Source organism: Mesorhizobium sp. LMG17149, from assembly GCF_024518695.1.
Lineage (GTDB): Bacteria > Pseudomonadota > Alphaproteobacteria > Rhizobiales > Rhizobiaceae > Mesorhizobium.
In genome coordinates this window covers 1-55306 of the sequence record NZ_JANIFL010000015.1, presented here as the reverse complement: position 1 = coordinate 55306, position 55306 = coordinate 1, and the positions used below count along the sequence as shown (strand labels likewise).

General features: G+C 63.0%; 61 protein-coding genes and 1 tRNA gene (1 of these 62 cut by a window edge). 25 read left to right on the top strand and 37 right to left on the bottom strand.

The window, feature by feature from the left end:
* Together NP945_RS29025 and NP945_RS29020 are read right to left on the bottom strand one after the other, a co-directional pair.
* Positions 1 to 170, bottom strand: partial view of a VOC family protein gene (locus tag NP945_RS29025; RefSeq protein ID WP_127322812.1) — the beginning only. Its footprint begins 253 nt before the window's first position; 170 of the gene's 423 nt are visible here — the first part of the coding sequence; it begins with the start codon at positions 168 to 170; its stop codon lies off the left edge, out of view.
* 10 nt (positions 171 to 180) lie between these two features.
* Positions 181 to 1002 (bottom strand): enoyl-CoA hydratase, encoded by an 822-nt coding sequence (locus NP945_RS29020; RefSeq protein ID WP_256748231.1) that lies wholly within the window; start codon positions 1000 to 1002, stop codon positions 181 to 183.
* A 150-nt stretch (positions 1003 to 1152) separates the two neighbouring features.
* Between NP945_RS29020 and NP945_RS29015 the strand changes: the two genes are divergently transcribed.
* From NP945_RS29015 to rpsI, 4 genes are all read left to right on the top strand, one after another.
* The gene (locus NP945_RS29015; protein ID WP_128308861.1) at positions 1153 to 1599 is read left to right on the top strand and encodes a PaaI family thioesterase; all 447 of its coding nucleotides are present in this window, start codon (positions 1153 to 1155) and stop codon (positions 1597 to 1599) included.
* Positions 1600 to 1628: 29 nt separating this feature from the next.
* Positions 1629 to 1862, top strand: coding sequence for a type II toxin-antitoxin system HicB family antitoxin (locus NP945_RS29010; RefSeq protein WP_256748230.1), 234 nt, complete (start codon positions 1629 to 1631; stop codon positions 1860 to 1862).
* 253 nt (positions 1863 to 2115) lie between these two features.
* Positions 2116 to 2580, top strand: a complete 465-nt coding sequence (gene rplM / locus NP945_RS29005; RefSeq protein WP_013532205.1) for a 50S ribosomal protein L13 — start codon at positions 2116 to 2118, stop codon at positions 2578 to 2580.
* 1 nt (position 2581) lies between these two features.
* Positions 2582 to 3064: a 30S ribosomal protein S9 gene (rpsI, locus tag NP945_RS29000; RefSeq protein WP_023810272.1), complete on the top strand. Its 483-nt coding sequence runs from the start codon at positions 2582 to 2584 to the stop codon at positions 3062 to 3064.
* 194 nt (positions 3065 to 3258) lie between these two features.
* Here rpsI and NP945_RS28995 read toward each other — a convergent pair whose 3' ends face one another.
* A complete protein-coding gene (locus tag NP945_RS28995; RefSeq protein WP_256748229.1) occupies positions 3259 to 4158 on the bottom strand; it encodes a LysR family transcriptional regulator in 900 nt (299 codons plus the stop codon).
* Between the two features lie 91 nt (positions 4159 to 4249).
* Here NP945_RS28995 and NP945_RS28990 point away from each other — a divergent pair, with 91 nt between their 5' ends.
* Complete coding sequence (locus tag NP945_RS28990) at positions 4250 to 5137, top strand: aldo/keto reductase family oxidoreductase (RefSeq protein ID WP_256748228.1); 888 nt, start codon at positions 4250 to 4252, stop codon at positions 5135 to 5137.
* A gap of 178 nt (positions 5138 to 5315) precedes the next feature.
* Here NP945_RS28990 and NP945_RS28985 read toward each other — a convergent pair whose 3' ends face one another.
* Complete coding sequence (locus tag NP945_RS28985; protein ID WP_256748227.1) at positions 5316 to 6374, bottom strand: glycerophosphodiester phosphodiesterase family protein; 1059 nt, start codon at positions 6372 to 6374, stop codon at positions 5316 to 5318.
* Between the two features lie 97 nt (positions 6375 to 6471).
* On the bottom strand, positions 6472 to 7680 hold the full coding sequence (locus NP945_RS28980) for an acyltransferase (RefSeq protein ID WP_256748226.1): 1209 nt from the start codon (positions 7678 to 7680) through the stop codon (positions 6472 to 6474).
* Between the two features lie 123 nt (positions 7681 to 7803).
* On the opposite strand from NP945_RS28980, the gene speB reads away from it, so the two are divergent.
* The 3 genes from speB to NP945_RS28965 are packed head-to-tail and all read left to right on the top strand — an operon-like array spanning position 7804 to position 10607.
* A complete protein-coding gene (gene speB / locus NP945_RS28975; RefSeq protein WP_023810267.1) occupies positions 7804 to 8811 on the top strand; it encodes an agmatinase in 1008 nt (335 codons plus the stop codon).
* 30 nt (positions 8812 to 8841) lie between these two features.
* Positions 8842 to 9768 (top strand): N-acetyl-gamma-glutamyl-phosphate reductase, encoded by a 927-nt coding sequence (argC, locus tag NP945_RS28970; RefSeq protein WP_127329685.1) that lies wholly within the window; start codon positions 8842 to 8844, stop codon positions 9766 to 9768.
* Complete coding sequence (locus NP945_RS28965; RefSeq protein ID WP_256748277.1) at positions 9765 to 10607, top strand: aminoglycoside phosphotransferase family protein; 843 nt, start codon at positions 9765 to 9767, stop codon at positions 10605 to 10607. Before argC ends, NP945_RS28965 begins: the two co-directional genes overlap by 4 nt.
* A gap of 26 nt (positions 10608 to 10633) precedes the next feature.
* Here NP945_RS28965 and NP945_RS28960 read toward each other — a convergent pair whose 3' ends face one another.
* Positions 10634 to 11725 (bottom strand): COX15/CtaA family protein, encoded by a 1092-nt coding sequence (locus NP945_RS28960; RefSeq protein ID WP_256748225.1) that lies wholly within the window; start codon positions 11723 to 11725, stop codon positions 10634 to 10636.
* A gap of 198 nt (positions 11726 to 11923) precedes the next feature.
* Here NP945_RS28960 and NP945_RS28955 point away from each other — a divergent pair, with 198 nt between their 5' ends.
* The gene (locus tag NP945_RS28955) at positions 11924 to 12139 is read left to right on the top strand and encodes a DUF2842 domain-containing protein (RefSeq protein ID WP_023810263.1); all 216 of its coding nucleotides are present in this window, start codon (positions 11924 to 11926) and stop codon (positions 12137 to 12139) included.
* A 15-nt stretch (positions 12140 to 12154) separates the two neighbouring features.
* On the opposite strand, the gene NP945_RS28950 is transcribed toward NP945_RS28955, so the two are convergent.
* On the bottom strand, positions 12155 to 13213 hold the full coding sequence (locus NP945_RS28950; RefSeq protein ID WP_256748224.1) for a polysaccharide deacetylase family protein: 1059 nt from the start codon (positions 13211 to 13213) through the stop codon (positions 12155 to 12157).
* 91 nt (positions 13214 to 13304) lie between these two features.
* On the opposite strand from NP945_RS28950, the gene NP945_RS28945 reads away from it, so the two are divergent.
* Both NP945_RS28945 and NP945_RS28940 read left to right on the top strand, forming a co-directional pair.
* Positions 13305 to 14528 (top strand): GNAT family N-acetyltransferase, encoded by a 1224-nt coding sequence (locus NP945_RS28945; RefSeq protein WP_256748223.1) that lies wholly within the window; start codon positions 13305 to 13307, stop codon positions 14526 to 14528.
* A 4-nt stretch (positions 14529 to 14532) separates the two neighbouring features.
* On the top strand, positions 14533 to 15369 hold the full coding sequence (locus NP945_RS28940; protein WP_127267068.1) for a GNAT family N-acetyltransferase: 837 nt from the start codon (positions 14533 to 14535) through the stop codon (positions 15367 to 15369).
* A gap of 46 nt (positions 15370 to 15415) precedes the next feature.
* Here the strand turns inward: NP945_RS28940 and NP945_RS28935 are convergent, their stop codons facing one another.
* A complete protein-coding gene (locus NP945_RS28935; protein WP_256748222.1) occupies positions 15416 to 17680 on the bottom strand; it encodes an exopolysaccharide transport family protein in 2265 nt (754 codons plus the stop codon).
* 260 nt (positions 17681 to 17940) lie between these two features.
* Here NP945_RS28935 and NP945_RS28930 point away from each other — a divergent pair, with 260 nt between their 5' ends.
* The 6 genes from NP945_RS28930 to NP945_RS28905 all read left to right on the top strand — a co-directional run bounded on the left by NP945_RS28930 (position 17941) and on the right by NP945_RS28905 (position 23654).
* Positions 17941 to 18504, top strand: a complete 564-nt coding sequence (locus NP945_RS28930) for a polysaccharide biosynthesis/export family protein (RefSeq protein ID WP_013532220.1) — start codon at positions 17941 to 17943, stop codon at positions 18502 to 18504.
* 10 nt (positions 18505 to 18514) lie between these two features.
* Positions 18515 to 19645, top strand: a complete 1131-nt coding sequence (locus tag NP945_RS28925) for a glycosyltransferase family 4 protein (RefSeq protein WP_256748221.1) — start codon at positions 18515 to 18517, stop codon at positions 19643 to 19645.
* A gap of 94 nt (positions 19646 to 19739) precedes the next feature.
* Positions 19740 to 21275, top strand: coding sequence for an undecaprenyl-phosphate glucose phosphotransferase (locus NP945_RS28920; protein ID WP_256748220.1), 1536 nt, complete (start codon positions 19740 to 19742; stop codon positions 21273 to 21275).
* A complete protein-coding gene (locus NP945_RS28915) occupies positions 21272 to 22540 on the top strand; it encodes an O-antigen ligase (protein ID WP_256748219.1) in 1269 nt (422 codons plus the stop codon). The genes NP945_RS28920 and NP945_RS28915 overlap by 4 nt, the downstream gene beginning before the upstream one ends.
* A 56-nt stretch (positions 22541 to 22596) precedes the next feature.
* Positions 22597 to 22673: transfer RNA gene (locus NP945_RS28910), tRNA-Pro, on the top strand.
* 300 nt (positions 22674 to 22973) lie between these two features.
* Positions 22974 to 23654 (top strand): outer membrane protein, encoded by a 681-nt coding sequence (locus tag NP945_RS28905; RefSeq protein WP_127267063.1) that lies wholly within the window; start codon positions 22974 to 22976, stop codon positions 23652 to 23654.
* A 76-nt stretch (positions 23655 to 23730) separates the two neighbouring features.
* On the opposite strand, the gene NP945_RS28900 is transcribed toward NP945_RS28905, so the two are convergent.
* A complete protein-coding gene (locus NP945_RS28900; protein ID WP_256748218.1) occupies positions 23731 to 24192 on the bottom strand; it encodes a YbaK/EbsC family protein in 462 nt (153 codons plus the stop codon).
* 183 nt (positions 24193 to 24375) lie between these two features.
* Entirely contained in the window at positions 24376 to 24660 is a 285-nt protein-coding gene (locus NP945_RS28895) for a helix-turn-helix domain-containing protein (protein ID WP_023810249.1), read from the bottom strand.
* 284 nt (positions 24661 to 24944) lie between these two features.
* On the opposite strand from NP945_RS28895, the gene NP945_RS28890 reads away from it, so the two are divergent.
* Positions 24945 to 25559, top strand: coding sequence for a hypothetical protein (locus tag NP945_RS28890; RefSeq protein ID WP_256748217.1), 615 nt, complete (start codon positions 24945 to 24947; stop codon positions 25557 to 25559).
* A 197-nt stretch (positions 25560 to 25756) separates the two neighbouring features.
* Positions 25757 to 25948 carry a hypothetical protein gene (locus NP945_RS28885; protein ID WP_164781747.1) on the top strand — a complete coding sequence of 64 codons (192 nt, stop codon included), beginning with the start codon at positions 25757 to 25759 and terminating at the stop codon, positions 25946 to 25948.
* Positions 25949 to 26290: 342 nt separating this feature from the next.
* Here the strand turns inward: NP945_RS28885 and NP945_RS28880 are convergent, their stop codons facing one another.
* The 7 genes from NP945_RS28880 to NP945_RS28850 all read right to left on the bottom strand — a co-directional run bounded on the left by NP945_RS28880 (position 26291) and on the right by NP945_RS28850 (position 31037).
* On the bottom strand, positions 26291 to 26593 hold the full coding sequence (locus NP945_RS28880) for a hypothetical protein (RefSeq protein ID WP_127270978.1): 303 nt from the start codon (positions 26591 to 26593) through the stop codon (positions 26291 to 26293).
* Between the two features lie 93 nt (positions 26594 to 26686).
* Complete coding sequence (locus NP945_RS28875) at positions 26687 to 27226, bottom strand: MerR family transcriptional regulator (RefSeq protein WP_127270980.1); 540 nt, start codon at positions 27224 to 27226, stop codon at positions 26687 to 26689.
* Between the two features lie 125 nt (positions 27227 to 27351).
* Positions 27352 to 27675, bottom strand: a complete 324-nt coding sequence (locus tag NP945_RS28870; protein WP_013532231.1) for an integration host factor subunit alpha — start codon at positions 27673 to 27675, stop codon at positions 27352 to 27354.
* 103 nt (positions 27676 to 27778) lie between these two features.
* Positions 27779 to 28750 carry a beta-ketoacyl-ACP synthase III gene (locus NP945_RS28865; RefSeq protein ID WP_127320649.1) on the bottom strand — a complete coding sequence of 324 codons (972 nt, stop codon included), beginning with the start codon at positions 28748 to 28750 and terminating at the stop codon, positions 27779 to 27781.
* A gap of 9 nt (positions 28751 to 28759) precedes the next feature.
* On the bottom strand, positions 28760 to 29830 hold the full coding sequence (gene plsX, locus NP945_RS28860) for a phosphate acyltransferase PlsX (RefSeq protein WP_127272087.1): 1071 nt from the start codon (positions 29828 to 29830) through the stop codon (positions 28760 to 28762).
* 113 nt (positions 29831 to 29943) lie between these two features.
* Entirely contained in the window at positions 29944 to 30492 is a 549-nt protein-coding gene (locus NP945_RS28855; protein ID WP_027162417.1) for a DUF177 domain-containing protein, read from the bottom strand.
* The gene (locus NP945_RS28850; RefSeq protein ID WP_128308921.1) at positions 30489 to 31037 is read right to left on the bottom strand and encodes a ubiquinol-cytochrome C chaperone family protein; all 549 of its coding nucleotides are present in this window, start codon (positions 31035 to 31037) and stop codon (positions 30489 to 30491) included. The genes NP945_RS28855 and NP945_RS28850 overlap by 4 nt, the downstream gene beginning before the upstream one ends.
* A gap of 114 nt (positions 31038 to 31151) precedes the next feature.
* On the opposite strand from NP945_RS28850, the gene NP945_RS28845 reads away from it, so the two are divergent.
* Complete coding sequence (locus NP945_RS28845; RefSeq protein ID WP_127267855.1) at positions 31152 to 31664, top strand: outer membrane protein assembly factor BamE; 513 nt, start codon at positions 31152 to 31154, stop codon at positions 31662 to 31664.
* 279 nt (positions 31665 to 31943) lie between these two features.
* Here the strand turns inward: NP945_RS28845 and NP945_RS28840 are convergent, their stop codons facing one another.
* Complete coding sequence (locus tag NP945_RS28840) at positions 31944 to 34085, bottom strand: sodium-translocating pyrophosphatase (protein ID WP_127320653.1); 2142 nt, start codon at positions 34083 to 34085, stop codon at positions 31944 to 31946.
* Positions 34086 to 34429: 344 nt separating this feature from the next.
* On the opposite strand from NP945_RS28840, the gene NP945_RS28835 reads away from it, so the two are divergent.
* Entirely contained in the window at positions 34430 to 34630 is a 201-nt protein-coding gene (locus NP945_RS28835; protein ID WP_127329711.1) for a type II toxin-antitoxin system HicB family antitoxin, read from the top strand.
* On the top strand, positions 34627 to 34818 hold the full coding sequence (locus NP945_RS28830; protein WP_256748216.1) for a type II toxin-antitoxin system HicA family toxin: 192 nt from the start codon (positions 34627 to 34629) through the stop codon (positions 34816 to 34818). The genes NP945_RS28835 and NP945_RS28830 overlap by 4 nt, the downstream gene beginning before the upstream one ends.
* An 11-nt stretch (positions 34819 to 34829) precedes the next feature.
* On the opposite strand, the gene NP945_RS28825 is transcribed toward NP945_RS28830, so the two are convergent.
* The 19 genes from NP945_RS28825 to NP945_RS28735 form a co-directional block, all read right to left on the bottom strand.
* Entirely contained in the window at positions 34830 to 35579 is a 750-nt protein-coding gene (locus tag NP945_RS28825; RefSeq protein ID WP_127329715.1) for an ABC transporter permease, read from the bottom strand.
* Complete coding sequence (locus tag NP945_RS28820) at positions 35576 to 36514, bottom strand: ABC transporter ATP-binding protein (RefSeq protein ID WP_256748215.1); 939 nt, start codon at positions 36512 to 36514, stop codon at positions 35576 to 35578. The genes NP945_RS28825 and NP945_RS28820 overlap by 4 nt, the downstream gene beginning before the upstream one ends.
* A complete protein-coding gene (locus NP945_RS28815) occupies positions 36511 to 37674 on the bottom strand; it encodes an ABC transporter permease (RefSeq protein WP_256748214.1) in 1164 nt (387 codons plus the stop codon). Before NP945_RS28815 ends, NP945_RS28820 begins: the two co-directional genes overlap by 4 nt.
* Positions 37675 to 37729: 55 nt before the next feature.
* Positions 37730 to 38641: an ABC transporter substrate-binding protein gene (locus tag NP945_RS28810; RefSeq protein ID WP_127322450.1), complete on the bottom strand. Its 912-nt coding sequence runs from the start codon at positions 38639 to 38641 to the stop codon at positions 37730 to 37732.
* Between the two features lie 177 nt (positions 38642 to 38818).
* Positions 38819 to 40036: an MFS transporter gene (locus NP945_RS28805; RefSeq protein ID WP_127373081.1), complete on the bottom strand. Its 1218-nt coding sequence runs from the start codon at positions 40034 to 40036 to the stop codon at positions 38819 to 38821.
* Complete coding sequence (nusB, locus tag NP945_RS28800) at positions 40033 to 40533, bottom strand: transcription antitermination factor NusB (RefSeq protein ID WP_023798402.1); 501 nt, start codon at positions 40531 to 40533, stop codon at positions 40033 to 40035. The genes NP945_RS28805 and nusB overlap by 4 nt, the downstream gene beginning before the upstream one ends.
* A complete protein-coding gene (gene ribH / locus NP945_RS28795; protein WP_127270987.1) occupies positions 40530 to 41024 on the bottom strand; it encodes a 6,7-dimethyl-8-ribityllumazine synthase in 495 nt (164 codons plus the stop codon). The genes nusB and ribH overlap by 4 nt, the downstream gene beginning before the upstream one ends.
* A gap of 108 nt (positions 41025 to 41132) precedes the next feature.
* Complete coding sequence (locus tag NP945_RS28790; RefSeq protein ID WP_127270989.1) at positions 41133 to 41336, bottom strand: DUF1778 domain-containing protein; 204 nt, start codon at positions 41334 to 41336, stop codon at positions 41133 to 41135.
* The gene (locus NP945_RS28785) at positions 41336 to 41953 is read right to left on the bottom strand and encodes a riboflavin synthase (protein WP_256748213.1); all 618 of its coding nucleotides are present in this window, start codon (positions 41951 to 41953) and stop codon (positions 41336 to 41338) included. Before NP945_RS28785 ends, NP945_RS28790 begins: the two co-directional genes overlap by 1 nt.
* A 12-nt stretch (positions 41954 to 41965) precedes the next feature.
* Positions 41966 to 43081: a bifunctional diaminohydroxyphosphoribosylaminopyrimidine deaminase/5-amino-6-(5-phosphoribosylamino)uracil reductase RibD gene (ribD, locus tag NP945_RS28780; protein WP_256748212.1), complete on the bottom strand. Its 1116-nt coding sequence runs from the start codon at positions 43079 to 43081 to the stop codon at positions 41966 to 41968.
* A gap of 2 nt (positions 43082 to 43083) precedes the next feature.
* Positions 43084 to 43563: a transcriptional regulator NrdR gene (gene nrdR / locus NP945_RS28775; RefSeq protein WP_023810227.1), complete on the bottom strand. Its 480-nt coding sequence runs from the start codon at positions 43561 to 43563 to the stop codon at positions 43084 to 43086.
* Positions 43564 to 43720: 157 nt separating this feature from the next.
* Positions 43721 to 44371: a hypothetical protein gene (locus tag NP945_RS28770; protein WP_256748211.1), complete on the bottom strand. Its 651-nt coding sequence runs from the start codon at positions 44369 to 44371 to the stop codon at positions 43721 to 43723.
* Positions 44372 to 44447: 76 nt separating this feature from the next.
* A complete protein-coding gene (gene glyA, locus NP945_RS28765; protein WP_256748210.1) occupies positions 44448 to 45761 on the bottom strand; it encodes a serine hydroxymethyltransferase in 1314 nt (437 codons plus the stop codon).
* A gap of 176 nt (positions 45762 to 45937) precedes the next feature.
* Positions 45938 to 47584 carry a Na+/H+ antiporter gene (locus NP945_RS28760; protein WP_256748209.1) on the bottom strand — a complete coding sequence of 549 codons (1647 nt, stop codon included), beginning with the start codon at positions 47582 to 47584 and terminating at the stop codon, positions 45938 to 45940.
* 143 nt (positions 47585 to 47727) lie between these two features.
* Positions 47728 to 48981, bottom strand: a complete 1254-nt coding sequence (locus tag NP945_RS28755) for a murein L,D-transpeptidase (RefSeq protein ID WP_256748208.1) — start codon at positions 48979 to 48981, stop codon at positions 47728 to 47730.
* A 358-nt stretch (positions 48982 to 49339) separates the two neighbouring features.
* Positions 49340 to 49750 (bottom strand): hypothetical protein, encoded by a 411-nt coding sequence (locus NP945_RS28750; protein ID WP_256748207.1) that lies wholly within the window; start codon positions 49748 to 49750, stop codon positions 49340 to 49342.
* Between the two features lie 173 nt (positions 49751 to 49923).
* Positions 49924 to 50439, bottom strand: a complete 516-nt coding sequence (ldtR, locus tag NP945_RS28745; RefSeq protein ID WP_008875359.1) for a transcriptional regulator LdtR — start codon at positions 50437 to 50439, stop codon at positions 49924 to 49926.
* A 238-nt stretch (positions 50440 to 50677) separates the two neighbouring features.
* Positions 50678 to 51100, bottom strand: a complete 423-nt coding sequence (locus NP945_RS28740) for a DUF6163 family protein (protein WP_127272646.1) — start codon at positions 51098 to 51100, stop codon at positions 50678 to 50680.
* A complete protein-coding gene (locus NP945_RS28735; RefSeq protein WP_256748206.1) occupies positions 51097 to 52140 on the bottom strand; it encodes an enoyl-CoA hydratase/isomerase family protein in 1044 nt (347 codons plus the stop codon). The genes NP945_RS28740 and NP945_RS28735 overlap by 4 nt, the downstream gene beginning before the upstream one ends.
* A 196-nt stretch (positions 52141 to 52336) precedes the next feature.
* Between NP945_RS28735 and NP945_RS28730 the strand changes: the two genes are divergently transcribed.
* The 3 genes from NP945_RS28730 to NP945_RS28720 all read left to right on the top strand — a co-directional run bounded on the left by NP945_RS28730 (position 52337) and on the right by NP945_RS28720 (position 55151).
* Positions 52337 to 53164 carry a DUF2066 domain-containing protein gene (locus NP945_RS28730; protein WP_256748205.1) on the top strand — a complete coding sequence of 276 codons (828 nt, stop codon included), beginning with the start codon at positions 52337 to 52339 and terminating at the stop codon, positions 53162 to 53164.
* Between the two features lie 89 nt (positions 53165 to 53253).
* Positions 53254 to 54285 (top strand): porphobilinogen synthase, encoded by a 1032-nt coding sequence (gene hemB / locus NP945_RS28725; RefSeq protein WP_256748204.1) that lies wholly within the window; start codon positions 53254 to 53256, stop codon positions 54283 to 54285.
* A gap of 218 nt (positions 54286 to 54503) precedes the next feature.
* Complete coding sequence (locus tag NP945_RS28720; protein WP_256748203.1) at positions 54504 to 55151, top strand: dihydrofolate reductase family protein; 648 nt, start codon at positions 54504 to 54506, stop codon at positions 55149 to 55151.
* Positions 55152 to 55306 lie beyond the last annotated feature (155 nt).

Genomic DNA, 55306 nt, shown 5'->3' with positions numbered 1-55306 from the left:
TCTTCTGCGCTGGCGCGCGGGAACAGGCCGAGGATGACGCCGCCCATCTGGAAGAAGGCGACCCCATCGGTGATGCCGGCATGCCGCTTCAAGCCCATCTCTTCGTAGAAGCGCACGGCGCGGTCGAGATCATCGGTAGCAATGGTGATGATGGAGATGCGCGGTTCCATGACGTTCTCCTTACTCGTCCTTCCATTCCGGCTTGCGCTTGCCGATGAAGGCGCCGATGCCCTCCTCCGCGTCGCGCGCAAGCATGTTCTCGACCATGATCCGGCCGGTATAGGCATAGGCGTCCGCGAGGCCCATTTCAGCCTGGGCGTAAAAGGCTTCCTTGCCGGTCTTGACCACCAAAGATGATTTGGAAGCAATGGTTTGCGCGTATTTGGTGACGATCTGATTCAGGTATTCGCGCGGCACGACGCGGTTGACCAGGCCGAACTCCTTGGCGGTCGCCGCATCGATCGTCTCTCCGGTCAGCAGCATCTCCATGGCATGCTTGCGCGAAACGTTGCGCGACAGCGCCACCATCGGCGTCGAGCAAAACAGCCCGATATTGACGCCCGGCGTGCAGAAGGTCGCCTCATGCGAAGCGATCGCCAGATCGCAGCTGGCGACCAGTTGCAGCCCGGCGGCGGTGGCAAGGCCGTCAACCTCGGCGATCACAGGCACGGGATGGCGCACGATGGCCTGCATCAGCGTCGCACAAGCGGCAAACGTCTCTGCGAAGAAGGCCTTGCCATGATCGGCGTCAGTGCGGTGCGCCGTCATTTCCTTGAGATCATGGCCGGCGCAGAACACCTTGCCGGCCGCCGACAAAACGATGCCGCGAACGGCCTTGTCGGCCTTGGCGCGCTCGAGTTCGGCCGTCAGCGCCGCCATCACCGCCAGCGACAGCGCGTTGGCGGGCGGATTGGCGAGCGTCAGGCGCAGCACGCCCTTGTCCAGTTGTGCAACAACCGGCCCTTCAACGGCGGCAGGCTTGATGGCAAGGATTTCGGCCATGGATAAGGTCTCCGCGATTCCGCCTGGGGCTGCCAGAGTATCTAATACCGGATCAGGTTTCGTCCAACACCGATCGCTTGCGCCATGGGACGAAGGTTGTCAGAAATGCCGCGCCGCGCCCATACAGGTCGGCCAAAACGAGAGACCGACATGCCCGCCCAAACCAATTTGAAGCCGGTTCTGACCGCGCAACAAGTCAATGCGCTGATGGAGACCGTCTATCCGCAGCTCAACGAGCAGTTCAAATATTTCGAGGCGATCGACGTGTTCCCCGGCGGCTGCACCGTGCGGCTCAACGCCGGCGAGCGGCACTTGCGTCCGGGCGGCACGGTGTCCGGCCCTTCGCTGTTCACGCTGGCCGACATTGGCGGCTACGTCTGTGTGCTCAGCCATGCCGGGCCGGATGCGCTTTCCGTTACCGTCAACCTCGACATCAATTTCGTGCGCAAGGCAGAGGCCGGACCGATCGACGGCCACTGCCGCATCCTGAAGCTGGGGAAGAGCCTGATGGTGTTCGACATCGATATCGTTGCCGGCCCGGACGGGCACACGGTGGCGCACGCCACCGGCACCTATTCGATCCCGCCGAAGCGGTAAGGAAACCGCAATGAAGAACTATTTTCGCCTTGGTCGACAAAGATCCCGACAGCGCATTCGGTATCCGCTTTCCAGACATTCCCGGCTGCTTTTCGGCTGCGGACGGGGCGGAAGACATCGTACCGAATGCAGTTAAAGCATCGCAATTGTGGGCGGAAGATATGCCCCTTCCCGAGCCGTCCGGCCGCGAAGCGATTGCCGCACTCCCCGACGTACGGACAGCGCTCGCCGAAGGTAGCTATTTGGTCTTGGTTCCGGACTGAGCTGGTCAGCGGCGCGCAAGATCAGTGTGGTAAAATAATACCTTTCACTTAAAGTATTGTTTTCAATGATCTTTGCTCGCCGTCCGCTTTCTCGCGCGCCTTGACGGGATCACCACCCTCGCCTATAAGCCCTCACGAAGCAGCGGCCCGCAAAGGCCGCCGTTTTGTTATTGGCGGCGGGCAGCGTCCTTCCGACAATCCAAGCAACAAGAAACGCCTTCTCTTATGAAGGTCAGAACCGAGAGCAGAAAACATGACAACCTTTTCGCAGAAGCCTGCGGATGTGGTGAAGAAGTGGATCCTGATCGACGCCGAAGGTCTCGTCGTCGGTCGTCTGGCCACTGTCATCGCCAATCATCTTCGCGGCAAGCACAAGCCGACCTTCACCCCGCATGTCGACGACGGCGACAACGTCATTGTCATCAATGCCGACAAGGTGGTGTTCACCGGCAAGAAGTTCACCGACAAGGTCTATTACTGGCACACCGGCCACCCAGGCGGCATCAAGGAGCGCACCGCGCGCCAGCTGCTCGAGGGTCGTTTCCCCGAGCGTGTCGTCGAGAAGGCCGTTGAGCGCATGGTCCCACGTGGCCCGCTCGGTCGTCGCCAGATGAAGAACCTGCGCGTCTATGCAGGTGCCGAGCATCCGCATGTCGCACAGCAGCCCGTCGTGCTCGACGTGGCCAAGCTGAACGCCAAGAACAAGAAGGTCGCATAAGATGGCTGAGCTTTCCTCGCTCGCAGAACTGGGCGCCGCCACCGGCAACACCAATACCCAGCCGGCAGCCCCCGTCCACGTCCAGAAGCTCGACAAGTCGGGCCGCGCCTATGCCACCGGCAAGCGCAAGAACGCCATTGCGCGCGTCTGGGTGAAGCCGGGTTCCGGCAAGATCATCGTCAACGACAAGGAATTCGCGACCTATTTCGCGCGTCCGGTCCTGCAGATGATCCTCAACCAGCCGATCATCGCCTCCAACCGCGCCGGCCAGTACGACATCGTCGCGACCGTTGTCGGCGGCGGTCTCTCCGGCCAGGCTGGCGCCGTGCGTCACGGCATCTCCAAGGCGCTGACCTATTACGAGCCGACGCTGCGCGCCGTGCTCAAGAAGGGCGGCTTCCTGACCCGCGACAGCCGCGTCGTCGAGCGCAAGAAGTACGGCAAGGCGAAAGCCCGTCGTTCGTTCCAGTTCTCGAAGCGCTAAGCACTTCGCAGCTTCAGACAATCGAAAAGGCCGCCTCCCGGGCGGCCTTTTTGTTTGCGGCTCGGCAGTCACCCCACCCGCGCCTGCGCGACCTCCCCATTAAGGGGAGGTAGAAGAGCGCGACGCCCTACCTCCCCTCGATGGGGAGGTCGGCGCGTAGCGCCGGTTGGGGTGAAGGCGCCGGCATAAACAGGTCAGGCCTTGCCGCCCTTGATATAGTCGATGAACGCCCGCAGCGGGGCCGGCACCAGCCGCCGGCCGGGATAATAGAGGAACGGTCCGGGAAAACTCGGCCACCACGGTTCGAGAATGGGCTCAAGCGCGCCGCTTTCGAAGTGGGGGCGAAGCCAGCCCTCGAAGAGGCCGATGATGCCGGTGCCGGCGATGGCCGCATCGACGGCAAGATCGGTCGCGCCGCCGATCCGCACGATCAGCGGCCCTGTCGGATCGACCCGCACCACCTCACCGTCGCGCTCGAACTCCCAAGGCAGCATCGCACCGCTGGCAAAGCGCCCGCGCACGCAAGAGTGGCCAAGCAGGTCGCTCGGGTGTTGCGGCCGCCCATGACGAGCAAGATAGGCAGGGCTGGCAGCGGTGGCGAAGCGCTGCACGCGCGGTCCGATCGGCACCGCGATCATGTCCTGCTCCAGCCGCTCGTCATAGCGGATGCCGGCGTCACACCCGGCCGCCAGCACATCGACAAAGTTCTCATCGGCGATCACTTCCAGACGGATGCCGGGATAGGCGGCGAGGAAACCCGGCACGATATCGGGCAAGATCAACCGCGCGGCGCTGACCGGCACATTGAGACGCAGCGAGCCCGCCGGCCTGTCGCGAAAGCCGTTCACCACGTCCAGCGCCGCCTCCACCTCCGACAGCGCCGGGCCGAGCCGCTCCAGAAGGCTAAGGCCCGCCTCGGTGGGTACAACGCTGCGCGTCGTGCGATTGAACAACCTGACACCGAGCTGCACTTCCAGGCGACGCACCGCCTCACTCAAGCCGGAGGCGCTGCCGCCGCTCGCACGCGCGCCATCGCGAAAACCGCCGGCGCGCGCCACCGCCACGAAGGCGTTCAGGTCACTGAGGTCCATCATTGTTCGCCATTCCGCACGGCCTGTGTGGATTGTACCGGATTATCACGAGGTTGGGCAGCGCCTATCTCTGCCTCCTCAAAGGAGATCAATCATGTCCAATATCCAACAATCCGGCACCTTCGCCCCCGCCACCTTCAAGCTTGGCAGTCATACCGTGAAGCGGCTCGGATACGGTGCCATGCAGCTCGCCGGGCCCGGCGTGTTCGGGCCGCCCAAGGACCATGACGCGGCACTGGCCGTGCTGCGCGAGGCGATTGCGCAGGGGATCGACCATATCGATACCAGCGACTTCTACGGCCCGCACGTCACCAACCGGCTGATCCGCGAAGCACTGGCACCCTACCCCGACGATCTCGTCATCGTCACCAAGATCGGCGCGCGGCGGGGGCCCGATGGCTCCTGGCTGCCGGCTTTCTCTCCCGAGGCGCTGACCCAGGCGGTGCACGACAATCTAAGCAATCTTGGGCTCGATGTGCTCGACGTCGTCAACCTGCGCATCATGTTCGATACCCATGGCCCCGCCGAGGGATCGATCGAAGCGCCACTCACCGTCCTGGCCGGGCTTCAGCAAAAAGGTTTGGTCAGGCATATCGGGCTGAGCAACGTGACGCCGGCGCAGATCGCCGAAGGGCGCCGTATCGCCGAGATCGTCTGCGTGCAGAATCAGTACAATCTTGCGCATCGCGGCGACGACGCCCTGATCGACGACCTTGCCCGCAACGGCATTGCCTATGTGCCGTTCTTCCCGCTCGGCGGCTTCAACCCGCTGCAATCCTCCACCCTGTCGGACGTCGCAACGCGCCTCGGCGCCACGCCAATGCAGATTGCGCTCGCCTGGCTGCTGCGCCGCGCGCCCAACATCTTGCTGATTCCCGGCACATCGTCGGTCGGACATTTGCGGGAAAACCTCGCTGCTGCCGAACTGGAGCTTTCGGATGATGTGCTTCAGGAGTTGGATGGGATGGCGATAGCGGCTTGAAGCTAGCCAATCTCCCCCCTTGAGGGGGAGATGTCGCCAAAGGCGACAGAGGGGGTCGGCACGACCGGGCGCGACCTCCTGCGGCAGATGAAGGTTGGCGCTCTGTGCGCGGCGACCCCCTCTGGCCTGCCGGCCATCTCCCCCTCAAGGGGGGAGATCGCTGTTCCAGCGGCGAGCCTCAATTGATACTCGCCGTATTCGCCGGCTCAACCGGCCGCTCCCCATCTGTATAAGGCACGCGAAAACCATTCGCCGTCAGCCATACGATGGCTGCCTTCGGCTCGTCCGTCTGGATGATTGTGGCGCCGCGATCGGCCCAAAAACCCCAGACTTCGCGCGGCAGGCTGGCCTGCACCGCCAGTTCGTCGCCGCGGCCGCCAGCGAGGAAGCCGCCCGGCTTGCCAGCGATGGCGTAGGTGTCGGCCCAGATATGCCAGTTGCCCCTGACCGCGGCCGCGCGCATGCGCGTGCTGAACAACGGCCCGCCGGTCTCGGTCAGCGTCTCGGCGCCTGCCCGCCAGTTGATCAGCTCGATTGCGCGCGGCGAAAAGGCATGGCCGACCGTCCGGGCGAAGCCGGCATCACGCACCGCATCATCGGCGATGATCGGCATGAACTCGAAGCCGTCGCCGATGGCGGCCATTGCGGCCTTGACCATGGTGATCCTGTCCTGGTTCCACAAATTCTCCTTGACGATGACCTGCTCGGCCATGCCGAGATCGCGAGCCACCGCGATCATGCCCGAGAGGTCGCCGACGTCGAGCTTGTTGTCGAGGTTGATGAGGATCCTGTCCCTGGTCGCCATCAGCATCTCGCGCAGCGTCGAGACTGTTTCACCCGTCACCGCACCGGTGCCTTCGACCACCAGCCTGCAGGTCTTCAGTTCGGCCAGGGTGTATTTGACCACCTCGCCCTTGCAGGTGGTGGTGCGGTCGAGCCAGCTGTCATGCATGACGACGAACTCACCGTCCTTCGAGCGCCTGATATCGACCTCGACGATTTCTGCGCCCATGGCGATCGACCCCTCCACGGCGGCAATCGAATTTTCCGCGTAGAGCGTCTTGCCCGCCTGCATGCTGCCGGCGCGATGCGCGACCACCATGATGTGGTCGCGCCACTGGTTGGCGTGCTCGAAGCGATCAAGAATCTGCCTGGCGCGGGTCTCGCCGGCCAATGACTGGCCAGAAAAGGCCGCAAGTGCCGAGGAAAACAGAAGGCTCAGCCAGATGGTCCGCATCGAGAATCGCTCCTTGCCGGATCCAGATCGGCATAGGCGACCCTCGTGACATCCAGGTGAACGAAGCCGGCTAGCGGTTGTTCGCGGGGAGTGCGCGTCAGATGCGTTTCGAGAGCCGGCGGAACCACGCCATGGCCGGCATCTCGACAAAACGCCAGGTGATCCAGGAGGCGGCAATGGTGGCCGCGAGCATGACGACGATCGCCAATGCTCCGGTCCAGCCGGCGCCGAAGCCGGTGGCAGGCTGGCCGCGCAGCATGAAATCGCCCATCAGGCCGAGGCCGAGCTTGCGCTCGACAAGCCCGGCGACGTTGATCATGCGCGCCTGGACGAAGATGTGCACCATGTAGATGGAGTAAGACAGCGCGCCGAGCGTCAACATGAACGGGGTTCTCAGCAAGGCACTGATCCAGCCGCCCTCATGGGCGAACAGGAACAGCGCCAGCGCGAACACCAGGGGTGCCGCGATGCCGAAATCATTGCCGCCCGCCAGCGAGACGAAAAGCACGATGACGGTCACCATGACGATTTCGGCAAGGGTCCAGTCCATCCGCGGGCCGCTCCTCACGAGGGCCTGTCGCGCCCCTGCAATGGAATCATGCTGAAACCAGGCCAGCAAGGCGCCGAGCGAGAAGCCGTACAGGCAGCGGATGAAGCCGAAATCGAAGGACACATCCATATGATGAGTCGAGAAGCCGAGCAGGAACAACGGCGCGGTGACCGCGGCAGCGACGAACCATATCCAGGCGCGCGCGCCGGCGACGAAGACCACGCCGGCAAACAAGAGATAGGCGAAGAACTCGGCCGAAATGCTCCAGCTTGGCGCATTCCAGGTCAATTGATCCTCGAAACCGACACCCTGGAGCAGAACAAGATTGGCAAGCAGGCTGCCGAGGTCGAAGCCTCCGCTGAAGGGGGCAGCCCCGGTGCCGTGCAATTGCGGCAGCATCAGCCGCAGCAACTCGAAGCCGGCGAAGGCGGCAAGCATGAGCAGATGCAGCGGGTAGATGCGGCCGAAACGGACCAGTGCGAAGCGCGCGACCTGTTCCGGCTGGTTCAGCCGATCGCCGTAGCTGCTGGCGATGACGAAACCGGAAAGGACGAAGAAGAAATCGACGAACAGGTAGGACGAACCGATGAAGGCGCTTTGCGAAATCGTCGAAGCGGTCGGAAAGTGAAACAGCGCCACCAGAAGCGCGCAGATGCCGCGCCACGAATCGAGCACCAGGAAGCGTTCGCCGGCGACCGTGCCGGTGCGGGCCGACGCCACGACACGGGTGGGGTTGAGAAACGCGGTCTGCGTCATGATGATACAATCCTGTCTTGCCGTGGCACTCGGGCAGCGCCATTCCGTCTCGCCAAGCTGTGACTGGCATCTTCCGTGCCGGTTCTGTAGTTGTTGCACCCCGATGAAAAACGAGGATCCGTAATGGCGAACAACAACATCGACAACGCCTTCACCGCCCGTTCCAAAACGGGCGCCGCGTTCGAGCCGACCTATTCCGGCGCGCTGTCGTTCATGCGCCGCAAATACACAAAAGACGTGAAGGGCGCGGACGCGGTGGTGTGGGGTATTCCCTTCGATGCCGCCGTCACCAACCGGCCGGGCGCCCGCTTCGGGCCGCAGGCGATCCGCCGCGCCTCGGCGATCCTCGATAACGACCCGCAATATCCGTTCTCACGCGATTTGTTCGAGCATCTGGCGGTGGTCGACTATGGCGATTGCCTGCTCGATTCGGGCAATCACCAGAAGACACCCGGCACGATCGAACGTGAAGCGGCCAAGATCCTGAAGTCCGGCGCCTTCCTGCTGACGCTCGGCGGCGATCATTTCGTCACCTGGCCGCTGCTCAAGGCGCATGCCGCCATCCATGGTCCGCTCGCCTTGGTGCAGTTCGACGCCCATCAGGACACCTGGCCGGACGACGGCAAGCGCATCGACCACGGATCCTTCGTCGGCCGTGCCGTCAAGGAAGGCATCATCGACCCCGACCGCTCGATCCAGATCGGCATCCGCACCCATGCACCCGACACGTTCGGCATCAAGATCCTCCATGGCCATGAAATCGAGGAGATGCGGGCGTCCGATATCGCCTACGCCATCGTCGACCGCACCGGCGGCAAGAAGACCTACCTCACCTTCGACATCGACTGCCTCGATCCGGCCTACGCGCCTGGCACAGGCACGCCAGTTGCCGGCGGGCCGTCCTCGGCGAAGATCCTGTCGACGCTGCGCCAACTCAACCAGATCGATATTGTCGGTGCCGACGTCGTAGAGGTTGCGCCGGCCTATGATCACGCCGATATAACGGCGATCGCCGGCTCGATGGTGGCCATGCAATATCTCGGCCTGCTGGCTGAGCGAAAGGCCCGGCTTGAAGAGTTGAACAACGGCAACCACAATGGTGCCGCAGTGATTCAAGGTCAGGGCATATAATCTTGAAATATCAGGGAATTTGATCAACCCATGAAACCGAAAATCTTCATCGACGGCGAACACGGCACCACCGGCCTGCAGATCAGGGCGCTGCTTGCCGAGCGCAGTGATCTGGAGATCATTTCCATCCCGACCGAACGCCGCAAGGAAACCGCGGCGCGCGCCGAGTTTCTCAACGCCGCCGATGTCGCGATCCTGTGCCTGCCTGACGACGCGGCGAAGGAAAGCGTCTCGCTGATCGCCAACGACACCACCAAGGTCATCGATGCGTCGACCGCGCATCGCGTGGCGGAAGGCTGGGCGTATGGTTTCGCCGAGATGGACAAGGACCAGGCAAAGGCGATCGCCTCGGCAAAACGCGTCGCCAACCCAGGCTGCTGGCCGCAGGGACCGATCGCCACGCTACGGCCGCTGGTCACGTCAGGCCTGCTGCCGGCGGATTTCCCGATCACCGTCAACGGCATTTCGGGCTATTCGGGCGGCGGACGGCCGATGATCGAGGACTATGTCGCCAAGGGCGAGGAAGCCTCGGAATTCCTGCCCTACGGCCTCACGCTTCAGCACAAGCACGTGCCGGAATTGAGGGCCTATGCCAGGCTGTCGCATGATCCGATCATGCAGCCGGCGGTCGGCAATTTCGCGCAAGGCATGATCACCGTCGTGCCGTTGCAGCTTGGCGGCCTCGACCATGTGCCGACCGGTGCGGAGCTGCATGCGGCGATTGCCGACCATTTCGCCGCCATCAAGGGCGGCGTGGTCGAAGTGGCGCCCTATGCGCATTCGGAGCGCATGCCGGAGATCAATCCCGAGGTCTACAACGGCACCAACCGGATGAAGGTCTATGTCTTTGCCAATGACAAACGGGCGCAGGCCCTGCTGCTGGCGGTCTATGACAATCTCGGCAAGGGTGCCTCCGGTGCCGCCGTGCAGAACATGGACCTGATGCTCGGCCTCTGATGGACACGCCAGCCTTTCCGGCGCGCTGGAAAGTCAGCGCGCCCGAACTCATTGCCGAGACCTTTTCGAGCCGCATCTGGAAGGTTTTGCGCGAAGACGGCTCGCCGGCGATCGTCAAGGCGCTCAAGCCTTTCGACGATGTCGCCGACGAGTTGCGCGGCGAGCATTATCTCGCCTGGCGGCGCGGCGAAGGCGCGGTGCGCCTGCTCGGCCGCGACGGCCACAGCATGCTGCTGGAATATGCCGGTGAAACGCTGCTTCAGCAAGTTCTCGACGAACAGGGCGACTTTGTAGCGACCGTAATCGCGGCCGAGGTGATGGCGAAGCTGTTGTCACAGGGGAAAGACCCCTTCCCGCCCGAACTTCAGCCGCTGAGGGAACGGTTCGCCAGCCTGTTCAACAAGGCAAATGCCGATCGCGACGCCGGCCATGAGAGCCTCTATGTCGAGGCCGCCACTATTGCCGACCGGCTGCTGGCCGATCCGCACGATATCAGGCCCCTGCATGGCGATCTGCATCACGAGAATATCCTGCACGGACCGCGCGGCTGGCTGGCTATCGATCCGAAGGGCGTTCTCGGCGACCCCGGCTTCGACGCCGCGAACATGCTCTACAACCCGCTCGGCCGGGACGATCTGTGCCTCGACCCTGAGCGGATCGCAGATATGGCCGGGATTTTTGCCAACACTCTGGGCCAGACACCGGCCGCTATCCTCGATCATGCCATTGCCTATGGGTGCCTGTCGGCATCCTGGCACCATGAAGACGACAATGCTGTCGAGGAGAGCCGCGAATTGTCGATCGCCGAGGCGATCCGGGCGGTGCGGGCAGGCTTCTGATCCGGACCCGGTAGACCAGCTCGGGATCAGCCCCTGAGCGCTATTCCCGCCGGCAAGGGATAAGCACCCTTGGTGCCGCGCCAATGGGCGGCTGCAAACCCCAGGACGATGAGCGCAAATCCCTGATGGGTCAGCGCCAAATGCAGCGGCACATGCATCAGCAGCGTGCCGATGCCGATCGAAGCTTGGACCAGCACCAGTAGAAACAGCAGCGTCGCGCGCCGCGCATGCGTTGTTTCAGGCAGCCGCCGGCGCGTGGCGATCATGTGCCACAAGGCCACGGCGAAAACCGTGTAGGCGCCGAGCCGATGGATGAACTGCACCGTCTTCGGACTCTCGAAGAAGTTGCGCCACGCCGGCTCGAGGATCAGCAGATCGCCAGGGATGATCTTGCCGTCCATCAACGGCCAGGTGTTGTAGCTCAGGCCCGCATCGAGCCCGGCGACCAGGCCGCCGAGATAGATCTGGATCAGCGCCAGCAGCACGATGGACCCGGCCAGCCTCTGCGTCGACCGATCGGCGGCGGGTTCGGAATGCGGCGCCAGTCCGCGCGCGACCACCATGGTGGCGGTGAAGATCAGCGCGGCGAGTGTCAGGTGGGTGGCCAGCCGGTATTGGCTGACGGAGACGCGGTCGACCAGGCCGGAGGCCACCATCCACCAGCCGATGGCGCCTTGCAGGCCGCCAAGCAGCAGAATGCCCACCAGCTTCGCTCCCAGGCCGCGTTCGATGCGGCGCGTCGCCCAGAAGAACAGCAGCGGCAGGGCAAAGACCAGGCCGACGCTGCGCGCCAGGATGCGGTGCGCCCATTCCCACCAGAAGATCGACTTGAACGCCTCGATGCTCATGCCCTTGTTGAGCTCGGCATATTGCGGGATCTGCTGATAGAGCTGGAATTCCTCTTGCCACTCGGCCTCGTTGAGCGGCGGGATCACGCCATGGATCGGCTTCCACTGCGTAATCGACAGGCCGGAATCGGTGAGCCTTGTGGCGCCGCCGACCAGCACCAGCGCAAACAGCACCAGAAGCACCACATAGAGCCAGCCGCGCAGCAGCGCCCGGTGATGCAGGTCGCGGTCGCGGGCGACGTATGGCGCGGCAGCTGATATGGCAGCCATGATCTTGTCCCGGCAGGTTGATTTGGCGGATTGGTGGACCATCGCACCCGTGCTGGCAAGACCATACGGCGCGGCACGCCGTCGCGCCGCGTCTCACAGGTTGCACAGTCTCGCCTCAAGGCCTATGCGAGGCCAATACCCTTTGAGCCTGCCAGGCCGCCTGTGCGAATTCCGGCATGCTCGATCAGGAGACCAACCATGCCCCTGCGCCTGAAAAAGCTGATCGGAATGTTTCTGCTGGTGGCGCTGGTCATCGTCTATGCGCTGGTCGCATCGATCTTCGCGGTCGCCCGGCTCTCGGAGTCGGGTCCGTGGGTGCATTTCCTGTTCTTCCTGCTCAGCGGCCTGCTCTGGGTGCTGCCGGCGATGGGCATCATCAAATGGCTGATGCTGGAGCCGAGGGCCAAGCGCTAGGCGAAACCGCCAGCGTCAGATGGTGACGACCATCTTGCCGGCGTTGGCGAGCGGCGTCGTCACGCCCGACAGCATGGTGCGGATGTGGGCGAGGCTCTGGTAGCGGCCGTTGACGGAAATGCGCGGCAAGGCGTGCAGGAACCCGGCATGCTCGGCGCGCAGCACGCCGTGGCGCGTCGTCACGGCGGAGGTATAGCCTGCGTCGCGGGCAAAGCCCACTTCGCGGCAGCCGACAGCGCTGGCATAGCCATAGGGATAAGCGAAATGGCGGGGCATTTCGCCCAGTTCGGCCTGCAACATGGCGCGCACGGCGCCAACCTCGTGCCGGGCATCGGCTTCGGAGAGCCGCTTCAGATTGCTGTGGTTGATCGTATGGGCGCCGATCGTCACCAGCGGATGCGCGGCGATGCGACGGATTTCATCCCAGCTCATCAATGTGCGCAAGCGTGGGCCGTCGGCGTCGATGCCGTTTGCGCGAGCCAGGTCACGCAACACGGCCTGCAGGTCCTCCTCGCGGATTTCCGAGGTGAGATAGGCGTGCAGGCGTGCATTGGCTTGCAGCTTCTTCGCGGGGGTCGAGCAATCGATCGTCAGCGGACCCTTCGGCCGCGTCAGCGTCATGGTATCACGCGCGTTGACGATGTCCTCGACCACATCCCACCACAGGTCGGCGGTGCCGTTGATCAGCCCGGGCGCGACATAGATGGTGATTGGCGCGCCATGCTTCTCCAGCACCGGCAGCGCCTCTGTCATGTTGTCGCGATAGGCGTCGTCGGCGGTGATCGTGGCAAACTGACCGCCCTTGCCGCCTGCTTTGATGCGCTCAACGGCTTCGTCCATGGAAACAAAGGCATAGCCATGCGCCTTCATGTCCGCGATCATGGCGTCAAGGAAGCCGGGCGCGATATTCAGATGCCGGTTGACGCTGTCGGGCCGTTCCGGCGTCGCGGTAACACGGTGCAGCATCAGGATGGCGCCAATGCCACCGATGAACGGCTTGGCCAGCGGTGCAAGGCCGGTATAGCGGGCGACGTTCAGCGCCAGTTTCCGGATTGCCTCCCCGCCGTCGATCATTCATTCACCTTTTGCGCCTAGGCTGATCCAAGCACGGAATGCGCCTATGCGAACCCCCAAATCGCGATCAATACGTCCTAAGGATTGAGGTATGGTTGACGCAACCGCGTCATTTGACGGCAATCGGCTTGCGGCCACCGAGGCATCGTCGCGCGCCTTGCCACGGGACCATGCCGGCCTGTCGATTTCAGTGGCGTCCACGGACGGACTCGCGGCCTATGCCGAGTTCTGCCGCTCGGCCCTGTTTGGGCCGGCGCAGAGTGCTGCCTGGGTCCAGAACTGGGCGACCGAGACACGACCGGACCTGCTCGTCGCGACGCTGAGTGCCGAGGGCAAACCGGTTTTCTCGCTGGCGCTGGAGGTTGCCGCCAGGGGGCCGTTCCGGATCGCCCGCTTCATGGGTGGGCGCCACGCCAACGGCAACTTCGTCGCCGCGGACCCGAACTGGCTGGCCAAAGCGGATATACCGGCCCTCCGATCGGTGCTGGCGGCCATCGCCAAGGCACGCCCGGACATCGATCTGGTCGCGCTCGAGCGGTTGCTGCCCGATCTCGACGGCGTCGCCAATCCGCTCGCATCGCTTGAGCATTTTTCCAGCCCCAACCTGTCGCTGGCCGTCGATCTCGCCGGCGGCTTCGATGCGCTGCTTTCCCGCGCCAGCGGCAAACGCAAACGCAAGAAGCACCGGTCGCAGATCCGGAAATTCGAGGCCGTAGGCAGCTATCGGCGCATCGGGGCCCGCACCCCCGACGAGGTGGGCAGGCTGCTCGACGCCTTCTTCGAGATGAAGGAACTCCGCTTCCGCAAGATGGGCATCGCCAATGTTTTTGGCGACGCACAGGTACGCGGCTTCTTCCGCGCGCTGTTCATGCAGGCGCTTGCCGAGGACAGGCCTTCCTTCGTGCTGCACGGGCTCGAGGTTGCCGGCAAGCTGCGCGCGATCACCGGTTCAAGCCGCTTGGGCAAACGCCTGATCTGCGAATTCGGAGCGATCGCCGAGGACGATCTCGGGCACGCCAGCCCTGGCGACTTCCTGTTCTTCGACAACATCCAGGAAGCCTGCGAGACCGGTTTCGAGGTCTATGACTTTTCCGTCGGAGATGAGCCTTACAAGCGGCTGTGGTGCGATATCGAAACGCGGCATTTCGAAGTGCTGGTCCCCTTGACCGTGAAGGGCCGCATGCTGGCGCTGACGCTTCGGCAAGGCGCGCGGCTGAAAGCCTTCGTCAAGAACAGCCCGACGATCTGGAAGCTGACCAAAGTGCTGCGCCGCAAAGCCGCCGGCCAGCCAGCGCCCGCGGAAGAAGATAGCTAACGCCATGAAGCCGATCATCCGCACACTGTCCCTGCAGGAACTGGCGCTTCTCGTCGACTGGGCGGCCGCGGAAGGCTGGAACCCAGGTCATGAAGACCCGGCGATGTTCCAGGCCGCGGACCCCGAAGGCTTCATCGGCGCCTTTGTCGGCGACGACATGGTCGCGGCAATTTCGGCCGTGGCCTATGGAAGCGAATTCGGTTTCATCGGCCTCTACATCTGCCGGCCTGACATGCGCGGCATGAGCTACGGCAAGGCCGTGTGGGACGCCGGCATGAAAAGGCTCTCGGGCCGGACTGTCGGCCTCGACGGCGTCGCCGAGCAGCAGGCCAATTACCGGCGCAAGGGCTTCGCGCCGGCCTATGAGACCATCCGCTTCACCGGGCGCATGGCAGGCCAGCCGGTCAGGGCCGATGGGTTGCGGATGATTACGACGCAGCTCCTGTCCGGCATCGTCGCCTATGACGCCCATTGCTTTCCGGCGCCCCGAGGCACCTTTCTGAAGCGATGGCTGCAGGAGCCGCATCATGGGCTGGCGGCGATCGGTTCGCGCGGCGTGACCGGTTTTGGCGTGGCGCGCCGCTGTCGATCCGGCTTCAAGATCGGCCCGCTGTTTGCCGACGACACGGAGATCGCTTTGCAACTCCTGGAGGGGCTGGCCGGTGCCTGCGAGGGCGGCGAGCTGCACATCGACGTCCCCGCCGATAACGCCGGCTTCATAACTGCGCTCGATGCGGCCGGCTTTGCGCCGACCTTCACCACCACGCGCATGTACAAGGGGCCTGCCCCGGAATTGGACCTGCGAAGGGTGTTCGGCGTAACGACGCTTGAACTGGGATAGATCGGGCGAACCGCAGAACGGCCCCGCCGGCGATCCGGGGCTCCCCTCAGGCAGCGGCAGTGCGCCTTCCCGGCACCGGATTGCCGGGCGGTTCGTGGCCGAGCGGCGTCACCAGCGTGAGGTCGGGGTAGCCGTTCTCGATCAGCTTGACCGCAGCCTGCGTCACCTCATCGTCGGCCTCCAGCATGGAGAGAAAGACCTCGGTGGCATCGCCGGTCAGGCGGCCGATGCCTTGTGCGTCGGCCGGTCCGCACTCGACCACGACCAGGTCGTAGGCTGTCGTCAGCGACTGCATGATGATCGGCAGCCGGTCGGCGGCACGCATGGCACGAACCGGATCGGCGGTTCCGACCGGGATGACGTGACAGTCCGAGTAGAGATCGGCATGGATGACGTCACTGAACTGCGCTTCCGAAGCGAGCAGGTTGGTGATGCCGGGGAAAAGCCCGCTGTCCAGCATCGGCCGCGAGGCGGCCCCCGACGCGGTGAGGTCCAGCAACAGCACGCGCAGCCCGGCGTCGGCGACCTCGCGCGCCACCAGGATCGCGGATGCAGCCGCCTCGTCGCCTTCCGGCGAGACGAATATGGCGCGCGCCGCACCGCTGGAGATCAGCTTTTCGGCAGCCTTCTCGATATCGATCTCGCCCAGGGTGGAACGCGCCGGTTCGGGCTCGACAGCCGTCTGCTCTGTCGCCGTCGTATCGGGCATTGCGACCACATCCGGTGCCTCGGCCATGGCCGGCATCGCGGCGGCATAGGGCTCCGCTTCATCCGCACGTTCAGGCAGCTCCTGGCCAACCAAGGAGTCCTGCAGGACGGCAGGCTCGTGGCGGACAAATGGCTTGGCGACCGACGCCTGCGCCACCTGGGGCATCGCGACCTCATCGATCCGTTCGAAACTGGAACCGCTCGCCGGCCGCATCGCGCGGCCTGAAAACAGCTCCCGCAGAAGCGTCACTATCGCCATGATCAGCAGCGATGCGGCGAAAGCCGCGCCGACGATCGGCCCGACCTTCGGGAAATAGGCCTCGGAGGGAACAGAAGCCTTCGAGGCGATCCGCGCGTCGACCGGCAGATAGTTGCGATCCTGGCGCGAAGCGGCTTCGCGGTAGTTGGTCAGGTACAGTTCGAGTTGCTGTCGCTTGGCGGTCGCGTCGCGCTGCAGTGCGTCGAGATCGACCTGCTGTTCGCCGGCCTGCGCCGAAGCGGCTTTCAATGTGTTGACGTCGGCGACAAGCTGGTTCTCGCGGGCCTTTGCCGTCTCGGCCTGCATCAACAGGCCTTTCATGATCTTCTGGGCCTCGCTGCGAATCTGTGCGTCGAGATCGGACAGTTGCGATTTCAGCGCGCGAATGCGCGGATGATTGCCAAGCAGTGTCGTCGACAGATCGGCGATGTTGGAGCGCAATTCGACTTGTCGCTCACGCAAGCGCTGGATCAGGTCCGATGACAGAACCTCCGGCACGGCATCCAGCGAACCGCCATTCTGCAGCGCCCTGCGCACACCGTCGGCGGTCGCTTCGGCCGCGGCGCGGTTGGCGCGCACTTTCGACAGTTCGCTCGACAGTTCCGAAAGCTGCTGGGTGGCCAGCACCGAATTGTTGCCACCCATCAAAAGATCGGACTGGGCGCGATAGGCGGCGACCTTCGCCTCGGCATCCTTGACCTGCCGCTGCAGGTCGGCGATCTCGGGCGCCAGGAAGTCTGCCGCGGCGCTGTTCGATTCGAGCTTGGCCGCCCCTTGCCCCGCTATATAGGCGGCGGCGATGGCGTCCGGTACGGCGGCCGCGAGCTTGGGATCTTCCGATGAGAACTCAATGGCAATGATGCGGGTCTTCTCGACGCCATAGACGTTGAGCTTCTCGTGCATTTTCTTGAGCACGCGCTCTTCCGTCGGAATTTCCATCGGGTCGCTTTTCAGGCCGACCAGGACCAGAGCGCGGCTCACCGCCGACATGTCGAGCGCTTCATTGAACTCGGGCAGTTTTTCCAGGCCAAGCTTTTGCGAGACCTGCTTGAGGATTTCGTTGGAGGAGATGATCTGGACCTGTGTGGCGACGCCCTGCTCGTCGAGAATTGGCCTGTCGGTGTCGTTATTGTTGCTGGCCGGCCGCGTGTAGATGGATTCGCGCGGCGCGATCTCCACCTGCGTCTCGGCCTTGTAGTGCCGGGTTGCCAGCGAGGCGAAAGCAAAGGCCAGCCCGGTTGCCAACAGGACGACGAGGACTATACGCAGCCAGTTCCTCGCCAGGCTGGCGAAGAGCTGCCTGAGATCGACATCGACATCTGCGGCCGCGGACTGAACGGACATGCATCCCTACTCCGATACTGGGTCAGCACGCACCGTAAACAACTATGGTAACTCAGCCGTTAAGATCGTGGTAAGTTTCCGTTAGGGTTTACTGGCGGGTGACAAACAAAACCGCCAAGAATCACAAAAACTCTTGCCGATGCGCCACGTGTCGGCCGCTCCCTTTACCGGCCATTAACCCTAACAGGATGATAACGGGCCTCGATCCCTGATGTTTGCTGCGACGCCGCAGTGGCCCAGTCGAAGGTACTTGTCCGGTCATGAAAAGCACTGCTTCCCTGTTTCGCGCGCTGCTTGCCGTATCGATGCTGGCTGGCTGTTCCAGCTACCGGCCGACGCCGGCCGCCTTCCATGAGGTGCTCGATCAGCCCTACCGTCTTGGCGCCGGCGACCGCGTCCGCGTGACCGTGTTCGAGCAGGACGGGCTGACCAACACCTACAGTGTCGATCAATCCGGCTATCTCTCCTTCCCGCTTGTCGGCGCCATACCGGCGCGCGGCCACACCGCGCAGCAGATGGAAAAGGAGATCGCCGACAAATTGCGGCAAGGCTATCTGCGCGATCCCGACGTTTCGGTCGAGATCGACCGCTACCGGCCGATCTTCGTCATGGGCGAAGTGGGTGCCGCCGGCCAATATTCCTATGTTCCCGGCCTGACGGTGCAGAAGGCGATCGCCATTGCCGGCGGCTTTACGCCGCGCGCCAACCAGGAAAGCGTCGACATCACCCGCGACATCAACGGCAAGGTGATGACCGGCCGCGTGGTCACCTCCGACCCGCTGCTGCCGGGCGATACGGTCTACGTCCGCGAACGTCTGTTCTGACAGACACCACGTGGCGGACAGGCTCAGGATCGTCCATTGCTTTCGCTCACCCGTCGGAGGAATTTTCCGGCATGTGCGCGACCTGGCCGAGGCGCAGGTCGCCGCCGGGCATTCCGTCGGCATCGTCTGCGATTCGACGACGGGCGGCGCGTTCGAGGAACATTTGTTCGAGCAGATGAAGGGCATGCTGGCGCTCGGCATTCATCGCACGCCGATGCAGCGCCACGTCGGTCCCGGCGACCTTGCCTCGGCTTGGCGCACATACAGGATCATCAAGGAATTGCGGCCGGACGTACTGCACGGGCACGGCGCCAAGGGTGGCGCCTATGCCCGTCTGTTCGGCTCATTGTTGCGGGTATCAAGGTCTCGCGTAGCCCGCCTTTATTCGCCGCATGGCGGTTCGCTCCACTATGACGAAAACACGGTCATCGGAAAGCTGTTCTTCGCGCTCGAGCGCTTCATGGCTCGCTTCACCGACTATCTGCTGTTTGTCTCGGACTATGAGCGGCGGACCTATCGCCACAAGGTCGGCGAGCCGCCCATTCCCAATACCCTCGTCTATAACGGCCTGCGCGCCACTGAATTCGAGCCGGTGATCACCGAGCCGGACGCAGCCGACCTGCTTTATATCGGCATGATGCGCGACCTGAAGGGACCGGATATCTTCATCGATGCATTGGCCCTTGCCGGCCCACGGTTCGGCCGCGCGCTGACCGCGGTGATGGTCGGCGACGGCGACGACCTTGCGCGTTACCACGGGCAAGTGAAACGCCTCGGGCTCGAGCGCCATGTCCGCTTCCTGCCGCCGATGCCGGCCAGGGAGGCCTTTGCCCTTGCCGCGCTTATCATCGTTCCCTCGCGCGCCGAAGCCATGCCCTATATCGTCCTGGAAACGCTTGCCGCGGGAAAGCCGATGATCGCAACCGCGGTCGGCGGCATCCCGGAGATATTCGACACCGGTTCCCCTGCCCTGATCCGACCTGACCCGATCGAGCTCGCCGACAGGATGAGCCAGGCGCTGGCCGACCCGGTCGCCTATCGCGACCTGATGCCCGATAGCGCCAACCTCAAGGCACGCTTCGGCGCCGATGTGATGGCCGCCGACATCGAGAAGGCCTATTTCGCCGCGCTCGACAGGTAGGCACAGGGCCAAGCCGTTCCAAAGCCATACGTTGTTTCAAGGGTTTCTTAGCTCTCTTTTGCTATGACCGTGGGGAAGTTTGCGGAAAGCCCTCATGAACGAGATCGACCCCGCGCGCCGCTTTTCAGCAGAGGCGGTGCGTAAATTCGACGGCCCGGCCGATGGCGACACGGCAAGCGGCATGAACGATGTCGCCCGCCAGGTCGCCTCGCAATACCGGCGCGATACGATGTCGCCGATCATGGTCAGCGGTGTCCTGCGCATGGTCGAATTCGGCTTGCTGTTCCTGTCGGGACTCGCCGTCTATTTCCACTATGTCGGATTCTTCAACCATCTCGCCTGGCAATATCCGGTGACGATCGCAGCGGGCTCGTTCCTTGCCGTGGTGCTGCTCGACGTCACCGACTGCTACCAGATCGTCGCCCTGATGCGGCCCATCGCCAATTTCGGCCGCGTGCTGCTGGTCTGGGCCGGCACTTTCGCCCTGATGGCGCTGACGGCATTCGTCATGAAGATGTCGCAGGACTATTCGCGCCTATTGTTCGGCAGCTGGTTCGTCATCGGCTTCGTTCTCATCTTCGGCCTCAGGCTGGTGATGTCGAAGCTGATCCGGGCCTGGGCGCGCGATGGCCGCATGGAGCGGCGCGCCGTCATCGTCGGCGGCGGCAAGGCGGCGGAAATCCTGATCCGCTCGGTCGAAAAACAGCCCTACAACGATATCCGCATCTGCGGCATCTTCGACGATCGCGGCGACAAGCGCTCGCCGCCCATCGTCGCCGGCTACCCCAAACTCGGCACCATTTCGGAACTGATCGAGTTCGCCCGCATCGCCCGCATCGACATGCTGATCGTATCGCTGCCGCTGACCGCCGAATCGCGGGTGCTGCAGTTGCTGAAGAAGCTGTGGGTGCTGCCGGTCGACATCCGGCTGTCGGCGCATTCCAACGCGCTGCAATTTCGCCCGCGCGCCTATTCCTACATCGGCGCGGTGCCGATGCTCGACATCTTCGACAAGCCGATCAACGACTGGGATTCGGTCGCCAAACGCGCCTTCGACATCGTCTTCAGCCTGATCGGCATCGTCGTGTTCTCGCCGGTCATGCTGGCGACCGCCATCGCCATCAAGCTCGACAGCAAGGGTCCGGTGCTGTTCCATCAGAAGCGGCACGGCTTCAACAACGAGATCATCGAGGTCTACAAGTTCCGCTCGATGTATACGGACAAGGCCGACCCGACCGCCAAGCAGACGGTGACCAAGAACGATCCTCGCGTCACCCGCGTCGGCCGCTTCATCCGCAAGACCTCGATCGACGAGTTGCCGCAGTTCTTCAACTCGCTGCTCGGTTCGCTGTCACTGGTCGGCCCGCGTCCTCATGCCATCGCCGCGCAGTCGCACAACCTGCTCTACAACGAGGTGGTCGACGGCTATTTCGCCCGCCACAAGGTCAAGCCCGGCGTCACCGGCTGGGCGCAGATCAATGGCTGGCGCGGCGAGATGGACACCAACGAGAAGATCCGCATGCGGACCGAGTATGATCTCTACTACATCGAGAACTGGTCGCTGCTGTTCGATTTGCGGATCCTGTTCCTGACGCCGCTCCGGCTGCTCAATACGGAAAACGCCTATTGAGTGCGATCAGCCATGATCTGCCGCGCGCGGCGGTCAACGCCAAGCTGGTCGCGCTGATTTCGTCGGGCGCGGTCTTCCTCGGCATTCTGCTGTCGGGCTTCGTCATCAGCGAGCCGGCGCCCTATGAGCTCTACATGGCCGGGCTGATCGCCATCTGGGCGCTTTTCGGCTTGAGGATTTCCCGCGCGGCCACGCCCTTATTGGTGCTGCTGGTGACGATGAACATCGGCGGCATGATCTCCATGACGCAGATGGCGGACCTCGCCAACACGCCGCTCTATCTCGCCGTGTCGCTGTTTCTCGCCTTCAGCGCGGTGTTCTTCGCATCGATCACCGCCGTACAGCCGAGCCTCTACCGATTGATCTTCATTGCCTATGTGGTCTCGGCCGTGGCCACCTCGCTGCTTGGCATTGCAGGCTATTTCCATGCCTTTCCGGGCGCGGAGATGTTCACCAAATACGATCGCGCCGCCGGCGCCTTCCAGGACCCGAACGTGTTCGGCCCGTTCCTGGTGCTGCCCGGCATCTATCTACTCTATCTGCTTTTGACCGGACCGGCGACACGCATGCCGCTGCTGGCGGTGCCGCTGCTGATCATCACCGCCGGCATCTTCTTCTCCTTCTCACGCGGCGCCTGGGGCATGTTCACCGTCTCGGCCGTCCTGCTCACCGGCTGCCTGTTCCTGCAGAGCGCCAGCGGCACGTTCCGGCTGCGTGTGGTGGTGATGACGATTGCAGCACTGGCGCTGCTGGTCATCGCCATGATCGTCATCCTGCAGCTGCCCGGCGTGTCGGAGATGTTCTCCAACCGTGCCCAGCTCGAACAGAGCTACGACACCGCCCGCCTCGGCCGCTTCGCCCGCTACGGGATCGGCTTCCAGATGGCGATGGAGCATCCATTCGGCATCGGCCCGCTGGTCTTCGGCACGATCTTCGGCGAAGACACCCACGACATCTGGCTGAAGATGCTGATGGATTATGGCTGGCTCGGCTTCGTGTCGTTCCTGGCGCTCGTCTTATGGACGATAGCAGCCGGCTTCCGCATCCTGCTGCGCGACCGGCCGTGGCAGCCCTATCTCCTGTGCGCCTACGTCGCCTTCATCGGCAATATAGGGCTGGGCACCTTCATCGACATCGACCACTGGCGCCATGTCTACCTGCTGCTCGGCCTGATCTGGGGCGCCATCGCGCTGGAATACCGGCATCAACTGCTGTTTCGGCCTGCCTTGCAGGGCTCGCCGGCACCGGCAATCGCAGCGGGATAAAAGTCGCGGAATTCGGTTGACCGGCACGGGGTTATCACGATACATCGCGACCGGTCCGGAGTGTAGCGCAGCCCGGTAGCGCACTTGACTGGGGGTCAAGGGGTCGTCGGTTCGAATCCGGCCACTCCGACCAATTAAAACAAGGACTTGCCCCCAAAAGTCCTTTCCGCCTTTCCACGAGACACCCTTTCCGGACACCCGAAGGGTAGCACAGACCAGAAGTTCCAGCTCTTCGACACGAATTGAGGCTGTCGGCGGCACGAGATGGAAGCCGATTGGCGCGTTGAATCGCTTGAAACCTTGAGTTCAACTCGATTCACGAATGTGTGGCAGTTTCACAACGCTCATATTCCAAACGTTTCCAATCACATGGAAGCGCTTTTCAAGCTTGGGCTGGTGTGTAGATTAAGCAGCGTAGAATCTTGGGGATATCATGAAGACGATCATTCTCTCTTCAGCACTGCTTTTGGCCCTCACGGGCGGGGCGCTTGCCGCCGACCCGATCATCAATGTGCCATCGCAGGATGTGGCGCCTGCCGGTTTCATCTGGACTGGGGGCTATGTGGGTATCGTCGCCGGGGTGAACTACCTGAAGGGCGATTTCGACATCCCGAACTATGATCCTTCCGGCTACAATGCCGACAACACGTCAGCCGAAATTGGTGGCAAAGTCGGATACAATTATCAGTTCGCGAACAATTTCGTACTCGGCGGCGAGGCATCGCTGGTTGCAGTTTTCAACGAGGGTGCGGACAGTACGTTTGATGACGAAGAGATCAATGTACACACGGACTGGCAAGCTCACATTGTTGCAAAGGTTGGCTACGCGGCAGATAGGTTCATGCCTTATGTAAAGGGCGGCATCGCTTTTCTGCACGCAAATGACGTCTTCTATTCCACCACGGGGGATCGCAGCGATCCTCAAAGCCGAACCTACATTGGCTGGACCATTGGCGCTGGTGTCGACTATGCGCTCAACGAGAAGTGGATTGTCGGCGTCGATTATGCATATGCTCATTTCGGCAGTCACGATTTTGCGAACGACCAGCTTGGGCCAACCATCTTGAAGCCAAGCACCCATACGGTTTCCGCGAGCTTGAGCTACAAATTCTGATCGGCATGGTAGGCTGTGACTGCCGTCGTCAGCCGGTGTCCGCGCCAGCTGTTCACGCCCAATCTGGGACCTCAACCTAGCCCTGACAGACATCCACCCATTCAGCGCCGGTGAGATCGACCATGCGCTGCGGTGCAATCCGCACCGCGGCGTTGGTGGCGCCTGCCGCAGGCACCACCTCTTCAAACTCGCGCAGCGACACGTCGCAATAGACCGGCAGCGGCGCCGGCAGGCCGAACGGGCAGACGCCGCCGACCGGGTGGCTGGTCGCTTCGACAACCTCGGCGGCGTCGAGCATGCGCGGCTTGCCGCCGAACTGGTCCTTGAATTTGCGGTTGTCCAGTCTGGCGATGCCGCTGGTCACCACCAGCATGGTGCGGTCGCCGACGCGCAGGCAGATCGTCTTGGCGATCTGGGCCGGCAGCACGCCATGCGCCTCGGCCGCCAACATCACCGTCGCCGAGCTCGCCTGCGTGACGATGACGTCGATGTCGGGCGCGTGGGTGGCGAAGAAGGCACGAACGGATTCCAGGCTCATCGAAAACCCATGGTTCAAAAACTTGAGGGACGGCACATCGCTGTCCAGCAGCCGAGGCTGCCGCGCGTATAAGCACGTGCGGCATACAAATCGGCAAGCCCCAGGCTGAAGTAGACGCCGCGGCAGGTACAAAGAAACCCGCCAAGGAGCCTTGGCGGGTTCTCTGGAATGCGTGGTGCGGATCTACGCCAGCGATCGGCCTTGCGCCGCCGGCGTCGGCGCAGCCGGGGTGATCAGAGCCTCCTGGGGAAGGTGAAGCGCGGACACAATACGACGCAGCTTCGACGGATCGGTCACTCTGCCGCTTTCGATATCCTCAATCTCGTCCACCGCCAGGCCGCATGTCAGGGAGAGCTCTTCCACGCTGTAACCGCGGGTCTCCCGCATCGCTCTGAGGGTGTTGTAATCTGGCCCGCTCCCGTTGGTTGCCGGTTCGGAGAGGGGTTCGCTTTTCGCATTATGGGGCATTGGCAACTCCATGACTGAAAGAGTTTGATCAAATGAGGAGTGTTGCCTGAGACGGTCGGGAAGATGCCCTCTCGCCGGCGATTTGCCAAGAGCCAAAAGGGCCGTCACGGGATCGTGAACCAGGTGCCTGGCGCGGCCCTCTCGCGCACACGTCGCGATCAAGTTGTTTTGAAGGTCCGATCAGCCTTTTGCCGGCAGTTTCGCCGCGCTCGTTCGTTATCTCCGGATCGCTGGCGTGAAACCATCCGGTTCCAGCCGGCTCGTTCCCGGAAGGATTTTTTGCAATGAACCTGAAGACAGTCATGGTCGTGCTCGGCACGATTTCCAGCCTTTCCGTCGCCGGCGCGGGCGCCGCCCAGGCCGCAGACGCGATGCGTGTGCGCGGCACGGTGGTCAGTTTCGAGCCCACGCTGCTCACCGTGAAAACGCGCCAGGGCGATACCGATGCGATCAAGCTCAAGGCTGGCTGGAAGATCTCGGGCGTCGCCAACGCCTCGGCAAAGGACATCAAGCAGGGCGATTTCCTCGGCATTGCCTCTGTTTCGAAAGCGGATGGCGGCAGCGGCGCCCTGGAGGTGGTGGTCTTTCCGGCCGCACTGAAAGGCACTGGCGAGGGCGACCGTCCCTGGGACCTGCAGCCAAACAGCCGGATGACCAACGGCACCGTTGCCGACGTTACCGATATAAGCGGGCGATCCGTCACGCTGACCTATGACAATGGCCAGACCAAGAAGATTTCGATCCCCGACACCACGCCCGTCGTGACCTTCGTGCCGGCGACGCCGACCGACCTCAAGCCGGGTGCGACGGTCTTCGTCACCGCTGAGCGGGGCAGCGACGGCGCGCTGAGCGCCAGCCGCGTCGTGGTCGGAACCAACGGCGTCGTGCCACCGATGTAGTCGAACAGGCGGCCGATGGCCGCCTCTCGATCTTGCCGTGCATGGTGACGGGAGGCTGGATTGGGCAGAAACAGTCCAGAAACAAAATTCTACAATCGGGAAATACTGACGAAAAAATTCAGGCGCGTAATTCCATTCGCGGCGGCCGGGCTATCGCCCCGATCCATATGCGCCCGCGAAACAAAAGGAAACCATCCATGAAGAAGTCCCTCCTCTCGGCCCTCGGGCTTGCAGTTGCATTGGCTTTCACGGTGCCCGTCATCGGCGCGACGAGCGCGGATGCGGCCCCGATGGCCAAGCATCATCGTCACCACCATCATCACCGCCACCATGTCCGCCACCACCATCATCACCGCCACCACCACCATGTGATCGGAAACAAGGCCTAAGCACCGCAGACCGCCACCGAGAAGACCGGCCTTGGCTTCCTGTCCAAGGCCGGCTACTCCGCCCCGCGAGGCTCGATCGCGGACTGGATCAACAATTCACGCAAGTCCACGCCGCGACGTCGTCGTCTATCCCGGCGCTGGTATGGCACCACGACCAATCCGGCATTCGCCAGCGAAATCGAGCGGCTCTGGCGGCTCGACCAATCGCATTGCGCCGGCGGCACAGAGGTGCGAGGCGCCTCCAGCGACAACAGACATAGCCGACCGCAAGGAAAATGACGGATCACCTTGAGGCGAGCCGTCACTTCTCATGCTCGTATCCCTGGGATTGGGTTCTAGAATTCAGCGCCGGCTGAACAGCAAACTGGCGACAAGACCGAGCACCACAAGGCCCACCGCCGCGGCAGCCGCCGGATGGTCGCGGGCCGATCTCTCGATCACCCGGCCCTGTTTACGGATTGCCGGCATGGCGTCGCGCAGGCGCCCAGCAAGATCGGAATAGGTGTCCAGCGCGGCATCGCGACCGTCCTCGTAATACGCGCCGCCTCGCCTTGCCACGGCCCTCTTCAAGCTGGCCAGTTCCTTGGTAAGAGCAGCGACCTGCCTGTCGAGATCAATGTCGGAGAGGGTCGAAAATGATGCCATTGGTATGTTTCCTTCACTTGCAGAAGGAAGCGTAACGCCTCACCGGAAGACGGGTTCCGGCTTTCGAACTGTCGATGTCGCGTCTGGCCGCGGTCAGCGCACCTGGTCAAGCAGGCGCTTGCATTCCAGGAGGTCGAACAGCGCCTCCTGCAGCAAGGCCCTGTTGTCGCGCGAGAGTTTCGACGCATCCGGCTGCACCGGACCCTCCTCGTCGCTCTTGCCCAGGCCGAAAAAGCGGCGGCTGGGTTTGACGCGGGGCTGGCCAACCAGTTCGTCGTCCATGCCGCGCGGCTGGGCCGCAGGCGTCAGCGGCACCTGATCGGCCTGCTTTCGCTGCGAGATCGCCTCTACGGCGGCCATGTCGCCATTGCCGATGGCAACCAGGAAATGGTTGCCGTTCTCGCGCAACAGCTTCTGCACGCCCTTGATGGTGTAGCCCTGGTCGTAGAGCATGTGGCGGATGCCCTTGATCAGCTCGACATCCTGCGGCCGGTAGTAACGACGGCCGCCGCCGCGCTTCATCGGCTTGATCTGGTTGAAACGCGTTTCCCAGAAGCGCAGCACATGCTGCGGCAGATCGAGATCTTCGGCGACCTCGCTGATGGTACGAAAGGCGTCGGGGCTCTTGTCCATGGGCGAATCCTCACGCTGGACGATGATCCGGCCTACCTGCCGAATCGGGGCTTATTTCAGCGGTTTATGAAGCAATATTCAAGCCCGGCGTCATGGCGGCGACGGTTTTCAACCGCGCAGTAGGACTACTTGCCGCTTTTGGCCTTGCCGCTCTGATGGGAGCGCAAGATACGGCTCTTCAGCACATTCGACGACTTGAAGGTCATCACCCGACGCGGCAGGATCGGCACTTCCTCGCCGGTCTTGGGATTGCGGCCGATGCGTTCGTTCTTGGAGCGGACGTGGAATGTCGCGAAGGACGACAGCTTCACCGTTTCGCCGCGCACGATGGCTTCGCAGATTTCATCCAGCACCGCTTCGACGAGTTCGGCCGATTCAGTGCGCGACAGGCCGACCTTCCGGTAAACTGCCTCGGCAAGGTCGGCGCGCGTAAGTGTCTTTCCCCCCATGCGACCGTCCCATCAGCTCAAAACATAAAATTCGGCACAACAACGGCAGAGCCTAAGTAATTGATCCGTCAAGGTCAAGGACCGAAACCGGACCGTTCGGCACTTACCAGCGAACCAGGACAGCGCCCCAGGTGAAGCCGCCACCCATCGCTTCCAGGAGGACGAGATCGCCCTTCTTGATGCGGCCGTCGGCGACGGCCACCGACAGCGCCAACGGCACGGAAGCAGCCGAGGTGTTACCGTGCAAATCGACCGTAACCACCACCTTTTGCTCAGCTATCCCGAGCTTCTTGGCGGAAGCGTCAATAATTCGTTTATTGGCCTGGTGGGGCACGAACCAGTCGAGATCATCGGCTGAGATACCCGCTTGCGCGAACGTCGCCTCGATGACGTCGGTGATCATGCCGACCGCATGCTTGAAGACTTCGCGGCCCTCCATCCGGAGGTGGCCGACCGTACCCGTGGTCGACGGCCCGCCGTCGACGAAAAGCTTGTCCTTGTGCGTGCCGTCGGAGCGCAGGCTGGCCGCCAGAACGCCATGGTCGGCGATCGCACCCGTCCCCTCGCCTGCTTCCAGGATCATGGCACCGGCGCCGTCGCCGAACAGCACACAGGTCGAGCGGTCGCTCCAGTCGAGGATGCGCGAGAATGTTTCCGAACCGATCACCAGGACACGCTTGGCCAGGCCGCCGCGGATGTAGAGATCGGCGGTGGTCACGGCATAGACGAAGCCCGAACAGACCGCCTGCAGGTCGAAGGCAAAGCCGTGATGCATGCCGAGCCGGTTCTGGATCTCGACGGCAGTGGCCGGGAATGTGTTGTTGGGCGTCGAGGTCGCCAGCACGATCAGATCGATGTCGGCGGGCGTGAGGCCGGCATTGGCAAGTGCGGCACGTGCCGCTGCTTCCCCCAGCGAAGCCGTGGTCTCGTCGTCACCAGCGATATGGCGCTGGCGAATACCGGTACGCTGGGCGATCCACTCGTCGGAGGTCTCGACCATGCCTTCGAAATCGGCATTCTTCATGATTCGGCGGGGCAGCGCGGCGCCCGTGCCGCGCACGACTGATCTGATCAAAGTTCTTTCCTATTCCTTTGCGTCGGTGACGACGTCGGATTTCCTAGATGACAGGGCACGCGGGTTGCGCGCATGAAACAGATCCAGATCGGCCTCGATGCGGTCGAGGAGGTTGTTGCGGACCATGTCATAGCCGAGTTCGATCGCGGCGGCGAACCCGTCAGAATCAGCACCGCCATGGCTTTTGACGACGATGCCGCTCAACCCCAGGAAAACGCCGCCGTTGGACCGGCCGACATCCATCTTTTCGCGCAGGCGATCGAAGGCGCCCTTGGCGAAGATGTAGCCGATCCTGGCCATCAGAGTCCGGCTCATCGCCGCGCGCAGATAGCCACCGATCTGGCGCACCGTGCCTTCCGCCGTCTTCAGCGCGATGTTGCCGGCAAAGCCTTCGGTGACGACGACGTCGACCACGCCCTTGCCGATATCGTCACCCTCGACGAAACCGTGATAGTTCATCGAGGCCATGTTGGCTTCGCGCAGCATGCGCCCGGCCTCCTTGACCTCTTCCTGGCCCTTGATCTCCTCGACGCCGACATTGAGCAGGCCGACGCTGGGCCGGGCTATGCCGAAGACCGAGCGCGCCATGCCGGTGCCGAGAATGGCAAAATCAATGAGCTGTTGCGCATCGGCCCCAATGGTCGCGCCGACGTCCAGCACCACGCTTTCGCCGCGCAATGTCGGCCAAAGGGCTGCGATCGCCGGGCGATCGATGGTGGCCATGGTGCGCAGGCAAAATTTCGACATCGCCATCAGCGCGCCGGTGTTGCCGGCGGAAATGCAGGCGTCGGCCGTGCCGGCCTTGACCGCTTCGACGGCCTTCCACATCGATGACTTCCAGCGGCCGTGGCGCAGCGCCTGGCTCGGCTTGTCGTCCATCCTGACCGCAACTTCGCAATGGAAGAATTCGCTGATCTCGGCGAGCTTGGGAAATTTGGCAAGTTCGGGGCGCACGACTTCCTCACGCCCGAAGATGACGAAGCGGATGTCGGGACGACGGGTCGCGACCGTCATGAGCGCTGGTATGACCACGGCTGGTCCGTGATCGCCGCCCATGGCATCGATGGAAATCCTGATCACGCGGTACTTATCTCACGGTTAGGCGGCAGGTCGCTTGAGCGACCGCGAAGGTTCGGCGAAAATAACGGTTTTGGGCTGCCGCACAACCGACTTTTCCGTCGCGGGCGAGCTTTTCAGGATTTTCCCAGCAAGGATCGCAGTTTTTGCTGAAATTCATTCTCCGCCGGTTCGGTCTCGCTGCCGGCATTGAGCGATGCCCCCTGCTTACGCGGATAAGGGTCGATGGCGAGCCCGAAATACTGTTCGGCGAGTGCCCCGACATCGATCGTGTCACCGGAAAATGTCTCTGGACTGTCAGGGCCTTCCGCGTCGAGCAGGATCTCGCCGCCGCCATCGAAACCCTGCCGTCCAAGCTTGGAATCCTCGGGCAGCAGCAGCGCTTCGACCGGTTCGTCGATATGCGCTTCGACAGGCTCGAGCGTGACGATGCAGGCCTGAGTGATGTCGGCCTCGACGCGGCCGCTGATCTTCACGCCATTGCGCTTCCACGACGCCACCAGAAGCTCGGCGCGATAGGATTCGACCGAAATCAGCCCGTGCTCCTCGGCCAGTGCCGCACGCTGTGCGGCATCGGCCTCGATAACCAGCGGCAGGCCCTTCTGCGGCAGGCGCGTAATGTTGGCGCGGAAGGAGACCGGGCTTTGCGGGTCAACATGCTTCATTGTTCAACCTCCTTGGCGGCGGGAAAGGTCAGCGTGCCGGAGACAATCGATTCGGATGTCTGCGCGGCCAGATGACTGCGCGCGTCGGTAACATAGTTGGCCAGCAGCGATGCTTCCGCCCAAGCGCCCGCGTCGGGCCGGACATTGCGGGCAAGAGCCGCGGTCAGCCCTTCATGGTCGTTTCTTTCCAGGGCATCGTCATAGGCAGCGGTTCGGCCATAAAACATCTTTGCCAGCTTTTTCATGCGTTTGGGCACGCCAACGTCGCCAATGCCCAATTCCCGCAACGAATGGTCGACGTCGAGGAAGAACTCGTCGATCAGCACCTGGGCGACCTCCTGCGCCGCACCGCTCTCCCCGCGCAACCTGTGCTGGAACAGGAACATGTGCAGCGACAGCATCTCGAAACGGCCAAGCGGCGTATCTGGCACATTCCAGTGGGAATAAAACACAGTCTGCCGCGCCGCCGCCACGATTTGTGCGTAAAGCGCCTCGGTGATAGCGCGGTTGGCGTAGCGTTCGCGGCCAAAAAAGCGCTGGAACATTGGGGATGGTCTCCTGGGGACCGTTTGTTGAAGTGGGCTTGTTGCATCGGCAAGCAAGCTGGTTTACCGGTTTCGCGGCCCAGCGCAAGTTGCGGCCAGCTAATGGAGTTGTTGTTGCGCGCGCTGAATTTCAAGTCGACCTTCTCGTCCAGGCCCGCCGGCGCGATCTCGCTGCTGATGATCGTTTCGGCACTGTCCGCCTGCCACACCTCCAAGATGATGGGCGATCTCAGCCCGAGCGAGACGCTGACGCAAGGTTACGTCATAGACCAGCAGGCAATCGACCTGGTGCCGGTCGGTTCGAGCCGCGAGCAGGTGCTTCTGGCGCTCGGCACGCCGTCGACGACCGCGACCTTCGACAACGAGGCATTCTATTACATTTCGCAGACGCGCAAGCGCTACGTCGCCTTCGACAAGCCACGGCTCATTGACCAGCATGTGCTGGCTGTCTATTTCGGCGCCGATGGCCGTGTCACCCAGATCGCCAATTACGGGAAGAAGGATGGCAAGATGTTCGACTTCATCTCGCGCACCACACCGACCGGCGGCAAGGACCAGAACTTCCTCAGCCAGGTCATCAACGGTGCCAGCAAGCTGGCGCCCGGCATTCCCGGCGGCGGCGTCTAATTCCCTTCGGCTTCCATTCCCGGAAGCCTCGTCATCTCAGGCGACCAAAAACCCGCGGGAGCGATCCTGCGGGTTTTTGTTATGGGTCACCAGTCAGGGCACGGCCACTGGCATGCTGCAGTGGCCACCACTGAAAACACGACGCTGGGTCCGGCATAAGGTGCCAGCGCACGCATTGCGAAGACCGGGCGAAAGCGAGCGCTGAAGGATCGTTTGGCTTTGCCTCAACAAAAAACCCGCGGGATCGCTCCCGCGGGTTTTTTCGGGCTGAAGCCTTGATCAGCCGTGCGCGAGTACTGCCAGCAGCAAGAGCGCGACGATGTTGGTGATCTTAATCGCAGGGTTGACGGCGGGACCAGCGGTGTCCTTGTAGGGATCGCCGACCGTGTCGCCGGTCACCGAAGCCTTGTGCGCCTCGGAACCCTTGAGATGCTTGACGCCGTCCTTGTCGACAAAGCCGTCTTCGAAGGACTTCTTGGCGTTGTCCCAGGCACCGCCGCCAGAGGTCATCGAGATGGCGACGAACAGGCCATTGACGATGACGCCGAGCAACGAGGCACCCAGCGCTGCAAAGGCGGACGCCTTCGAGCCCGAGATCAACAGCACGCCGAAATAGACCACGAGCGGCGCCAGCACCGGCAGCAGCGACGGGATGATCATCTCGCGGATCGCCGCCTTGGTCAGAAGGTCGACCGCGCGTGCGTAGTTCGGCTTCGACGTGCCGGCCATGATGCCCGGATCCTCGCGGAACTGCTTGCGCACTTCCTCGACGATGGCGCCCGCCGCGCGGCCGACGGCCGTCATGGCGATGCCGCCGAACAGATATGGGATCAGGCCGCCGAAGATCAGGCCGGCGACGACGTAGGGGTTGGAGAGATCGAAGGAGATCTCGCCCATGCCCTGGAAGTAGGGATATTTGTCGCCATTGGCGGCAAAGAACTTCAGGTCGTTCGAGTAGGCGGCAAACAGCACCAGTGCGCCGAGACCGGCAGAACCGATGGCGTAGCCCTTGGTCACCGCCTTGGTGGTGTTGCCGACCGCGTCGAGCGCGTCGGTGGAGTGGCGCACTTCCTTGGGCAGGCCGGCCATTTCGGCAATGCCGCCGGCATTGTCGGTGACCGGGCCGAAGGCGTCGAGCGCAACGATCATGCCGGCAAGACCGAGCATCGTCGTGACCGCGATCGCCGTACCGAAGAGGCCGGCGAGCTGATAGGTCGAGATGATGCCACCGACGATGACGATCGCCGGCAGCGCCGTCGATTCCAGCGAGACCGCAAGGCCCTGGATGACGTTGGTGCCGTGACCGGTGACCGACGCCTGGGCGATGGAGTTGACCGGGCGCTTGTTGGTGCCGGTGTAGTACTCGGTGATGACGACGATGAGACCGGTCACCACGAGGCCGACGAGGCCGCAGATGAACAGGTTCCTGCCGGTGATGACCATGCCGTCGACCGTGCCGATCTCGCCCCAGCCGAGGGTGACCTGGGTGGCGACGCCGAGGCCGACGATGGACAGCAGGCCGGTGACGATCAGGCCCTTGTAGAGCGCGCCCATGATCGAGCCGTTGGAACCGAGCTTGACGAAGAAGGTGCCGACGATCGAGGTCAGGATGCAGGCGCCGCAGATGGCGAGCGGATAAAGCATGGCCGCACCCAGCACGGCGGTGCCGCCAAAGAAGATGGCAGCCAGAACCATGGTGGCGACGACAGTCACCGCATAGGTTTCGAACAGGTCAGCGGCCATGCCGGCGCAGTCGCCGACATTGTCGCCGACATTGTCGGCGATCGTGGCCGGGTTGCGCGGATCGTCTTCGGGAATACCGGCTTCGACCTTGCCGACGAGATCGCCGCCGACGTCGGCGCCCTTGGTGAAGATGCCGCCGCCGAGACGGGCGAAGATCGAGATCAGCGATGCGCCGAAGCCGAGCGAGACCAGCGAGTCGATGACGATGCGGTCATTGGGCTGGAGGCCCATGAAGTGGGTCAGGATGAGGTAGTAGATCGACACGCCGAGCAAGGCCAGGCCAGCAACCAGCATGCCGGTGATGGCGCCCGATTTGAACGCGATGTCGAGGCCGGCAGCGAGGCTGTTCGATGCGGCCTGCGCCGTACGAACGTTGGCGCGAACGGAGACATGCATGCCGATGAAGCCGGCGGCGCCCGAAAGCACCGCACCGATCAGGAAGCCGATCGCGGCGGTGATGGACAGCAGCCACCAGGCGAGCACGAGGACGACGACGCCAACGATGGCGATGGTGGTGTACTGACGCGCCAGATAGGCTTGTGCGCCCTCGCGGATAGCTGCGGAGATTTCCTGCATGCGTGCATTGCCTTGATCGGCCGCAAGGACCGAACGTGTCGCCCAGATGGCGTAAAGGATTGAAAGCAGGCCGCAGGCGATGACGGCGGAAATAATTGTCATTGCCGGATTTTCCTCGATTGATGGCCCAAAAGAACCCCTCCCTGGGCCGTTGAGACAAAGACCGGATTCCGCGCACGGAATCCGCCTCTTCGCATCGGTGTATGCGAAACAGGGCTGCGAACGTCAAGATATTGTTCGGTTTTTGCCCGGCTTTCGCCTAAATGGTTTAGACGGCGGCGTGCTTGGCAATGATGTCGCCTGATTAGATCGATTGAAATGACGCTGCGGCACTGAGCTGTCAGCTCCTCCCACTCGATCCGCTAGCACGTGGAGCGTGAACGCGTCCGCCGGCGCCTATGCTTCTTTGCAAAGACCTATCTTCAGGATCGAACCGGAGCTAGCTCATGAATTTCAAAGCTATTATCCACGAAGCCGACGAAGGCGGGTTCTGGGCAGAGGTGCCGGCAATTCCGGGCTGCGCGACCCAGGGCGAAACCATGGAAGAACTTGTCCAGAATTTGCGTGAAGCGATCGAAGGCTGCCTCTCAGTAGAGCCGCTGTCATTCACGTCGGAGCCTGGGCGGATCGTGGAAATCGCTGTTTGAAGTCCATTTCCGGCAAGGAATTTGCGCGTGCCGTCGAACGGCAAGGCTGGAAGCTTTTGCGCATCGCCGGAAGCCACCACATCTATGGCAAGCAGGGAAGCATTGTTCGGCTTTCAATCCCTATTCATGCAACCGGACTTCTACGGCATCTCCTAGCGCTGGCTGAAATGAACGAGCGCGATATCTGAGATACTGTCGACTATTCGGCCTCTCTGCCCATGCGGCGCGCCGTGTAGCGCTCGATCGCCGACAGACCGTCATAGATCAGCACGGCAAGCGCTGCCACGATCAGGCCGCCTTGCAGGATGAAGGCGAGATTGTTGGACAACAGCCCGGCGATGATCACTTCGCCCAGCGTTTTGGCTGCCACGGTCGAACCGATGGTCGCGGTGGCAAGACTGATCACCACCGACAGCCTGATGCCGCCGAGAATGATCGGGGCGCTGAGCGGCAGCTCGACCTTGGTGAGCCTTTGCCAACCGGTCATGCCGGCGCCGCGCGCCGCCTCGACGACATTGGCCGGCAGCGTCGTCAGGCCGGTCAGTGCATTCTCGAAAATCGGCAGCAGGCCATAGAGAAACAGGGCGATCAGTGTCGGCTTCTCGCCGAAGCCGACGGCCGGTACGGCAAGCGCCAGCACCGCCACCGGCGGAAAGGTCTGACCGATGTTGACGAGGCTGCGCGATAGCGGCAGGAATTCGGCGCCGGCCGGCCTGGTGACCAGGATGGCAAGCGCCACCGCAACGATGGTTGCCGCCACGGTGGCGATCAGAACCGTGCGTAAGTGCAGCAGGGTCAGCGTCAGCAGGCTGCCCTGGTTGTAGATCACCGGCGCGTTGTTTTCGGTCAGCGGCTTCAGCAGCGGCACGAACCACCCGGGATTGGTGACGAAGGCGACAAGCAGCACCACCAATGCTAGCCTGAGCAGCGATGGAAGCCAGGCCTTCATGCCGGCCTCGCCGCACGCTTCACCAGCCCTTCGACGGTCACGCGGCCAAGCGGCTTGCCGTCGGCGCCTTTGACCGGCAGCGCCGGCCGGCCCGACCACAACAATTCGGCCAGCGCGTCGCGCTGGCTCGCATCGCCGGGGATCGCCTCACCTTCGGCGGAGCCCTTCTCCACGGCATCGCGGACCCGGCCGAGCGACAGCAACCGGAACGGCCTTTCGCTGGCGCCAACCAGGGTCTCGACGAAGGCGCTTGCCGGCTTTGCCAGGATCTCGGCCGGCTTGGCGTATTGCACCAGCTTGCCGGCATCCATGACCGCGATCTTGTCGCCCATATGCACGGCCTCTTCCATGTCGTGGGTGACGAGGATGATGGTGGTGCCGAAGCGCTTCTGGATCGCCAGCAGATCTTCCTGCGCCTTGGTGCGGATGATCGGGTCGAGGGCGCCGAACGGTTCGTCCATCAACAGCACGTTGGGTTCGGCGGCGAGTGCGCGGGCAACACCGACGCGCTGCTGCTGGCCGCCGGACAGTTCGTGCGGGTAGCGAGGCCCGAAGGCTTCGGGATCGAGCTGATAGAGCGTCATCAGCTCGTCGACCCGGGCCTTGATACGGTCCTTGTCCCAGCCAAGCAGCACCGGCACGGTGGCAATGTTCTGTGCCACCGTGCGATGCGGAAACAGGCCGTGCCCCTGGATAGCGTAGCCGATGCTGCGGCGCAGCTCGTAGCCGGGCAGCGAACGATTGTCGGCGCCGTCGAGCTTGATGATGCCCGAGGTCGGCTCGACCAGCCGGTTGATCATGCGCAGCAGCGTCGTCTTGCCGGAACCGGACGTGCCGACAATGACGGCGATGGTGCGCGGCTCGATAACCATCGACACGTCATCGACCACGGTCGTCGCGTCATAGCGCTTGGTGATGCTTTCGATCTCGATCATGCCGTTTCAACCCTGCGCCTGGTGTCGGTCATTTCGATCACCGCATCGAGGATGATGGCGGCGGCAAAGGCGAGCGCGACCGTTGGCACCGCGCCAAGCAGCACAAGGTCCATCGCCGTCTGGCCCACACCCTGGAAGACGAACACGCCGAAACCGCCGCCGCCGATCAGCGCGGCAATGGTGGCGAGGCCGATGTTCTGCACCAAGACGATGCGGATGCCGGTGAGGATGACAGGAAAAGCCAGCGGAAACTCGACGCCGAACAGGCGCTGCCTGTCGGTCATGCCCATGCCGCGCGCCGCGTCGTTGGCCGCGCGCGGCACGCCGGCCAGACCGACCACGGTGTTGGCCACCACCGGCAGCAGCGAGTAAAGGAACAGCGCCACAAAAGCCGGTGCGGTGCCGATGCCGCGAATGCCGAGCGCGGCAGCTCCCGGCACATGCGTGGCAACCCAGCCGAGCGGCGCGATCAAAAGGCCGAACAGCGCGATCGAAGGAATGGTCTGGATGATATTGAGCACGGTGAGAACGCCGGCGCGCAGACTTTCGACACGATGGCAGAGAATGCCGAGTGGCAGGCCGACGACCACCGCCGCAAGCAGCGACCCTAGCGCCAGCGTTACATGCTTGGAGCCCTCTACCCAGAAACTGTCGGCGCGGTTGAAATATTCCTTCAGGATCGACAGATTGTCCCAGCTTCCCGAAATCAACAGCAGCCCGATCGCCAAAGCCGCGACCACAAGCACGCCAACCCGCGCCAATGGCGACAGGTTCAGCCTTGTCAGCACGTCGGCGAGCAAAAGCGTGAAGGCAAAGATCAGAATCCAGAAACCGGAGGCTGGCGAAACTCTGGCGAAGGTGTTGCCCGCCGGCGTGAGAAATGTTCCGGCGACACCGATCAGCAGCGCGAGCGCGGCAAGCGCCATCACGCTGGCGGCAAGGCGCAGCACAAGTGGTGTCTTGAACAGCGCGATGAGTGCTGCGGCGACAATGATGGCGAGCAGCAGCGTTCCGGTCGTTGCCGGCAGCGCCTCGAGAATCGAGCGCGCCTGGCCGGGGACGATGCGGTTGGCACGGAACGTGGCAAAGGGGGCGGCGAAGGCCGCATAGGCTGATATCGCGGCGATGACCACGCCGAGCTTGTCGAAGCGGATGTTCACGCCCTGCCCCGTCAGTCGATCCGGCGCGCCACGAAAGCGGCGCGCCGGAATCGTCCTACTTCAGGAAGCCGTTCTTCTTCAGGAAGTCCTCGGCGACGCCCTTGACCGGCTCGCCGCCGACCTGCACGCGACCGTTCAGTTCCTGCAAGGTGACGAGGTCGAGCTTGGCGAAAACCGGCTTCAGCAGCGTCTCGATCTCGGGATGCTCCTTCAGCACCGCTTCGCGGATGATCGGCGCCGGCTGGTAGACCGGCTGCACGCCCTTGTCGTCGTCGAGCACGACGAGCCCGGACGGTGCGATGCCGCCATCGGTGCCGTAGACCATGGCCGCATTGGCGCCATTGGTCTGGTTGGCGGCCGCTGCGATGGTTGCCGCCGTGTCGCCGCCCGAGAGGGTGATCAATTGCTCAGGCTTCAGCGTGAAGCCATAGGTGGTCTGGAAAGCCGGAAGTGCGGCCGCCGAATTGACGAACTCGGCGGAAGCCGCCAGCACCACCTGACCGCCGCCCGCGACATATTTGCCGAAGTCGGTAAGCGTGGCGAGCTTGTTGGTCTCGGCGACTTCCTTGCGAAGCGCGATCGCCCAGGTGTTGTTTGCGGGCGACGGCGACAGCCAGACGATCTTGTTGGCGTCGTAGTCGAGCTTCTTGGCCGTTTCATAGGCCTTGGCGGCGTCTTTCCAGACCGGGTCGTCGGCCTTTTCGAAGAAGAAAGCGGCGTTGCCGGTGTATTCGGGATAGATGTCGATCTCGCCGGCGGTGATCGCCTTGCGCACCACCGGCGTGCCACCGAGCTGGATACGGTCCGATGTCTTGATGTTGTTGGCGTTGAGCACGAGCTGGATGATGTTACCCAGCACGCCGCCCTCTGTGTCGATCTTCGAAGAGACAACCACCTGGGCATTGGCGGAAGCCACCGTGATGCCGAGCGCCAATGCCGCGCCGGCCAGAAACTTGACTGAAAACATTGTGAAACCCCTTGCTATGAACCGAAACGCGGTGACCGCATATGAGCATGGCTTCAACGGCCAGTCGGGGTACACGGTTTCATAACAATAGGTACAGACGCAATATTTTTGTTCCGAAGCGGTAAATTCGGCCGACATCGTGCTGACAGCGCCGTGTCAGGTGAAACGGCGGATGGATCAGGCTTCGGCTTTGCGCAAGCTCGTCAGCTTGAGCGCGCCGAGCGCCACGAAGCACAGGACGGTAACCGGAAAGACTATCCAGTTCAGCATCTCCCAGCCCCAGGCGTTGTAGACCATGCCCGACATCAGCGAGGCGCAGGCGACGGAGCCGAACAGGACGAAGTCGTGGAAGCCTTGCACCTTGCCCTTTTCCGACGGCCTGTAGGTGGCGGCCACCATCGCGGTCGCGCCGATGAAGCCGAAGTTCCAGCCAAGGCCTAGCAGGATCAGCGACGTCCAGAACTGCCACAGCGCCAGGCCCGACAGAGCGACAATGGCGCAGCCGATGAGCAGGATCAGGCCGGTGGCCACAATGCGTTCGGCGCCGAAGCGATGGATCAGCGAGCCGGTGAAGAAGCTTGGTGCGAACATCGCCATGACGTGCCAGGAGATGCCGAGCGTCGCGTCGTTCTCCGACAGGCCGCAACCGACCATGGCCAGCGGTGCGCCCGTCATGACGAAGCTCATCAGCGCATAGCTGCCGACCGCGCAGAAAAGCGCGGCGACGAAACGCGGCTGCGTGACGATTTCAGCCAGTGGCCTGGCGTCGCTGTCGGCGATCTCCACCTTGCCGGATGCTTTCGCCGGCAGCCGCAGGAACGACAGGATGATAGCGCCGACGGCGGCCAGCGGCAGGATGGAGATGAAGGAACCGGCAAACATGACCGGCGCCAGCAATTCGCGGGTGAAGATGACGATCTGCGGCCCAAGGATGGCGGTGACGATGCCGCCGGCCAGCACGAATGAGATGGCACGCGCCTTGAATTCCGGCGGTGCGTTGTCGGCAGCGGCGAAGCGGAACTGCTGGACGAAGGCGCCGCCGACACCGATCGTGAGCAAGCCAAAGGCAAACAGCCAGAAGCTGCCTTGAAAAAGCGCAAGCGTGGCGACGAGGCCGCCAAGCGCCGTGACGATCGTTCCGGTCATGAAGCCGCCGCGCTGGCCCATGCTGCGGATGATGGCCGCTGCAGGCAGCGCGCCGAGCGCCACGCCGATGTTGAAGCCGGTGACCGGCGCTGTCGCCAATGATTTGTCGGGGCCAAGCAGATATTGCCCGGCCAGCGCGCCCACGGAGATGGCGATGGGAGCGGCCGAGCCGATGATCGCCTGCGAGGCGGCCAGGATCAGCGCCGTGCGGCGCGCCTCCCTGCCTGCCTCGACGGCGATTGCCGTCATGATGCGTCCTTGCCCCGCCCCTCGCCACGCACCCGGCGAGACACACGGTCGAGCACGGCATTGACCAGCTTCGGCTCGTCTTCCTCGTAGAAGGCCTTGGCGATGTCGACATATTCGGAGACGATGACCGCGACGGGGACATCCTCGCGCTTCATCAACTCGTAGACGCCGGCACGCAGAATGGCGCGCAGCGTCGAATCGAGCCGCGACAGCGGCCAGTCCTCGGTCAGCGCCTGGCGGATGATCGGATCGATGGTCTTCTGGTTCTCGACGACACCCGCCAGGATGGCGCGAAACCATTGCGCATCGGCCTCGCGATAGAGCGCTCCGTCGACTTCCTTGCCGAGACGGAAGGCCTCGTATTCGGCGGTGATCTCGAAGACGCCACTGCCGGCGACATCCATCTGATAGAGCGCCTGCACGGCGGCAAGACGGGCAGCGCCGCGCTTGTTGGCGTGGCGCACCGCGGGCTGGCCGGGCGAAGCGGGTTCGCTCACGATCGCGCTCCCAGTTGTTCCTTGAGGGCAATCATGGTCAGGGCCGCACGCGCGGCAAAGCCGCCCTTGTCGCCTTCCGAGCGTTTGGCGCGAGTCCAGGCCTGGGCGTCATTCTCGGTGGTGAGGATGCCATTGCCGATGCAGACCGAGTCCTGCACGCTCAAATCCATGAGCGCGCGGCTGGATTCATTGGCGACAATGTCGAAATGATAGGTGTCGCCGCGGACGACGGTGCCGAGCGCGACAAAGCCGTCATAATGTGTGCCGCCTCCCGTCGCGCCGTCCAGTGCAAAGGAGATCACTGCGGGGATCTCGAGCGAACCTGGAACGGTGACGACATCGTAAGTCGCGCCCGCTTCATCGAGCGCGCTTGTCGCGCCGTCGAGCAGCGCGTCGGCAAGGTCGTCGTGAAAGCGCGCTTCGACAATGAGCAGATGCGCCTTCGCCTTCGGACGAATGAAGGCTTTGCCGTGTTGGGATGTGCCAGCCATAAAAGTCTCCGGGGAGTTGCCGGTGACTTAGGCCGAAGCCGGGTTCATCGCAAGCGGAAGATTGTCCACGACGCCGACGGTCGGCAGAACTTGTTGGGTTTCCAGTATTCAGGAGCCTGTAACGTGACGGTAGCGACGCACCGTATCGCGCAGACGATCGTTCACCGATCGTGGATTGATCAAGGCTTCAACGAAGACTCTGCTGTCGTTGACAGACAGATCGAGCTGCGAGTGCCCTTCGGTGTTCACATCGGCCCGCTCCTCACGCATCAACTTGTCTTCCTGCGTGGAATTCACCCTGTCCTTGGTCATCACAGCCCCTCTTTCGTCGCCTCCACCAGCCGCGCCGCGTAGCGGGCCATGGTGTCGATCTCGAGATTGACGCGGTCGCCGACTTTGCGCTCACCCCAGGTGGTCACGGTCAGCGAATGGTGGATCAAAAGCACGTCGAAGCGCGTGCCTTCGACCTTGTTGACGGTGAGCGAGGTGCCGTCGAGCGCGACCGAGCCTTTTGGCGCGATGAACTTCGCCAGGTCGCGCGGCGCCTCCAGCGTGAAGCGCACCGCGTCGCCCTCATCCTTGCGCTCGACGATTTCGGTCATGCCGTCGATATGGCCCGAAACGATGTGGCCGCCGAGTTCGTCGCCGATCTTCAGCGCCCGCTCCAGATTGACCTTGGTGCCGGATTTCCAGCCCGAGGCCGTCGTCAGCCTGAGCGCCTCTTCCCAAGCCTTGACCTCGAACCAGCGCGCATTCGAGCCGCTGTCGGGCAAGGCCGTCACCGTCAGGCAGACGCCGCCGCAGGAGATCGAGGCGCCGATGGCGATGGTCTGCGGGTCATAGGCTGTGTCGATGCGCAGCCCCACCCCTTCCCTGAGCAACTTGACGGAAGCGACAGTGCCGACATCGGTGACAATTCCGGTAAACATCGGTGTTGATCCCTAAAAGTCTCTTGTCCACTCGGCGTAGCTGTCTTCGCCGAAACGCATCTCGCGCAGCTTGCGAAATCCTGCCGGGATATGGTCGGCGTCGATTGGCGATGCAATGCCGTCGTCGCCGATCGCTTCCGGCCCCTGGAACAGCACAATGCGGTCGACCAGCCCATCGGCCAGGAAGGCGCTCGCCACCCTGGCGCCGCCCTCGACCAGCACGCTGGCCATGCCGAGCGCGGCCAGATCCTCGAGTAGTTCCGGCAAGGCTACGCCGCCCTCGTGCGTTTCCGTGCCGATGAAGCGGACGCCGGCGCGTTCGAGTGCTGCGCGCCGCAGCGGATCGGCCTCCAGGCAGGCGGCGACATAGAGCGGCACCCGGTCGACGCCCGAAACCAGCTTCGAGGCCTCCGGCAACCGGATCTGGCGGTCGAGCACGATGCGGGCAGGCGAACGGTTCTCCAGCCCCGGCAAACGCACCGTCAGGGCCGGATCGTCCTCAAGGGCCGTGCCGATACCAACCAGTATGCCATCCGCCTCGGCCCGCATCAGATACACTTCGCGGCGCGCAATATCGCCGGTGATCGACACCTGCCCACCGCCTTCCCTGCCGATCTTGCCGTCGCTGGAAAGCGCAAGCTTGAGAATCACTTCCGGGCGTTTTCTTAATGATCGGATCAAATAGCCGGCCATCTGCTCGGCGGCTTGCTCGGCCAACACCTTCTCGACCACCTCGACACCGGCGGCACGCAGGATCGCGTAGCCCTTGCCGGACACGCGCGAATCGGGATCGCTGGCCGCACCGACGACGCGCGCGACACCGGCATTGACCAGCGCGTTGGCGCAAGGCGGCGTGCGGCCGTGATGGGCGCAAGGTTCCAGCGTGACGTAAGCGGTGGCGCCGCGCGCGAGCTCGCCGGCCTCGGCCAGGGCCTCGGTCTCGGCATGCGGGCGGCCGCCGACAGCGGTGACGCCGGTGCCGACGATCATCGGACCGTTGCCGTCATCGCGCACGATCAGCGTGCCGACGGACGGATTGGTCGCGGTGCGCCCGGCATTTTTTCGCGACAGTCTGAGTGCCGCCGCCATAAAGCGGCGATCAAGGGCGGCCTGTTCGCTTGCAGTCATGCTCAGCTGGCTTCCTCTTCACCCTTGATTTCGTCCCCCTTGAGCTCGCCCAGCAATTCGTGGAAATCCTTGGCCTCGCGAAAATTGCGGTAGACCGAGGCAAAGCGGACATAGGCGACATCGTCGAGCGACTTCAGCGCTTCCATGACCAGCCGGCCGACTTCTCCCGAAGCAACCTCCGTCTCGCCGGAACTTTCGAGTTGGCGCACGATGCCGGTCACCGCGCGGTCGATGCGCTCGGGATCGACATTGCGCTTGCGCACGGCGATCTCCACGGAGCGCAGCAACTTGTCGCGGTCGAAGGGCACTTTGCGGCCCGATTTCTTGACCACGACGAGGTCGCGCAACTGCACGCGCTCGAAGGTGGTGAAGCGACCGCCGCAATCGGGGCAGACACGCCGCCTGCGGATCGCCGCGCCATCCTCTGCGGGGCGCGAATCCTTCACCTGCGTATCTTCCGACTGGCAATAGGGACAGCGCATGGAGAAGCCTTTGGTTGGCGAATCTGGTGAAGCGAAAGGCTTAGAGGTTTTTGCAGCGATGGCAAAGTGTCGCCAACAGCCCCTCGCCCTTCAGAGATAGCGAGGCGCAAGCAGGATTGCCAGCCTCGCCAGGCAGCCGCACAGCGTACCGATCGTCTCAGGGAGCTACGTCGGCGGTCGGAAAACCGCACGATGCGCCGAGACTGCGATAGGCCTTGGTGAAGCCGTCCATGGATATGCTTCCAACCGGCGCATCACCAAAGGAGACATCAAGCACCGATGCCCGGCGCATGGCGCGCAGGAGCGCCAGGCTGGTCTTGGCCTGGTTGTCCACGGTCCAGCTGAGCCGGCCGTTGACGGCGCCATCGGAATGAAGCTTGGCGGTGACGCGGCCCTTGTCGTCGCCGAAGGTGGCGGTAACCGACTTGCCGGCCGGCAAGGTCTTGTTGGCGACGGCGATCGTTATGGACGGGTAGGCATCCGGCGGCAGTGCATCGCCATTCGTGATGATGAGCGTCAGAACGCCGCTCTCGCCGCCAGCGCCGATAAAGGCGGTCGAGGCCGCGCAGGTCTTGCGCAGATCCTCACCGGTGTCGACCTCGTCGACCAGGGTCGACCATCTGCCGAAGGTTTCGAGCTTGGGTGCCACCTGGGCGGGCGCCGCGGGCTCGGGCTGAGGTGCGGGTTGCGCGGGCGCGGCTTGAGCAGGGGCGGTTTGCGCCAAGGCGATGCCGGGGAAAGGCACGGCGATCAAAGCGGCCAGAGCGCCAACGGCGCCAAGGTCGGCGAAACGAAATGATCGCATCATCAAGGCTCCTGCCGGTCGCCCCGGCCTGCTGAAACGACGCTTGTCGTTGCAGCAGGCGGTAAGACTTCCTACCGCGTCAGCCGAGATAGGGATAGAGCGGGAAACGATCGGTCAGCGCCACGACCTTGGCCTTGACCGCAGCTTCGACAGCGGCATTGCCCTCGTCGGAATTGGCGACCTTGAGACCATCCAGCACTTCGGCGATCAGCTTGCCGATCTCGCGGAATTCGGCCTGGCCGAAGCCGCGCGTGGTGCCAGCCGGGGTGCCGAGACGCACGCCCGAGGTGACGAAAGGCTTTTCCGGGTCGAACGGGATGCCGTTCTTGTTGCAGGTGATGTTGGCGCGGCCGAGCGCGGCCTCGGCGCGCTTGCCGGTGGCGTTCTTGGGCCTGAGGTCGACCAGCATAAGATGGTTGTCGGTGCCTCCGGAGACGATGTCGAGACCGGTTTCCTTGAGACTGGAGGCGAGCGCTTTGGCGTTGGCGGCGACGCTCTCGGCATAGACCTTGAAGCTCGGCTTCAGCGCTTCACCGAAGGCAACCGCCTTGGCGGCGATGACATGCATCAGCGGGCCGCCCTGCAGGCCGGGGAACACCGCCGAATTCATCTTCTTGGCGATGTCCTCGTCATTGCACAGGATCATGCCGCCGCGCGGGCCGCGCAACGACTTGTGCGTCGTGGTGGTCACGACATGGGCATGCGGCAGCGGCGACGGATGCACGCCTCCGGCGACCAGGCCGGCGATGTGCGCCATGTCGACCATCAGATAGGCGCCGACCGCATCGGCGATCTCGCGAAACCGCTTCCAGTCCCAGACGCGCGAATAGGCGGTGCCGCCAGCCAGGATCAGCTTCGGCCTGGTCTCATGGGCGGTCTTCTCGATGGCGTCCATGTCGAGCAGATGGTCGTGCTGGCGCACGCCATAGGAGACGACCTTGAACCATTTGCCGCTCATGTTGACCGGAGAACCGTGGGTCAGATGGCCGCCGGAATTGAGGTCGAGGCCCATGAACGTGTCGCCCGGCTGCAAGAGCGCCAGGAACACGGCCTGGTTCATCTGGCTGCCGGAGTTCGGCTGGACGTTGGCGAAGTTGCAGCCGAACAGCTTCTTGGCGCGCTCGATGGCCAGTTCCTCGGCCACGTCGACGAACTGGCAGCCGCCATAGTAGCGCTTGCCCGGATAGCCCTCGGCATATTTGTTGGTCATGATCGAGCCCTGCGCCTCAAGCACGGCGCGGGAAACGATGTTTTCCGAGGCGATCAGTTCGATCTCATGGCGCTGGCGGCCGAGTTCGTTGCGGATGGCGCCGAAAATCTCCGGATCGGCATCGGCCAGCGTGGTTTCGAAGAAGGATTCGAATTTGTTCGACACTGCCGCTGCTGTTGCCATGGCCTGAAATCCTCGGGGTTCGGGGCAATTTTTGATTTATGCAAGTCGTTGTCCCAAACCGCTGCACATTTTGGGCGACTTGCATTTGCCGCGCCATTAACACAGTTGTTTTCGCCCCGCCACGTTTGCGGCGCGAAATTTGCTGGCCGGATTGCGCCAGCGAAGCCTTCAGGTCGCTATTTCCTCGCCTTGCGGCCTCTCAGCAAGGCCTCGGTGAGCGTGATCTCGGTAAACAGCGCCTGCGACGTGTGGTCGTTGATCTCGCCGCTGCGAAACATAGCGCGCACGGCCTCGCGCTCGGCTTCGATGCCCGCAAATCTCAGCTCAAGTTCCAGCCTTCCGGCTTCGCGCGCCTCGGCGCGGGCCTCATCGGCTTCGTCGGAAGCGGCGATGCGGCGCCGGTAACCAGCGACGATGCTGTCGGCGGCGGCAAGCCTGGCACCGGGCACCTCGCCTCCCTCATCATCAGCGGCTCCGGCAATGCTCTCGATGCGCGCGATTGCCGCCTTGGCGGCGCCGACACGCGCCAGGCGCTCCTCGGCGGCGCCGGCATCCTCACCCGGCTCGACCAGCCCGCGGGCGATCCTCGGCAGAGCGAGGCTGGCGAAGACCAGCGAACAGATGATGACGCCGGCGGCCAGGAAAATCACCAGGTCGCGCGCCGGAAACGGCGAGCCGTCCGGCATGGCGAGCGGCAGCGACAATATGCCGGCCAGCGTAATGGCGCCACGCACGCCGGCCACCGAACCGGCGAGCCGCACGCGCAGCCCGAACGGCTCCGCCTTGCGCTTGCCCAGACGCGCGGCGATGCCGGCCGCGATATCGCCCACCCAGATCCACAGGAAGCGCAACGCGATCAGGCACAGCGTCAGCGCGATGACGGTCGCGATCGGCTGGATGATCGGGTGCAGGCTCATGAGTTCCGGCGGCACATGGCGGATGATGTCGGGAAGCTGCAGGCCGAGCACGATGAAGAGAGCACCGTTGAAAACGAAGGAAAGCGTCGTCCACAGCGACATCGTCTGCATCCGCGCCGAGACGCCGAGGAAGCGAAACACGCCGGAGCCGCCGGTGAGCAGGCCCGCGGTGACAGCCGCCAGGATGCCGGAAGCTCCGACATGCTCGGCGCCGAGATAGGCGATGAAGGGCAGCAGGACCATCACCAGCACCTGCGCTTCGGCCGGCACGCCGCCGATCCGGTTGAGCAATTGCAGCAGCTTGGCGGCAACGAACAGCGCCGCCACGCCGATCAGGATGCCGATCGCCACGGCATAGAGAAAACTGAGCGAAGCCGCGGCAAGGGAAAAGCTGCCGGTCAGCACTGCCGCCACGGCAAAGCGGAACATGACCAGCCCCGACGCATCGTTGAGCAGCGACTCGCCTTCCAGAATGTGCATCAGCCGCGCCGGGACGACATTCCTGTCGACGATCGAGGACACGGCCACCGCGTCGGTCGGCGACAGCACCGCGGCAAGCGCAAAAGCGACGACCAGAGGGATGCTCGGCACCAGCCAATGCAGGGCGTAGCCGAAGCCGACGATGGTGAAGAAGACCAGCCCTATGGCCAGATCCAGGATCGGTCGGCGCAGCGCCATCAGTTCACGCTTCGGCGCGCCATAGGCATCGCCGAACAGCAGCGGCGGGATGAACACCAGCAGGAACAGTTCCGGATTGATCTCGACATGGATGCCGCGCACCGGCCAGGCGAGCGCGGCACCGATCGCAATCTGCAGCACCGGCAACGGCACCCGCACCAGGCGAACCAGGGCGCCGGAGAGCGCCACGAAGACGAGCACGACCAAAATGAAGACGGCGACTTCCATGGTCCGGTTCCAGGCTTTCCCGCCGACCATGCGCAAAGCTGGCCGATCCGTCCAGCCGCCCGTCCCGTGAAAAACGCCGCGGCACCCAATCAATGAAAAAGGCCGCCCTGAGAGGCGGCCCTTTTTATAAAAGAATCAAATGCTTATAGCGCAGACGTGATCTGCAGCTCGTTGTTGCCGTCAAGCGCGTAGACGTCATCGCGGAACTGCACGACGCCCGGACCGGTCGACCAGGCCGAGAGATAGAGGAAGTGGACCGGCACCGGATTGGTGACCTGGATCGGCGTGTTTTCACCCGTCTTGATCGCCGCCTCGAAATGCTGGCGGTCCCAGCCGGGCGTGTCGCGCAGGATCCAGGTGACGAGGTCGCGCACATTCTGCACGCGCACGCAGCCCGAGGAATCGAAACGCAACATCTTGCCGAACAGGCTCTGCTGCGGCGTGTCGTGCATGTAGACGCCGTCAGGGCTCGGGAAATTGATCTTCACCGAGGCCATGGCGTTTTCCGAGCCGGGATCCTGGCGGAAACGGTACTTGGCGGCGTCGTCGGTCGACCAATCCACATTCATGGGATCGACTTCGCTGCCGTCCGGCGCGAACAGGCGGATGTGGCTGTTCTTGAGATAATCGGGATCTTTCCGCATCAGCGGGATGATGTCCTTGCGGACGATCGAGACGGGCGCGTTCCAGTATGGATTGACGATGATCTCGTTGATCTTGGAATTGACGATCGGCGTCTGCCGGTCGATCTTGCCGACGATCGCGGTGTGGCGAAGCACGACGCGGTCGTTCTCGACCGCTTCGACCTGCGCTGCCGGAATGTCGACCAGCACGTAACGGCTGCCCAGCGTGCCGGCCTTCTCGCGCAGCCGCTGCAGATTGGTCTGCAACTGGCCGAGCCGGATCTGCGCCGAAACGTTCATCGCTGCATAGGTGTATTTGCCGAGCGCACCATCGGCAGGCAGGCCATGGCGCAGCTGGAAACGCTTGACCGCCGAGTCGACATAGGAATCGAAGGCCGTCGAAATGCCGGCACTCTGCGACAGATCGCCGGAAACCATCAGCCGCTTGCGCAACGGCACCACATCCGGGTCATCGACGCCGAGCTGCAGCTTCTTGGTCGCGGGAACGTCGACCCAGCCGCCCTGCCCGACAATGTTCTGGTATTGCCCGACCGCCTGTTCCGTGAAGGCGACGGTCTGCGGGCTGAAGATCGGCAGCGTCGAGGCCACCTTGCCGCCCTCGCTGGCGCGGGCATCGAACTGGTCGTCCCAATTGCCGCGCGCGGAGGATTTCAGGATGTCACCGATCACATCCTGCGCATTGGCGCCGCCGGCGACCACTGCGGCTGCGAGCGCGGAGGCTCCGGAGAGGAAAAAACGACGGCTGGTTCTCATGGACGTTCCAGACATTTGTAGCAGTTCGATCACTTGCTGCGTTGATCACCGGGCGATCTCGCCCGCACTGTAAAATTGGCAATCTTAACAATTAGCCAACCATGCTCCGTATCACCTTGGTGTGACAGCGCCCAGGCGCGATACGGATTGCGGGTGAACGCAGGGTCTTCACACCAGCATCACTGCCACTCTCGGTTCCACTGGAATATGGCGGCAACGTGGCCTAGCGCCCGAATCCGACTGGCCGGCATTCCAAAAAGAACGGACCGATGCTTTTGGGTATCGGGTCGGAGCCGTCGCCGACATGGGGTCGACTGCCGCGCGGCAGGACCGGCAGCCAGCCGCGAACGACCCTGGCTCAAGGCTTCGAACCCGGAGCCTCCAACTCGGAACATCGTTGCGGCACTTGGTTCTCAGGGTAACGCAATATCTTGCTGTCATCGAGTTTGAGCAGCAGCGCCCGCCTCTTTTCCACACTGTCGGTATCGTCCGAGCAAGTCAGGTCCAAAATGACGGCGTCCAGGCCTTTGATCTTCTGGACTTTGTCGATTGTGCAGCCGACTTCCCACATTTCCACCGACTTATCGGTGAACGTCACTCTGGAGTCATTGCCGTCGCACGGGCTGCTGCCTTCCATGGCGAAGGCATCCTTCCACCATTCCTCGGCGAAAGCCGTTTCTGACGCAAGCAGTAGCGCCGCCGCGACAAAACAGATCTTGAAACGCCTGCTTCGACCCATCATGCCCCCTTGTGCGGCGACATTAGGCATTGTGGAAGCGAAAGCAAAGCGTGGCCCACGGGGTTGCGGTCAGCCGACAAACAGATGAACTCAAGTCGCCGTCAGTCGCTAGAAAAAGGCCGATGCCTCTCGGCACCGGCCCTGACTGAAGGTCGATATTTCGGCCGCGTTTCTGTGGCGCGGGCCGGATCCGATGCGGCGCCTTACATCCGGTAGGCGATAGTGTCGTTCCAGAAGCGGTCGAGCCGCTGCAAAGCACGGTTCATCTGCTTGAACTCGTCGGTGTTGATGCCGCCGACCTGCTCGATCGAGCCGACATGACGCTCGTAGAGGCCGGCAACGACCTCCGCCACCTCGTTGCCCTTCGGCGTCAGCGAGACACGGACCGAACGGCGGTCGATGCGCGAGCGCTGGTGATTGATGAAGCCGAGATCGACCAGCTTCTTCAGATTGTAGGAGACGTTCGAGCCGAGATAGTAGCCACGCGAGCGCAACTCGCCGGCGGTCAGCTCGGAATTGCCGATGTTGAACAGCAGCAGCGCCTGGATGGCATTGATGTCGGAACGGCCGTTGCGGTCGAATTCGTCCTTGATCACATCAAGCAGGCGGCGGTGCAGCCGTTCAACAAGCTGCAGCGATTCCATGTACAGGGAACGGATAGCCTCGCGGCGATCGTCGGATACGTTGGCGGTCTTCGCCGCCGGACGCGAATTGATCATTGTCTTTGCCTCTCGTTTGTCGCCCTGGTGATTTTTTGTTTTTCACCTTGATCGCGACACTATCGAATACTCATAAAATTCGACTTAAACGCTAGGGCTAACAAGAGCTTACCGGTAAGGGGTTTCGGAAGAGGCTTAACGAACGGTCACCCGAGCAAGGATAATTAACCTAAAGATTTCGGCAACGATTGCGGAGCTCATTCGAGGCGACAGCGGGGCCGCCAATGGGTTCAACGGCTTAGTGGCGGACCGGGCGCTTCTGCAGGTAGATGACGACACGGAAGACGATGTAGAGCAGCGCCACCGCCGCATGCGAGGCGACAATCAGCAAGCGGTGGCCGAATAGCTCGGGAAAGCCGGCATACATGACCGTCTCGGTCACCGCGCAGATGAACCAGATCACCGGCCCCCAGGACGCCAGCATCCACAGGCCGGCAGCGGCAAAGGGAAAGAACACGGCGAGCACCACCGCAGCGACCTGCCAGTGCACGGGCATCAGGTCGAACCGCCACAGCGTACCCGGATAAAAGCCGATCAACCTGATCCAGTAGAGAATGCCGAACAGCAGGCAATAGCCCGATATGACGCGCTGGAACCAGGCGAAGATCACCTCCACCCCGGAGGGCTGCAGCACGACGCGCCTCGAAGTCACCTCGCTCATATCAAGAGTTCCCGTTCGCCGAGCGGGGCGAAATAGGCGTCGACATCCGCTTCGCTGACCGCAGCGAGGCTTGCCGGCCGCCATTGCGGCTTCGAGCCCTTGTCGATGATGGCGGCGCGGATGCCTTCGTAGAAATCATGGCCGGCGAGCATCCGGTTGAGGATGCGGAACTCCATCTTCATGCAGGCTTCCATGGACAGCGTCAGTCCGGCGCTGATCTGCCGCCAGGCGACGCGCAGGCTGGTCGGCGAGCGGGTGCGGATCGTCGCAAGTGTCTTTGCCGCGAACTCGTCGGCGTCCGCCGCACGCTCGAGGCTGTCGATGACGCGGTTCAGGGACGGTTGCGAAAAATGGCGAACAATCGCCTCCAGCGTCGGCCTGTCGGTTTCGCGCCTTGCCTGCACGAAGAAGCCGCGCAGCACCGATTCCGGATCGCCGGTCAGCGCCAGGCGGTCGAGGAAGCCAGCCTGGTCCTCGGCCTTGATGGTGTGGGTGGCCAGCCCCGACCACAGCGCATCGCCATAGCGGATGCGATTGCCGGTCAGCGCCAGATACATGCCGAAGGAGCCGCCGAGATCTGGCAGCAGGTGGCTGGCGCCAACATCCGGAAAAAAGCCGATGCCGACCTCCGGCATGGCAAATTGGGCATTCTCGGTCATCACCCGGTGCGAGCCATGGAAGGAGATACCGACGCCGCCACCCATGACGATACCGTCAATCAGGGCGACATAAGGTTTCCTAAAACTGTTGATGCGGGCATTGAGGCGATATTCATCGGCGAAGAACTCGACCGGCGGTTTTCCCGCGCGGCCTGTCTCATAGACATGCAGGATATCGCCGCCGGCCGAAAAGGCCCTGCCCTCTGCCTTGACGACGATGACGTCGATGCCCTGATCGTCCTCCCAGGCGGAAAGGGCAGCGTCGAGCGCTCCGATCATGCGGTGCGTCAAGGCATTGAGCGCCTGCGGCCGCGTCAAGGTGACGACGCCGGCCCGGCCCAGATGTTCGAAGCGGATCTCGTCGCCTCCGCCAAAATCCATCGTGAAGAATCCCTCCCCCGGCCGCCGGGACTGAAGTGCTAAAGCGTGGCGCATGGGTGCGTCAATGGCGAGCGCACCGGTGCAAGCTCTGGCCCGGACCAGGAGCCAGTGCTAAAAATCGAACTGCAATACTGGAAAACTGGATAGAGTTCGGTGCAGTGCGGCTCTGGCGGGGCTTCGAACGGGACGATTGTTCATGACTCGATTTTCGCACCTTGCGCGAATGGCAATCGGGCTGAGCATCGGCTTGGCTGTTCACCCGGTCATGGCGGCGACTTTGGAAGATCTCTACAGCTCGCAGACCATCGTCAACGGCAAATACGAGAAGAACCGCCAGTCCGGCTTCAAGCGCTGCCTCGACGCGGTTCTGGTGCGGGTTTCCGGCGATCAGCGCCTGCCGGCGAAACCTGAAATGACGGCATTGCGCGACAAGGCCGGCAGCTTCGTCGCAGGCTTTCGCTACCGCGACCGCATGGAAGGCATTCCCAACCATGACGATCAGGGCACGTACGATCGGCCCCATAACCTTTCCTGCCAGTACAAGCCGGCTGAAATCGACCCGGTGCTGGCTTCGCTCGGCAGCAGGCCGTGGCTGGCCGAGCGGCCGCAGCTGGCGGTGTTTTTGACGACCGAGCGCGGAACAATGCATTACGCGCTCGATGCCGATGACGACCGTGGCACGCCGATGCGCGAATCGTTCGGCAATGCCGCCGTACCGCTGGCCATGCAGGTGGCTTTTCCCACGGCGGCGCAGCTGTCGCGGGCCGGATTGGACGATCAGGAGCTTCGCAATGCCGAGATGACGAAGCTCGACACACTGGCGAAGAAGACCGGCGCCGACCAGGCGCTTTCCGGCAGTCTCGTCTGGAGCGACAAGGAACTGGGCTGGATCGCCGACTGGCGGCTGGCCGCGGCCGGCAAGACCTACATCTGGCAGGTGCGCGGTGTCGGCTTCGACGAGGCTTTCCGTGTCGCCATCAGGGGCGCAGCACAGATTCTGTCAGGCAATGGGCAACCCGAATAGACTTCGACCGGATCGCTGGCACAATCGTGCCGCATTGGTCAGCAGCGGGAGCTCGTGGTAAAAGCCTGCCCGAACGAGAGTATTTAGCGATGAACAAATTCACCCCCGCAAAGCCCGCCGGCGCGCGCGGCGTCGACGAGATCACCGGCAGCCGCCGTCTGCGCCGCATGCGCAAGGCCGACTGGTCGCGCCGTCTCGTGCAGGAGAACCGGCTCACGGTCGACGACCTGATCTGGCCGATCTTCGTCGTCGAGGGCAAGGGTGTCCGCGAGCCGATCGCCGCCATGCCCGGCGTCTTCCGCCTGTCGATCGATCTCGCCGTCAAGGAGGCCGAGCGCGCGGCGAAACTCGGCATTCCGGCACTCGCCACCTTCCCCAATGTGGACATCTCGCTGCGCGACCAGACCGGCTCGCATATCCTCGATCCCGACAATGTCATCAACCGCGCCACCCGTGCGATCAAGGATGCGGTGCCGCAGATCGGCATCATCACCGACGCCGCGCTCGACCCATTCACCAGCCACGGCCATGACGGCATCCTGCGCGACGGCATCATCGTCAACGATGAGACGGTGGAACAGGTGACCGCCGCTGCTGTCATCCAGGCGGCCGCCGGTGCCGACATCATCGCGCCGTCCGACATGATGGACGGCCGCATCGGCGCCATCCGGGACGCGCTTGACGCCAATGGTTTTCAGGATGTGGCGATCATGTCCTATGCGACCAAATTCGCCTCGGCCTTCTACGGTCCCTATCGCGAGGCGGTGGGCACCGCCGGTCTGCTCAAGGGCGACAAGAAGACCTATTACATCGACCATGCCAATTCCGACGAGGCGGTGCGAGAGGCCGAACAGGACATCGCCGAGGGCGCCGACATGCTGATGGTCAAGCCCGGCCTGCCCTATCTCGACATCATCCGGCGGCTGAAGGACGAGTTCCAGATGCCGACCTTCGCCTACCAGGTGTCGGGCGAATATTCGATGATCAAGGCGGCAGGCGCCAATGGCTGGATCGACGGCGAGAAGGCAATGCTGGAATCGCTGCTCGCCTTCAAGCGCGCCGGGTGCGACGGCATCCTGACCTATTTCGCACCCGAAGTGGCGGAGATGCTGAAGGGGTAATTTCTCTTCGCGACAACGGCCGATCGCGGCGAGCAATGTCGGCCAATCCGCTTCGACATCCATACCAATTTCCGGCTCCTGGCCGGGGAATCCATAGCGAGGGCCGCTTGACCGTTGCCTGAGCTTCGTTTGAGCTTGAAAATACCGGTTGCAATTCACAATCGGTTTGTTACAAAACAACTGCTTGCAAAACACAATCTGTTATCGAGGAGGCTCGCATGTCCAAACTTCGCGTCAACGCTTTCACCCTGTCGCTCGACGGCTATGGCGCCGGTCCCGATCAGGATCTGCAAAATCCTCTCGGCGTCGGTGGGGAATCCTTGCACAAGTGGTTTGTCGACACCCGCACCTTCCGTGAGATGGTGCTCGGACAAGATGGCGGCACCACCGACGTCAACGAGGCGTTCGCGGCGCGCAGCTTCGAAAATGTCGGCGCCTGGATCCTCGGCCGAAACATGTTCGGACCGATCCGCGGCGAATGGCCTGACGACAGCTGGAAGGGCTGGTGGGGCGACAACCCGCCCTATCATGTGCCGGTTTTCGTGCTCACCCATCACAAACGGGAACCGATCACGATGGAGGGCGGCACGACTTTCCACTTCGTCACTGACGGTATCCATTCAGCTCTTGAACAGGCTAAGGCTACCGCTGGCGGCAAGGACGTGCGGGTCGGCGGCGGCGTCGCCACCATCCGGCAATATCTGCAGGAAAAACTGATCGACGAGATGCATCTGGCGATCGCGCCGGTGCTGCTCGGCTCGGGCGAGAACCTTTTCGCCGGCCTCGATATGCTCAAGCTGGGCTATATCTGCAGCCAGCAGGTGGCGACGCCGCTCGCCACGCACGTCACCATCAAGCGGGCGTAGTTACAGCTCTTTCTCCCCGTCACTATACGGGGAGAAGGGAGCGATGTCCGAACCGGATAGATAGGTAACAGAATGGACCGATAGCATGGGTGACAGTTTTCTTGTCCGCCGGGAGGACCGGCGATGGTTTGGCGAGAGACTGGCATCATGGATGA

Bases quoted from the DNA above. Each gene is read 5' to 3' on its own strand.
- NP945_RS29020 (WP_256748231.1), bottom strand. From the start codon at position 1,002: ATGGCCGAAATCCTTGCCATCAAGCCTGCCGCCGTTGAAGGGCCGGTT.
- NP945_RS29015 (WP_128308861.1), top strand. From the start codon at position 1,153: ATGCCCGCCCAAACCAATTTGAAGCCGGTTCTGACCGCGCAACAAGTC.
- rplM (WP_013532205.1), top strand. From the start codon at position 2,116: ATGACAACCTTTTCGCAGAAGCCTGCGGATGTGGTGAAGAAGTGGATC.
- rpsI (WP_023810272.1), top strand. From the start codon at position 2,582: ATGGCTGAGCTTTCCTCGCTCGCAGAACTGGGCGCCGCCACCGGCAAC.
- NP945_RS28995 (WP_256748229.1), bottom strand. From the start codon at position 4,158: ATGATGGACCTCAGTGACCTGAACGCCTTCGTGGCGGTGGCGCGCGCC.
- NP945_RS28990 (WP_256748228.1), top strand. From the start codon at position 4,250: ATGTCCAATATCCAACAATCCGGCACCTTCGCCCCCGCCACCTTCAAG.
- NP945_RS28985 (WP_256748227.1), bottom strand. From the start codon at position 6,374: ATGCGGACCATCTGGCTGAGCCTTCTGTTTTCCTCGGCACTTGCGGCC.
- NP945_RS28980 (WP_256748226.1), bottom strand. From the start codon at position 7,680: ATGACGCAGACCGCGTTTCTCAACCCCACCCGTGTCGTGGCGTCGGCC.
- speB (WP_023810267.1), top strand. From the start codon at position 7,804: ATGGCGAACAACAACATCGACAACGCCTTCACCGCCCGTTCCAAAACG.
- argC (WP_127329685.1), top strand. From the start codon at position 8,842: ATGAAACCGAAAATCTTCATCGACGGCGAACACGGCACCACCGGCCTG.
- NP945_RS28960 (WP_256748225.1), bottom strand. From the start codon at position 11,725: ATGGCTGCCATATCAGCTGCCGCGCCATACGTCGCCCGCGACCGCGAC.
- NP945_RS28955 (WP_023810263.1), top strand. From the start codon at position 11,924: ATGCCCCTGCGCCTGAAAAAGCTGATCGGAATGTTTCTGCTGGTGGCG.
- NP945_RS28950 (WP_256748224.1), bottom strand. From the start codon at position 13,213: ATGATCGACGGCGGGGAGGCAATCCGGAAACTGGCGCTGAACGTCGCC.
- NP945_RS28945 (WP_256748223.1), top strand. From the start codon at position 13,305: ATGGTTGACGCAACCGCGTCATTTGACGGCAATCGGCTTGCGGCCACC.
- NP945_RS28940 (WP_127267068.1), top strand. From the start codon at position 14,533: ATGAAGCCGATCATCCGCACACTGTCCCTGCAGGAACTGGCGCTTCTC.
- NP945_RS28935 (WP_256748222.1), bottom strand. From the start codon at position 17,680: ATGTCCGTTCAGTCCGCGGCCGCAGATGTCGATGTCGATCTCAGGCAG.
- NP945_RS28930 (WP_013532220.1), top strand. From the start codon at position 17,941: ATGAAAAGCACTGCTTCCCTGTTTCGCGCGCTGCTTGCCGTATCGATG.
- NP945_RS28920 (WP_256748220.1), top strand. From the start codon at position 19,740: ATGAACGAGATCGACCCCGCGCGCCGCTTTTCAGCAGAGGCGGTGCGT.
- NP945_RS28905 (WP_127267063.1), top strand. From the start codon at position 22,974: ATGAAGACGATCATTCTCTCTTCAGCACTGCTTTTGGCCCTCACGGGC.
- NP945_RS28900 (WP_256748218.1), bottom strand. From the start codon at position 24,192: ATGAGCCTGGAATCCGTTCGTGCCTTCTTCGCCACCCACGCGCCCGAC.
- NP945_RS28895 (WP_023810249.1), bottom strand. From the start codon at position 24,660: ATGCCCCATAATGCGAAAAGCGAACCCCTCTCCGAACCGGCAACCAAC.
- NP945_RS28890 (WP_256748217.1), top strand. From the start codon at position 24,945: ATGAACCTGAAGACAGTCATGGTCGTGCTCGGCACGATTTCCAGCCTT.
- NP945_RS28885 (WP_164781747.1), top strand. From the start codon at position 25,757: ATGAAGAAGTCCCTCCTCTCGGCCCTCGGGCTTGCAGTTGCATTGGCT.
- NP945_RS28880 (WP_127270978.1), bottom strand. From the start codon at position 26,593: ATGGCATCATTTTCGACCCTCTCCGACATTGATCTCGACAGGCAGGTC.
- NP945_RS28875 (WP_127270980.1), bottom strand. From the start codon at position 27,226: ATGGACAAGAGCCCCGACGCCTTTCGTACCATCAGCGAGGTCGCCGAA.
- NP945_RS28870 (WP_013532231.1), bottom strand. From the start codon at position 27,675: ATGGGGGGAAAGACACTTACGCGCGCCGACCTTGCCGAGGCAGTTTAC.
- NP945_RS28855 (WP_027162417.1), bottom strand. From the start codon at position 30,492: ATGAAGCATGTTGACCCGCAAAGCCCGGTCTCCTTCCGCGCCAACATT.
- NP945_RS28850 (WP_128308921.1), bottom strand. From the start codon at position 31,037: ATGTTCCAGCGCTTTTTTGGCCGCGAACGCTACGCCAACCGCGCTATC.
- NP945_RS28840 (WP_127320653.1), bottom strand. From the start codon at position 34,085: ATGACAATTATTTCCGCCGTCATCGCCTGCGGCCTGCTTTCAATCCTT.
- NP945_RS28835 (WP_127329711.1), top strand. From the start codon at position 34,430: ATGAATTTCAAAGCTATTATCCACGAAGCCGACGAAGGCGGGTTCTGG.
- NP945_RS28825 (WP_127329715.1), bottom strand. From the start codon at position 35,579: ATGAAGGCCTGGCTTCCATCGCTGCTCAGGCTAGCATTGGTGGTGCTG.
- NP945_RS28820 (WP_256748215.1), bottom strand. From the start codon at position 36,514: ATGATCGAGATCGAAAGCATCACCAAGCGCTATGACGCGACGACCGTG.
- NP945_RS28810 (WP_127322450.1), bottom strand. From the start codon at position 38,641: ATGTTTTCAGTCAAGTTTCTGGCCGGCGCGGCATTGGCGCTCGGCATC.
- NP945_RS28805 (WP_127373081.1), bottom strand. From the start codon at position 40,036: ATGACGGCAATCGCCGTCGAGGCAGGCAGGGAGGCGCGCCGCACGGCG.
- ribH (WP_127270987.1), bottom strand. From the start codon at position 41,024: ATGGCTGGCACATCCCAACACGGCAAAGCCTTCATTCGTCCGAAGGCG.
- NP945_RS28790 (WP_127270989.1), bottom strand. From the start codon at position 41,336: ATGACCAAGGACAGGGTGAATTCCACGCAGGAAGACAAGTTGATGCGT.
- NP945_RS28785 (WP_256748213.1), bottom strand. From the start codon at position 41,953: ATGTTTACCGGAATTGTCACCGATGTCGGCACTGTCGCTTCCGTCAAG.
- ribD (WP_256748212.1), bottom strand. From the start codon at position 43,081: ATGACTGCAAGCGAACAGGCCGCCCTTGATCGCCGCTTTATGGCGGCG.
- nrdR (WP_023810227.1), bottom strand. From the start codon at position 43,563: ATGCGCTGTCCCTATTGCCAGTCGGAAGATACGCAGGTGAAGGATTCG.
- NP945_RS28770 (WP_256748211.1), bottom strand. From the start codon at position 44,371: ATGATGCGATCATTTCGTTTCGCCGACCTTGGCGCCGTTGGCGCTCTG.
- glyA (WP_256748210.1), bottom strand. From the start codon at position 45,761: ATGGCAACAGCAGCGGCAGTGTCGAACAAATTCGAATCCTTCTTCGAA.
- NP945_RS28760 (WP_256748209.1), bottom strand. From the start codon at position 47,584: ATGGAAGTCGCCGTCTTCATTTTGGTCGTGCTCGTCTTCGTGGCGCTC.
- NP945_RS28755 (WP_256748208.1), bottom strand. From the start codon at position 48,981: ATGAGAACCAGCCGTCGTTTTTTCCTCTCCGGAGCCTCCGCGCTCGCA.
- NP945_RS28750 (WP_256748207.1), bottom strand. From the start codon at position 49,750: ATGCCTAATGTCGCCGCACAAGGGGGCATGATGGGTCGAAGCAGGCGT.
- ldtR (WP_008875359.1), bottom strand. From the start codon at position 50,439: ATGATCAATTCGCGTCCGGCGGCGAAGACCGCCAACGTATCCGACGAT.
- NP945_RS28740 (WP_127272646.1), bottom strand. From the start codon at position 51,100: ATGAGCGAGGTGACTTCGAGGCGCGTCGTGCTGCAGCCCTCCGGGGTG.
- NP945_RS28735 (WP_256748206.1), bottom strand. From the start codon at position 52,140: ATGGATTTTGGCGGAGGCGACGAGATCCGCTTCGAACATCTGGGCCGG.
- NP945_RS28730 (WP_256748205.1), top strand. From the start codon at position 52,337: ATGACTCGATTTTCGCACCTTGCGCGAATGGCAATCGGGCTGAGCATC.
- hemB (WP_256748204.1), top strand. From the start codon at position 53,254: ATGAACAAATTCACCCCCGCAAAGCCCGCCGGCGCGCGCGGCGTCGAC.
- NP945_RS28720 (WP_256748203.1), top strand. From the start codon at position 54,504: ATGTCCAAACTTCGCGTCAACGCTTTCACCCTGTCGCTCGACGGCTAT.